Genomic DNA, 57517 nt, shown 5'->3' on the forward strand with positions numbered 1-57517 from the left:
GTTAGTGATGACCGATTCACTGGCGCCAACGGCGGAACTTATCGCCCGTATCGCTGGACAACATCCGGATGAGTTCTGGTTTCTCGGCGGGCAGCCGCGGCTCTCACCCTCACGCGATAGGCTGGCCGGATTTAGTCAGGGACTAGCCCAGGCAGGCGTTGAGTTGCGCCCGGAGTGGATTATCAACGGCAACTATCACCCAAGCTCTGGCTATGAGATGTTTGCCGCGCTGTGCGCCCGTCTCGGGCGGCCTCCTAGGGCGCTGTTTACCGCCGCCTGCGGCTTGCTGGAAGGGGTACTACGCTATATGAGCCAGCATAACCTGCTGGACTCCGGGATCCATCTGGCCAGCTTTGATGACCACTATTTGTATGATTCGCTGTCGCTACGCATCGATACCATACAGCAGGACAACCGCCAGTTGGCCTGGCACTGCTACGATCTCATCAGTCAGTTGATCGACGGTAAAACGCCACAGCAGCTGCAGCGTTATCTGCCCGCCACATTGCAAATGCGTTATCAACCCGCCAGATAACAACGGGCCTGGATCGTGGTTCAGGCCCGTACTGTTAACGATTAATTGTCATCAGAAAGGTTTCGTTGGCAGATACTTTCCATCGAAAGTAATCACCGCACGATGTCCGCCTTCCGGATCGCTGACTTTTTTCACATCCAGCTTAAAATTAATTGCGCTAATAATCCCGTCGCCGAATTTTTCATGAATCAACGCTTTCAGGGTGGTGTCGTAGACCTGCAGCATTTCATAGAAGCGATACATGGTCGGATCCGTCGGCACGCGGTCCTCAATAGAGCCTCTGACGGGGATCGTTTGCAGCAGTAAAATATCATCGTCGTTAAGTTCCAGTTTCGCTCCTACCATTTTCGCGACTTCGGCAGGCAGCGGGTGCTGCCCCAACAGCGCGGCCGTGACAAAGGCTTCTGATAAACCAGTGCCTTCAACAAGCTGTGCAAAGGAGAGATCTTTTTTGGCTTTAATCAGCAAAATTTTATTCGCTAACTCCAGACGAACTTCGCGGCTGACTTGTGACTGAATCATGGTGTTACCTCGTTATATCGTAGTGAAATGAAATGACTGACCGTAAACCGGCACCGCTCGGGTATCCGGATGACCGGCCAGCGAAATAAAAGCTCTGGTATTGCCGTCATAAGCGGCAATCTCCCCCGTTTCAATGTCATACACCCAGCCATGTAATGTCAGACGTCCTTCATCAAGCGCCAGGCGTACCGCAGGGTGAGTTTGAATATTCGCCAACTGGGCAATCACGTTTTCATGCACCATCGCCGCGGTTTTGGCCTGCGGGTCGCGATGCTCGCGAGCATCGTTGACCACTTTTGCCGAATCCGCATATTGCAGCCAGTGCTTAACGGCGGGCACATGATCCAGACAGCTACACTGCGCAATTGCCGTCATCGCCCCGCAATCGGAGTGGCCGCAAATCACAATATCCGCGACCTTCAGGACAGCTACGGCATACTCCACCGATGCCGACACGCCGCCGGGCTCCGGACCGTAAGAAGGGACAATATTGCCGGCATTACGGATGACAAACAGATCGCCGGGTTCACGCTGGGTGACCAATTCAGGAACCATCCGGCTATCGGAACAGGAAATAAACAGCGTACTGGGGCTCTGCCGGGAGGCTAAACTTTTAAACAGTTCAGCGCGTTCAGGAAATGCATCACGTTGAAATTTAAGAAAACCATCAATGATTTCTTTCATGATAATGTCTACCTCGCTGTGGAATGACAGGGAGGTTACGCGGCGCATGGCATAAAATAAAAGTCTTGTTTATAATCAAATTCATCCAAAAAACTTATGGATTGAAAGCGTGAATATTCGCTATGTTAGATACTTCCTGGCCGTCGCCGAACATCAGGGTTTTACCCGCGCGGCGGAAGCCCTGCATATTTCACAACCGGCGCTCTCACAGCAAATCAGGATGCTAGAAGAGAGCCTGGATGCGCAGCTTTTTGATCGTAGCGGCCGGTATATTCACCTGACGGATGCGGGCGAGGTGTTTTTGCAGTATGCCCGTCAGGCATTTCAGCTGCTGGATGAGGGCCAACGCGCCATTCATGATGTCGAAGACCTCAGTCGCGGTTCTCTGCGCATTGCCGTGACGCCCACCTTTACTTCTTATTTCGTCGTGCCGTTAGTGGCTGAATTTCATGCGCGTTATCCGCATATCACGCTGGATATACAGGAGATGTCGCAGGAGAAAATGGAGGGCATGCTGCTGGAAAATGAGCTGGATATTGGCGTTGCCTTTGCCGAGGGAGTGACGCCAGACATTGTTTCCACCCCGCTGCTACAGGAAGTGCTGGCGCTGGTTGTAGCGAACCATCACCCGCTGGCCCGCGAAGAGTCCCTTTCGTTGCGCCAGCTGGCCGCGGAGGAATTTATTCTGCTCAACCATCATTTCGCCACCCGATTGCAAATTGACCACTGCTTACAGCAAGCCGGTTTCCACCCGCGGGTGACCATTGAAATGCATTCGATCAATGCCATCCTGGATATCATCCAGCGAACCCAATTAGTGACCATTCTGCCGCTGAATGTCGCCGCCCAGCGCACTGGCCTGGTGACCCGGTTGTTGGAGGAAGCAACGCTTGAGAGAACCGCGGTGTTAATGCAGCGCAAAGGCGCCCGACCAAAAGCCGCGGCGAGGATTTTCGCCGACATGGCCCAGCAGCTGGCTGCCCGAATAGAAAGTTAAGCGTACCATGGCGCGGTCAGCATCTGGCCCGCCTCCTCCCCACTGCAACAATCTTACCGTAGCCAGTATGACCATTTGCGCAAAACAGATTTCCCGCGATTGGCATACTGAAATTGTTAACGATATGTATAATTTTATCTGCTAAGCGGTATTCAATATTCCGGCTTGAACGTCAGCATTATTTTCACCCTACCTTATTCCCCCTGACAAGGAATTGACAATGAGTGAACGCTCTCATGACCGAGGTAATAGCCTTGCGACGGTCATATATAATCTACTCAATCCGGTGCCTTACGGCTTTTTTATCGCCGGTCTTATCTTCGATATTATTTACCTCTACAGTACTAACGTGATGTGGGGAAAAAGCGCCAGTTGGCTTATTGCCCTTGGCCTTATTTTTGCCATCATTCCGCGGTTGATTAATCTGGCGCAGGTCTGGTTTTTTACTCCTCGACGCCCGGCAGCAAAAATTGATTTCTGGCTAAATCTCATCGCTATTATTGCCGCGTTGGTAAACTGTTTTGTTCATAGCCGCGACGCATGGGCAATTGCGCCGCAGAACGTTATCTATTCATCGATTACCGTTATCTGTCTGCTTGTCGCCAATATTATCAGCTCCACTTGCCTGGCTAATAATAAGGGGATTCGCCATGAATAAATTACTACTGCCCCTGCCCGTTATGCTCGCCACCGCGCTTGCCCTGTCCGGATGCGATGAGAAAGCGAAACTTAGCCCGGATCAACAGGTAGGGCCCGATCCCGTAATGCCGAAGGCCCAGGATTTCCTGATGCCGCCGATGCAGGTTCCCCGCGGCGTAGGCTGGAAGACAGATGGACAACCGGCGGTTGCCCAGGGGCTGAAAATAGAAAAAATAGCCGACGGATTCCTGCATCCCAGAATGGTCTATGTCCTGCCAAATAACGATGTGCTGGTCGTTGAAAGCAACGGTCCTGGCGAGGAGCCGCTGACTACGCCGAAGCAGCTGATTGCCGGGATAGTGAAAAATCAGTCAGGTAAAGGCGGAAAAGGCGGGAATCGCATTACGCTATTGCGTAAAAACGCCAGCGGCTGGGAAAAACATATTTTCCTTGAACATCTGCACTCGCCTTTCGGTGTCCAACTAATCGGCAATAATCTTTACGTCGCCAATACCGGCAACATCATGCGTTATCACTACCAGCCGGGGGCGACACGTATCAGCGATGCGGGGAGCGAGCTGGCGGACCTGCCCAGCACCGTCAATCACCACTGGACCAAAGCGTTACTGGCAAGCCCGGATGGTAAGAAGCTGTATGTGGGCGTCGGCTCGAACAGTAATATCACCGAAAATGGCCTGGATATTGAATATCGTCGCGCCACCGTTCTGGAGGTTGATACGGCCACCGGCGCAAGCCGTATCTTCGCCAGCGGGATCAGGAATCCTACCGGACTCGGCTGGGAACCGCAGACGGGCAAGCTTTGGGCTATTGCCAACGAGCGCGATGAAATCGGCGCCGACCTGGTACCTGATTATTTGACTTCGGTGCAGGATGGCGGGTTTTATGGCTGGCCGTGGAGCTATTTCGGACAGCACGTTGACCGCCGCGTACAGCCGCCGCGCCCGGACATGGTCGCCAAAGCGATCAAGCCGGATTATGCCCTGAGTTCCCACGTTGCGCCGCTGGGAATGCTGTTTTATACCGGAAACATGTTGCCACAAACCTATCAGGGCGGCGTGTTTATCAGCGAGCATGGCAGCTGGGACCGTTCGCCGCTGAATGGCTATAAAGTCAGCTTCGTCGCCTTTAAAGACGGCAAACCCGTCGGTAAACCAGAGAGTGTAGTCACCGGCTTTGTCTCGCGCGATGAGAAAGAACTGTACGGCGCGCCGGTCGGACTCGCGCAGGATAATGAAGGGGCGTTAATCATTGCCGACGATGTCGGTAATACCGTCTGGCGCGTCAGCGCAAAATAAAATATCACTATCAATTATCCGGCTTCCCGCAGTCAGGGAAGCCTTTTTTATACCCTCATAATAATTATCCTTAGATATTGCCGGGAATAATTAGAGAAACAAAGTGATAAGCTGTGCTATCAGGACCGCTATTGTAGTTGGCTACACCAGAATAGGTTGCTGAGAAACATTCATCATCAATGAGACGTAGACCAGATGAACCATTTATCCGCAATCAGAACTTTCGTTAGCGCCGCTGACTATAAAAGTTTCAGCGCTGCCGCCAAAGCCTTAAATATCGAAGTATCCACCGTCTCTCGCCATATTTCCGAGCTGGAAGCGTATTTACAGGTGACGTTGTTTAACCGCTCTACCCGTGGATTAGCATTAACCGAAACCGGGGCATTTTTTTACTCGCACGCCCAACAACTGTTATTACAATGGGAAGAAGCCCGCCAGTTAACTTCCGCACTGGATAAACAGCCTTCCGGCCTGCTGCGGTTAAGCGTACCCAGTACCTTTGGCCGTCTGCACGTGATGCCTTTCGTGGATGAATTTCTTCGTCTGCACCCTAACATTTCGCTGGATATCAGTTTTAACGATGAAGTGCAGGACCTGATTGAAACGCGCATCGACCTGAGTATTCGCATCGGTGTTTTGCCTGACTCATCGATTCATGCCCGTAAACTGGCTTCGCAGACGCGCTCAGCCTGGGCCAGCCCAAGGTGGATTGCGGAAAACCGCCCTTCTGCCACGCCGGGCGCCGACCAGCAGCAGATCAATATCGTGATGTTTTCTCGTCTGCACGGCGCCGGTTGGTATACGCGTAAGATGGGTTCAGAAGATGAATGGCAGCGCATCCCGATTCACTACCGACTGAGCGTTAGCGATAGTGCCGCCATGCTTTATGCCTGCGTCAATCACACCGGGATTGCGATTTTACCGAACTGGCTATCGCAGCAGGCTGAAGAACAAGGGCTCATTCAACGGGTATTCCCGGAGTGGGAATTTAGTATGTTCCCCAGCGAAACCGCCATCTGGATGCTGTACCCACAAAACAGGAGAGTGCCGCATAAAGTCCGGGCATTTATCGACTTTATGGTTGAAAAGATTGGGATGCCGCCCTACTGGGAAACGCAGAATAATTAAAATAAGTATAGCCGCGATTCAAAGGCAGAGAATACAGGTACTTGCTGCCGAATACGAGCAAATGGCCTCATTGAGGCCATTTACAATAAACAAAGACCGATAATGAGCCAAATGCTTTTTATGTTAAATGTTGAGATATTTCTCGAGAAACCTCTCATTTTAATTTTCAAATAACGACCTTATACTCCTCTGTATTTTTATACCTAACCAGGAGAAATTTAATGTTGTTTTTAAAAGTAAAAATAAAACTATTGCTTGCCGCTATTCCCCTAATACTGTGTTTGCCGCAAAACACAATAGCCAGAGACCTCGCCGGATGCAGCATCAAGAAACAGAAAATTCAAACACAAATCCGTTATGCAAAAGCGCATCATAATGATTACCGGGTTGCTGGTTTAGAGAGAGCGCTGAGAAGAGTCGAGACGAACTGTAGCGATGAATCTCTGCGCTGGGAGCGTGAACAAAAAATCAGAGAAAAACAGCAAAAAGTCGGTGAGCGAGAATTTAAACTTAAAGAAGCCGAACGTAGCGGAGATCCGAAAGACGTGTCCAAAAAGCTAAAAAAGCTTAACCAGGCTCGAGAAGAGCTCAGCAAGTCTCAGCAGACGTTGTACCCATAATCGTTACTTCAGCGAAAGCGGCATTTTTACAACGGCCAACTCTGGTCACCAGAATTATTCTGTATAAATTTGACTATTGGATATCGCCGGTACCATGTTTTGCTTTCGCTGAGTGGATACCCACGCCATTAATAGGATTATTTTGAATAACCGCAAGAGGTGTCCTATATCTTTTGCTCTGTTACCGCCGTACTATCGTTACTATAAAAGAGGCAAGTTAGCCTCAGCAGATAATAAGAAAAAATCAACGTCATATTATGTAATAAGTAGCTGGAGCAGCCATTTACTCCAGGAAATTAATCAACCTGATTAAGCCATCTGTTTTTTCACATTGTATTAATCAAAAAGGAATTAGTCCATGTTCAAAAAAAGAATTATTTACGCGTTAATTGCCTCTTCAACCTTATACATTTCGCTTAACTCAGCATATGCCCTGCCGGTAACGGATGGCACTATTAATTTTACGGGTAAAGTGGTCGATGCTAGTTGCACTGTCGCAGCGGGCAGTGTCAGCCAGACTATTCCTCTTGACCCAGTCAGTACGACATTACTGAAAGTAGCGGGGGATACCGCCAATCCTACGAATGTGCCTATCGTACTTGAGGAGTGCAATACTAATACATCAAATACGGTACAGGTCATTTTTTCAGGCAACAGCGTCCCTGGTGATTCAACCGTATTATCTTTAGTAGATGGTGGAAACTCAGCAACTCAGGTGGGAATTAAATTGTATGATAGCGAGAATAATGAAATTAAACTAGATGAACCGACCGCGCCAATTAGTTTCACTACCGGTCAAACTACGCTTAATTTCATGGCTAAATATTATGCATTAGGCCAAGCCGGCGCTGGTGATGTGAATGCTACCGCAACTTTCACCATGATTTATCCATAAGAACTTTTAATTTAAATTATGTTCATTTCAGGGGCATATTTATGCCCTTAATTGGATAAGCATTCACCAGTGCGAAAAATATTTTTCTTATGGTAAAACAGGAGTGCATTTTGAAAAGTTTTTTTTCACTGTTAATTCTATCTACTTCCATAATACTATTTTCTATCGACTACTCGTTTGCTGGCGGCGTCGGGCTCGGGGTAACCCGTTTGATCTATCCATCTGATGCCAGGCAACTATCGCTCTCGGTCAGAAACACAGACGAAAATATGGCATTTCTGATTCAACCCTGGACGGAAGATCATCAGGGGAACCGGACGAGCGATTTTATGATCACACCACCACTCTCCGTGCTAAAGCCGAAGAGTGAAAAACTTTTGCGTGTAATATACGCGGGGCCTGAGTTACCGGCGGATAAGGAAAGTATTTTCTGGTTAACGGTAAAAGCAGTGCCTCCTTTAAACGAAGAGAAACACGGTAATACATTGCAGTTGGCATCTGCGAATCGCATTAAACTATTTTATCGTCCACAGGCCTTAACGGTAAGACCACAGGATGCACCTGAAATGTTAAGCGCCAAAAAATATGGTAACGAAATCGAGTTAACCAACTCTTCACCCTATTTTTTGACGTTGGTAAATCTAACCATCAATGGACGGCATTTAAACCCACTAATGGTACCGCCCCGGGAAAGCATTAGAATTAAAAATGGCGTAACGACAGATGGAGTAATAAAGTTTCAGACAATTAATGACTATGGTGCTCAAACCAAACCTATAACTTTGCATTTCTAATTTTTCTGGATGATATGATTCGACTCTCAGGACTTGAAGTAAAATGGATGCTGAACATTCTCTTATACACCCTACCCCCCTATTTTTAGCAACTGGTTTTATTATAATTGTCTTCACCCTAACACATGAAAGTCAGGCTGCTGGCTATAAATTCAATCCTGCATTCATCAGTGATAAAAACAATGCAGTTGCTGACCTATCATCGTTTGAGCAAGGCCTTGAGTTACAACCCGGGCATTACAAGGTAGATATTTTTGTAAACAATAAATTTCTCAAAACTGACACTTTATTGTTTGAAGTTAAAACCAGAAATAATACAGCCATTTTATCGCCCTGTGTTTCCCCTACTACACTCGAGAACCTGGGTTTGAATCCAGTTGTCTTGAGTAAATTAAAATCTTCGCACACTATAGAATGTGTAGACTTTAGCCTGTTACCTGATATATCAGTAATGTTTGATCAACAACAGATGAAAGTCTTCTTTTCCATTCCTCAGATTTTATTAAAAAATAAAGCCAGAGGAGCAATCGCCCCTGAAGAATGGGAAAACGGGATCACAGCGGCAATGCTTAACTATACGTTTAGTGGCAACGAGTACCGTTACCGCTCGGGCACTAACTCTACACAGAGTAACTATTTTCTGGGCCTTAATGGAGGAGTTAACTGGGGACCATGGCGATTACGAAACCAGCAAAACTGGGTTTATAACACCCACAATGGCGGTGAGTGGAGCCATATTAATAGTTATTTACAACGTGATATTCGTGTTCTCAGGAGTCAAATCACTCTGGGTGAAACGAATACCGCCTATAACATATTCGACACCGTTGGACTACGCGGAATTCAACTTGAATCGAAGGATTCCATGCTGCCAGACAGTCTACAGGGGTTCGCCCCGACGGTACGCGGGATTGCAAAAAGTAATGCCCGGGTGACTATCAGGCAAAATAATAATGTTATTTATCAGACGTTCGTTGCGCCTGGTGCTTTTGCTATTGACGATTTATACCCAACATCAGCCAGCGGAGATTTGAACGTTGAGGTGATGGAAGAAAATGGGCAGTCAACAAACTATGTTGTGCCTTACTCGAGCGTCCCTAATCTTGTCAGAGAAGGACACCTGAAATATGCGCTCAGTGCCGGTCATTATCGTTCTGGTTTAAAAAGCGAACAAAACACGCCTTTTTATACACAAACGTCTTTATTTTGGGGCTCCCCTTGGGGTTTGACGCTTTACGGAGGAATGCAATTATCACAAAGATATAAGGCAACCGCACTGGGCATCGCCAGAAACATGGGGGCATGGGGAGCTATTTCCCTGGATATTACCCATGCGGAGAGTCAGCTATCAAACGATGAAAAACATCGTGGTAATTCACTGCTACTTCGTTATGCCAGGTCACTTACTGATTTTGGTACCAACTTTAATTTTGCCGCATATCGCTACTCTACCGATGGCTTCTATTCATTTAGTGATACTACTTATAAAAAGATGAAAGGTGAAACCATCGAGTATAATACTGATGAAAATGGCAAACCGGTGATTAATACAACTAATAGCTATAATCTGCGTTATGCTAAAAAGGCGATGTCTCAAATACTGATTTCGCAAAGCTTACACGGGCTTGGCTCCGCTTATGTATCGTTCAACCATCAGGACTATTGGCGTTCAGAGAAAAAAAATACCAACTTGCAATTTGGCTATTCCGGCAGCGTGGGCAATCTTTCTTACACCCTAAGCTATGCGCAGAACCGTAATCCGTGGAACGCAGAAAAAGATAAAATCGTGAACCTGGCGTTTTCTTTGCCTATTTCGAGCTTTTTAACCAACGGTTCTAAAACTACAGCAAGAATCAATACCTCAATGATGAGAACTGATAAAGGTGATTATAATGAGATTATCGGCCTTAGCGGTAATGCACTTGATTATAATAAGCTCAGCTACAACCTCTATCAATATCACCAACGCCATTCGCCTGCTGGCGGTAATATAGCCTTAAATTATAAAGGACGCTATGGCATTACCGATCTTGGTTATAGCTATTCCCGGGATAATCAGTCTTTGAAATATGGATTTACCGGAGCAATGGTCCTCCATGAGGACGGATTAACTCTGGGTCAGCAGTTGGGAAACACAAATATTCTGGTGAAAGCCGCAGGGGCATCTGATGCAGAACTAGTGAATGGTACCGGTATCCAGACTGACGGACATGGATATACGATTATTCCTTATGCAACCGCCTATCGTGAAAATCGAGTTCAACTACGCGAGGAGACATTAAATCAGGACGTTGAACTGGATGAAGCAGTTAAAACGGTCATCCCTTCAGAAGGCGCGCTGGTGCGCGCGACATTCAAAGCGCGAGTCGGTAAGAAAGTCATGTTCAGACTTGTTAAAGACGATCGACTGCCTTTGCCTTTTGGCACTATCGTCAACGCTGAAACGGACGATGGCTCCATTAACAACGGCATTGTTGATGATTCTGGTTTTGTTTATATCAATGGACTAGCAGATGTTGGCCGATTAACCGCCAGATGGGGAAAGTCTAATACTCAAGTTTGTACTGCAAAATACGATATCAGGGCATTAAAAAGCAATACAGTGACAGGTATTTATTCGACGTCAGCAAGGTGTAAATAATGAAAATTGTCATACCGTTATTGGTTTTATTTATGCCGTTTTTGATACGCAACGCTTTCGGATATGACGTTTTACTTAATGTTACCGGACAAATTACCGCTAGCGGTTGCGTCGTTGAAAACGACTCCAGAATGATTGATGTAGATATGAAAGAGATCAATATAACACAGCTGACGCAGACCAATAGCAGCGCACAAATGGTACCTTTCACCATCCGATTAATGGATTGTGCGGCCTCGGTCAGCGGTGCGGTAGTGACATTTTCCGGTGTTCCCGATCGAACAAATAGCGATTTTTTAGCATTGACCGAAGGTGGCGCCAGCGGCATCGCGATTAAAATCTTGAATGAAGATAAAACGATCGTTCCTCTGGGTAGCGCATCAAAAAATTACTTGCTGAACGAGGGTAATACCATGGCATTGCAGTTTTATGCTCAGTACATTGCCACCGGCGCCTCACTTAGCGCAGGAGAAGCAAATAGTACGGCGACCTATACCGTTACTTTCCCGTGATTTTATCTAGTAGGTCAATTTTTCATTCTATTCTCGCTAACTTATTAGCTATAAAATGGACTCCATCATTAATGAAAATTATATTAAAAATATTAATTACGATTTTATCTATTTCATATAGTTACTTAGCGATGGCCATTACCGCCACGACACCTCAGATTGTGCTTACCCCTGCGCCAATCAGCGTCACCCAAAATGCTGACGCCTCCACCTTTGGTCAGCAGATAGGCGCTACCACTACAGTCAGCGTAGATAATGTTTTTACCTGTCCTAACTGGCTTTATCCCTGTAAATCAGCAACCGTCAAACTAGGTAGCGGCTTACAACCTTCTGGCGTCACATTAACGGTAAATGGTCTGGTTTATGGTGTTTATGAAACAGGTGTGCCTGGTATTGGTTTTACCATTGGCGTCAAGGATACCAAAGCCACTAGCTATATTCCGCTAACCGATCAAGAGAGCACAACCTGGAGCGGAGCAGTTGGTCAGATTGGTTTTGATGCGCAAATCCATTTCGTCAAAATTAGTGGACGACTGGAAACCGGCATAATAACGACACCAGAAATCACCGCCGCGGTCATGACAGGCCATGAGTCTCTTTCCGGGGCATCGACTACTTCCAAAATAGTGATTAGTCCTACCACTATCTCAACGACTGCCAATGGCTGTGATGTGGACCAATCTTTAATCAATTTTCCCATGGGAGAGGTCAGCGAGAGCGTATTCAAAGGCGTGGGGAGTCGCTCCGACGGCATTTCATCTACAATTACATTGAACTGTGATGCCAATATAGCATTGGCAATGGTTATTACCGATCAATCTGATGTATCTAACACCAGTAAAACCGTAGGATTGACCCCTGACTCTGATGCAAAAGGGATCGGCGTACAGTTTTTTGTTGATAGCGAAGAACCCATTTCGTTAGGGCCCGATAGTTCATTAAAAGGCACCACCGGCCAAATTCAGCTGGTCACAACAAAAGAACAGGGAAATGTCGCCATTCCCGTTACGGTAAGATATGTGCAAACTGGGGAGATCACGGCTGGTAGCGCGAATGCAATTGCCAGTATTACTTTCTCCTATCAATAGAAAAATATCACCAGTGGTTGCTATAATCCGCAAGAAAATGGTTGTGCCAGGATAAGCCATGCAATACCTTGCATGGCTTATTATCAAGTATCGAAGATATTAATATTGTTTTTAAATTTTTGAATGTATAGCTCATTAAAAGTTCTCAGCCCATGGCGTCTGACTGCTTTCATTTTATATCCGCTGACCGTTGTCACAGATAGATTTAATATTTTTGCTATTTGGTTTTGAGTGTAACCCTTAAAAAGTAGGTCGAGGACTTCATACTCTTTCTGTGTTCCTTTAAGGACATTCCCCCAAATATCGCCCAGAAAATAGTCCTCAGTATCCTTTGGCGGTGCTTTTAGCATCCACTCTATCGCTTCTTTTAAAAATGAATATGATGCTTTCTTGCATATCACCAGGTCGGACAGATGATTAATTATCGTCGAGTAATTTTTCTTCCTCGCGGTCAGCGTTACCATAAAAATGTTCTTACCGCGCTTCCTTTCGAGATAAATCTTTTTAGCATGCAGACTAACGTTAGGCGAGTCTCCATCTATAAAAAAGACATAGCAATTGCTGTTATGGTATAAACCGCTCAAGGTTTTGTTCATATCATCAATAATTGATGTAAACGTGACATTACTTAATTGGCAAGGATAATCGGATCGACTAAGAATCAAGGCGCATTCTCCCTATAAAACACTCGCATAAGATAACTTTGTTGATTATTCATTTGTCTTTTGTTGAACAATCTTTAAGATTTATCCTACTTGTGTTTCATAAATTTCCTCACTCATTTTTTCTGAATCTTTCTCTGTCAGTTACATTCCCTAAAATAAGAATTCATGAGATCTCATGAGGACCATAAAAAACCAATTAAAACAAGCCATTGCGTTAAACGCACCATAAATAAATGATAATCAATATTGCTTGCGTTAACGTTTAAATGAAGCAACAAAAAATTATAACAACCTGTCATACATTTATTATTTCACTCTTGATAACAGTAACGCTTTACATAATTTCCACCAATTAACCCTCAATACATATTGTTGTGTTATATGTTTTTTTGTCATATAATTTTATCGTAACAGATCTATCATATTAATTAGCGTTCTAATGAATGAAAGAAAAATATCTTATCAATAACAGTGTGTACTTCTACCCTGCTCAGCAATTATTAGTACCAATATCAGAAGAGTATGCGCAAGTTTCTTTAAATGTGCCGGCAAGCAGGTGCTTAACCCTACTATTAGAAAAGAAGGGTGAGATCGTCACAAAATATGATTTATCGCAAGATGTTTGGCAAAGCAGAGGTCAATACACCAGCGCCAATACGCTTTATCAAAACATTTCGCTGATACGTAAAGCTCTGCGAGAAGTAGGTATTTCTCATGATACTATCCATACCATACCTCGAGAAGGATTCAGCTTTCTGGGTACAGCTATTCTTATGCAGGAGGATAATGCCCCTACAGAAAACGTTTCTCCAGCAGGCGCTGCGTCTAAAGAAAAACGTCATGATGTATCTGTAAGTTATAATATGGAAATTATAAATAATGACTACAGTGCCTATGGTATATATTCCCCTACACAACATAAAATACCAGAGATTAACCCTGGACCTCCCCAGAAAACCAGCATTTCTCCCTTGAAAGCCACGCTTAATTTCATCGACATTGTTTATCAATACAAATGGCGATCAGTTTCTGCGGTCCTATTATTGATGCTATCAATTTTCACCTTTTATTATTACTTAAGTGACAATACTCATGATTACTTTAAAAATTATTACAGCATAGGTGATATAAACAACTGTACCTTAATGAAAAGTGAAAAGGATAAGCTTAGACAAAAAGCAGATTATTTTTCTATTTTTCAGCAGAAAAACATTCACTGTGAAACGGCTAAAAATGTCTACATCGCAATGGATACTCGTGCCACGAAGATTTTTATGCATTTTTGTAATAAAAACATAGATGATACCTCCTCTTGCTTTTCAACTTTTTTTATCGAGCGCTAACATGAAAAAGAAATGGATTTTTGTTTTGATATTGTTAACCCTCGCCTTATCTCCATTGTTACTCAATGTAACTGAAAATTATGATAAAGATCACTTCTCCTGCTGGGGGAAAATTAGTTTTAACAGGCAAGCGGGAACTTACTCAGTGAAAGTGAGATATGTTTTTAATGGCGATACCGGAAAGGTTATTACGATTGGAGAATATAATGAACCAGGATTGCCTGCGCGCAAAGTAACGCAGAATTTGGCTTTTAAATTTACCAGGCAAGGGAATGTATATACCATGATCTCGACTCTCTCACTGCTTACCGCTTCCCAGGCCCGGCTTTTGAGCGGTGTGGTACCTGATTTTTACCTCTATGAAGATCGAGGCTTACAGCTATTTATCCATAAACAAGGACGCAATGGGCTGGTCTTCTCTACGGCGTCTTTACCCATATTTATCTGTACGTTGCAGTAGATGCGAGAGCAACTGAAGGAAAAGAATTGCTGACTCCACCGGCAAGATTAAAGAGGCTCCCCTACCCGATGTTTACTCCGTTGCTCAAAACCCAACCAGATCAGAGGGCAATAGCTGAAGGATAAAGCTAAAAGAATTTACGTGGATGGGAATTTACATGGCCTTCTGTCAATCTGACTCATCCGGAACGGCGGGAAAAGAGTATGAATGCAGCTTCATGTTCTGCATATCCAGAGCGTAGCTAATATTGAAATGCCACAGGCTATAGATAGAAGACTAAATCCATAGAGTGTGGTCATCAAAGCGTTGTCCTGAGTAGGTGTAGGGCTCTTCAACAGTAAAGCTCCTTTCGTTCAACAGCACTTCCCGCCTGAATAAACCTTCAGTGAAGCCATGTACGCACCATTACTGAATGGTTGTCTCTACTGGCTTTTGCTGATGCCTGTCATGTGATCGTTCACAATCAGTCGTGTTCAAACACAGCCAGTTAGACATAGATTCATTACGTTCTCCCTTATCAGTAGCTACGAAATTGAGAAATGCGTCACAATACAGAAAACAACTTAACAGGTTAACCGGTTAAGTTGTGTTGAGTGGTTGATCGGGCAAACTGGTACAGGTATCGTAAGACTACGAAATAAAATCAATGTAGACAGAAACTGGCGAAACAATGAAAGCATCGGCACAGTCAACGAAATACCAGGTGATTAAAACGGCCCTGTTAGACGAAATTAGAGACGGTACCTTTAAGCCCGGCGAAAAATTTTACAGCGAGTCGGAATTAAAAGAACGCTACTCTGTGAGTTCTGCCACGGTAATTCGTGCCATTCATGAATTAGTGAATGATGGTTATTTGATCCGCTACCAGGGAAAAGGTACTTTTGTTTCGAAAGCCAAACGCAATGAGAGTATTATTTTTTCAGAGTCAGATAACGATTTAAAAGGTATGCAGTCAGTTAAAGTTATCCAATGCGAATTAGAAAACGTTTCTGACATTAAAGAAAAGCTTGGTTTAAAAGATGATGAAAGATATTACCGCATTGCGCGCTTGAAATTTGACAGCAACAAACCTTACGCACTGCAAATTTCCCATATACCGGCTCACTATTTTTCCAGTAAATTGACGGTTAAGAACTCGGCTCTCAGTTCCATTTACGAGGCATTTAAAGTCAACAATGGTCTTGATATGTATACCATGCCGTACCGACAAACTATCTGCGCCCAAACCGATGTCGCGCCTGAAGTACTGCAGCACCTTGGTCTCGGCGCCAATCAGCCCGTTATCATGATGAAGCGTTTTACCAATAACGAGCAGGGCCAGATCATTGAATATATTGAAACCTGGAAACGGTTAGAATCATTTTATATTGAAATCAGAACACCAGATAAGGGGGCAGGATGAATCAAATATTATTAATCTCTCATGGAGGTTTCGCCAGCGGCGCCAGACAGGCTACAGAATTGATTCTCGGCGCACAGCCTAACCTCCATGTAGTTGAACTGGATGGTGAGAAAGGTATAGCAGTATTTAAACAGGAACTTCGCGATAAAATAACCGCCCTCAGTACAGCAGAATCAAACATTATTATTCTTTCTGATTTAAAAAGCGGTTCGCCGTATAACTCCGCAATGGAGGTTATTGTCAGCAACAACCTGTGGGATAATATCACCCTACTCTCTGGAATGAATTTAAACTTAATTCTCGAAATAACGATGGCGATTGATGAAAATCATACTCCCGCCTCGCTGAATGAAATAATAACAACGGCGCGTGATGGTATTTACCATTTACAGCAGGCAGCGCTTGGCGCGCAAACAAATGACGGAGACGAATAAAAAATGGAGCACATTGCGGTCTGGCAGATAGCGTTACTAACGCTCTATTCAGGGCTGGCGATATATGACGGCAACAACACGACGCTTGGGCTGGTGAAACCTAGCATGGCGGGCTTCTTTGCCGGGATGATTATGGGTGACATGAACACCGGTCTTATCGTTGGCGGCACCCTGAACCTGCTGGTGCTGGGCGTGGGTAACTTCGGCGGCGCATCGATTCCGGACTACATGACCGGCGCGGTGCTGGGAACCACCTTTGCCATCATCAGCGGCCAGGGCGCGGCGTTCGGTGCCACCATTGCCGTACCGATTGGGCTCTTAATGGTGCAGCTGGATATCCTCGCCCGCTTCACCAACACCTTTATTCATCATAAGGCCGATAAGCTGATTGAAGACGGTCAGGTGAAGGCGGCGGCAAGAATGAACCTGCTGGGCCAGGTGCCGATCTCGCTCTCGCGGATGCTGCCGGTGCTGTTAGCGCTGCTCCTCGGGGCAACCTTCGTTAATGACGTCGTGACCTGGATCCCTGCTTCCATCATGAACGGTCTGAAAGTCGCCGGCGGCGTACTGCCTGCATTGGGTATCGCCATCCTGCTTCGTTATTTACCGATTAAGAAGAACATCTCATTCCTGATTCTGGGCTTCTTTCTGTCGGCCTATCTGAAAGTGCCGGTACTGGGTGCCGCACTGCTGGGACTGGCGATTGCGCTTTACGTCTTCAACTCAGAAAAACAGGCAACGCAAACCACCGAGTCCCCGGCAAATGGAGCAATGGGCGATGAATAAAGTACTAACACGCGTATTCTGGCGCTGGTTTCTCTTCGGTCAGTCTGGCTGGAACTACGAAAAAATGCAGGGTCTGGGCTATCTGTACAGCATCTACCCGTTCCTTGAGAAGAAATACACCAGACCTGAAGAGCAGAAGGATGCAGCTAAAGTACACAGCCAATTCTTTAACACCAACAACACCATGGCGCCAGGGATCCTCGGGGTAAATATCGCCCTGGAAGAGCAGACCGGGCTTGCGGGTAAAGATGCCGTTGCCGGGATTAAAACCGGTCTGATGGGGCCGCTGGCGGGCATCGGAGATACGTTGTTCTTCGTTATCCCGACCACCATTATCGGTTCCGTCGCGTCATACCTCGCGCTACAGGGCAACCCGGTAGGGCTTATCCTCTGGCTGCTATTCGCTCTGGTTCGCATGTTGTTTATGCGCTTTAGCATCAGTAAAGGGTATCAGGAAGGGGTGAACCTGCTGGGATCGTTGACCAACAGCCTCAACAAAATTACCCGTGCGGCCAACATTCTCGGGCTGACGGTCATCGGGGCGCTTATTCCCTCGGTGGTGAAGGCAAATCTTAACTTTGAGTTCAGCTACGGCGAAGTGTCGCTGAAGCTGCAGAGCATTGCCGACCAGATAATGCCGGGGCTTATTCCACTGCTGGTTGTGGGGTTCACTTACTGGCTGCTGGGGCTCAAAAAGATGAACTCAACTCGCGTCATTTTCGTTCTGATTATTTTAGGTATCGTTGGCTACAACCTGCATATTCTCGGTTAAGCAACACATTGATTTAAGGAAGTTATTATGAAAGGTATTGTTCACATCCGCGTCGATGACCGACTGATCCACGGCCAGGTGGCTACCCGCTGGGTAAGCCATTTCAACGCCAACCGCATTATGGTGATTGACGACACCGTTGCTGCAAACGACGTCGAAAAGATGCTGCTGCGCAGTGCGGCACCGGAAGGCTGCAACACCTCTATTCTCTCTTTTGAGAAAGCGAGCGCCAATATCCTCGCCGGGAACTACGACGGTCAGCGAGTGCTGATCCTGCTGAAAACGCCGGAGCTGGCGCTGAAGCTGATGAACTGCGGCGCTGCCCTCACCCAGCTCAATATCGGCAATATGTCCAACAAAGACGATCGTCGCCAGATTAAACGTTCGGTAAGCGTTAACGATGCAGAGATTGCTGCCATCAACGCGTTGCTGGAAAAAGGCGTAGCGGTCACAGCACAGATGACCCCGGAAGAACCAAACGCCTGTATCACTACGTTTTTAAAAGCCGATAAGGGATAAGGAATGTCACCACATCAGCAGCAGTATTATCAGCATGTATTAGCAACGCTGGATCAGGTGTTTCTTACTCAGAGTGCTGAAGTTGAGCAGGCGGCGGCGCTGTTTGCCGAGTGCGTCAAAGCCAACGGCATTATTCACGGTTTTGGCTCCGGCCATTCGTTTGCCGCGGCGGTCGAGCTGGCCGGCCGTGCGGGTGGCCTGGTCAACACCAAAGCCATCGACCAGTTCTATGGACCAACCGGCTGGTTTGATTCGCTCAAAGGGATTGGCGATATCTTTTCCGGACTGCTGGATCTGCGCGAGGCAGACTGCTTTGTCATTATCTCCAACTCCGGCACCAAGCCGCTGCACGTTGAGCTGGCACGCAAGGTTAAAGAGATGGGACTGAAGCTGGTTGTAATCACCCGCTACACCGGAGAGTCGGTATCAACGAGCGAGAGCATTTGCGAATATGCCGACGTCATTCTCGATAACGGCTGTCCGGCCGGTGACTGCACGCTGAGTATGGATAACGGCAACATCATGACCGGCCCGGTGTCCTCGCTTTCTGCGGCCTTCATCATCAATAACGTAGTAATCCGCTGCATCGAGATGCTGCTGGAACAGGGTATCGCGCCGCCGGTGATGCGCAGCATCAATCTGGCCGGTGGCAAAGAATACAACGATGCGCTGATGAGTCAGTACAAAGAGCGCGTGTTTACGCTGTAGGGGAAAAACATGAAAGAGACTCTGTCTAATCGCCTCGCACCGCTGCCCTTTCCTGCTATCACTCCCGACGACTGTCGGGATGCGCTGGCGGCATGTGTGCAGCGCATCACGCGCAACATGGGCCTGTATGGCGAGAAATTCCCCTCCGCCTGCACTCACAACAATCGCTATGTCCTGAAAGAGAATAACGACTGGACCAATGGTTTTTGGACCGGGATGCAGGCCATGGCCTGGGAGTTCAGCGGCGATACGGCATACCTGGACGGCGTTGAACGTAACGTCGTCAGTTTTAAAGCGCGCCTGGTGGCACACCATGTCCTTGACCATCACGATATCGGCTTCCTTTATAGCCTGTCGGCGGTCGCGCACTGGAAACTGACGGAGCGCGACGAGTTAACCCCGCTTATCGTGGCGGCGGCCGATCTGCTGGTGAATCGTTTTCACGACAGCGCCGGTTTTATCCAGGCCTGGGGAACGCTTAATGACCCGCAGGAGTACCGGCTTATTATCGATTCACTGATTAACCTTCCTCTGCTCCACGTGGCGGCGAAGATCAGCGGTGAGTCGCGTTATAGAATCGTTGCTGAACGTCACTATGCGGCAGTCATCAACAACATTTTTCGCGCAGATGGCTCCACTTTCCATACCTTCTATTTTGACCCGAAAAGCGGTGCGCCTTCACACGGAAAAACCTTCCAGGGATACAGCGACAACTCCTGTTGGGCGCGCGGACAGGCGTGGGCCATTCTCGGGATCCCACTTCACTGGTCTGCCACCGGGGCAACCGACTACTACGAGCACTGGCTGCAGGCCTGCGAGTACTTCTTCCGCTACCTGCCGGAGGACGGTGTTCCGGCCTGGGATTTGCTGCTTGCCACTGATCCGGCGGCACCAAAAGACAGCTCCGCGCTGGCCATTGCCGTGTGCGGCCTGCTCGAAGCGCACAAGCACTTCCCGGATGCCGGGTACGAGAAACTGGCGCGTCAGCTTCTGCAGGCATTAATGCGCGGCGCTTCTGCCCGCGATGACGACGCCTGCGAAGGCTTACTTAAACACGGTGTTTACGCCTATGCCCTTGGCAAAGGCATCGATGAATGTAATCTCTGGGGGGATTACTTCTACATGGAAGCGTTATACCGAATCTACCAACCGCAATGGTCAGGATACTGGTTATGACAATGATTCAAAGTTATTTAAATATCGTCCAGAAGAAACTTAACGACATTACCCAACAGGAAAGCCATAAAATCACCTCCGCCGCCGGGCAACTGGCAAAGGTCATTAATCAGGGTGGTGTGATTTATATTTTCGGCTGTGGTCACTCACATATTTTCGCTGAAGATATGTTTTATCGCGCCGGCGGTATCGCCCCAGTCCGGCCGATATTTATCGAGCCTTTAATGCTACATGAAGGTGCGGCAGTTTCATCGTATTATGAAAAGCAAAATGATTATATCGCAGGGCATCTGGAGAAGTTCGCGATAACCAATAAAGATGCATTAATTGTTATTTCAACTTCCGGGATCAACCCCGCGCCGGTGGATGCGGCATTGTGGGCAAGACAGCACGGGGCATTGACGTTGGCGCTGACCAGTTTCCTATATGCCGAGACCCAACCGTCGAAGCACAAGGCTGGCCTCAAACTGCGCGACTGCGCAGATATCGCGATAGATAACCAGGTGCCCATCGGTGATGCGGTGCTGTCGCTTGCGGATCATACGACGCCGTTTGCGCCAGTCTCCTCGATGACCGGGCTCTTTATTATGCACAGCCTGTTTGCAGAAATCATCGCAAAGCTGGGGCGTGATAATAAATGTCTACCGGTGTTTTTGAGCGGTAATATTGCTAATTCGGCGCAACATAATGAATATCTCCTGGAAAAATATGGCCCCCGAATCCCGGAGCTGATAAATAACAATAATTTTAAATAAGTAGTACGTCCCCTCACCCTACAATACAGGGTTTTATAAGGTATATAATAATGACAAGTCATAAACTCAGAGTTTCTCTGTGTGCATCGCTGTTGCTTTTTATTGCCCCAAATGCCTTTGCGGAAGAAGAAACGGATTATGAAGCGCCTTCGCAGTTTGAGAAAGCGTTTTATGATGAAGGCAAATTAAACTTTAATACCTCGTTATACATTCGTCATCGTGCAGTCAAAGATCCTACTACCGGTAAATACGGACTGGGTCCGGCCGGGATCCAGAACCAGACCGGTAACGTGGCGATTAGCTATATTTCTGGCTATTACAAAGATGTCATTGGCTTTGATTTCTGGGGCAACGCCAATATCAAACTCGGGCATACTGTCGGTCAGTCGGAGATCCTTTACTACGACTACGAATGTGGCCAACCAGGCAAGTTCAGCCCATGCGAGAAGTCCTACATGAGCGTGTCGGTTGCCGCACTAAAGCTCAATCTTGGCGATGCAGGTACCAACTTCAAGCTGGCGGCGGGTTATACCCCCATCAACTCCGGTACCGTTAAAAGCAGTTGGGGTCTCAACCCCCACGCTTTCCGCGGGTTTGACAGTGCCCTGACCCTCGATAAACTGCGGCTAACCTACGCCTGGGCCGACCGCTTCAAGAACGACTGGAGCCGTGATTTTAAACCGATGACTACGGCCTGGCACCAGAACAACGCCGCCGGGCTTGATGACAACGGCAAAATTATTAAAGCCGGTGGAATAATCGATTACATTCACACGGTGGGTGCGGTCTACAACTTCGGAAATACCGTTCTCGACGTTGGTTACGGCGAAGGTAAAGGCTATCGTCGCAACTGGCAGGCGCTGGTCGAACGGAACGATACTTTGACCAAAGCTTTCTCCCTGCAAAGTAAGCTCTTCTATCAGGGCGCGCGCTACATCGAAGATCTGTCGAAGATTAAAGATCCATCAACGGAATACTATGTTGGGATAGGTTTTAACCTGAGTCACAACAATACCGTGTGGTCGCTCGGCTACAGTCAGAACTACGCACCCAACACCGGGGATTACAACTTCCGCTTAACCCCGTGGGCGAACTCCGATAAGCGTGATTATCAGCCAACGCTGTCACAGCTGGAAGACTTTAACGTTTCCGGTGCCCATGCTGTTCGTTTTGGCGTGAGTTATAACTTCGCAGATTTTAATCTACCGGAGCTAACCCTGGGAGGGGCCGGAACCTACGGCTGGCATGTGGTGAGCGATGTCAGCAAAACCGGTTCAGTGAGAAAGTACGACGGTAGTATGGTGTCTTTCGATCTATCCGCTCGCTACTCGGTAGCCGAGGGCATGGCGAAAGGCCTCTCCTTCACCCTGCTCCCTGCACTGTTCAGGTCGACGGACAGCAACTATAAAACCGATCGTAACGACGTGAAGTTTATCGTCGGCTACAGCTTCAATATCTTCTAAGCCGTGCCCCCTCAATAAAACACGAGGGGGCGCACATAGGTTCATAATATTTGTTCTAGTGCTCAGGTTGCAACGAGAACCGGTTCGATGCGTTCATGATTGCAGGTCATTTAATTTATGGAGATAACAACATGCAGACTGAACCTGAAGTATTAATCGACCATACCGACGTGATTCGCTTCACCAGCATTGAACGTATCATCACCGGGCGTAACACTGCACCGGCACAGATTGAAACGCTCATTCAGCAACTTGCCGATATCTCGGCACTGACCCGCAGTATCAGGGGAAAACGGTCCTCGACTGGACTATGACTCAGGACTTCCACCGTGGCTGCTGGCTGATAGAGAAACCAGAAGCCGCCATGAAAGCCATTATCCGTAATCTTGAAAGCAGTATATGGCGTGATTCGATGAAGAAGTCAGGTATGCTGAGTCTGATGGATGTTCAGGCGCATGACGGTGGTATTGTCCGACGAATTCTCAAGCTCAGCATCACAGCCAGACAGTTATGGCATACCAGATGGTAACTTAATACCGATAAAAAAGAAAAAGCCCCGAGCTAATAATTAGCTCGGGGCTTATATTTGGCGGAAGCGTAGAGATTCGAACTCTAGAACCCTTTCGGGTCGCCGGTTTTCAAGACCGGTGCCTTCAACCGCTCGGCCACGCTTCCGGTATGGGGCGCACTATAAACACCTCTGCCGATGCTGTAAAGCATCATTTTGTTCAACTGCCTTAAAAACAAACAAATCTGCGTTATTCGTCTGAATTTCAGGCAGTTTGCGCAGAAATTCGGCGTTAAGAACGCCCTTTGACTCAGTGTTTTATGATGTACATATCTTTGGTGTAGTAATAGCCCAGCTTATCCGGCTCGAACCCACCGACCCACGGCTTCACTAGATGGGTACGCACGTAGTGATAAACCGGAATCGCGGGCACATCCTCAGCCAACAGATCCTCCGCTTGCTGATAGAATTTGCCTCGCGCGGCGGCATCCGCCGCCTTCGCCGCGTCATACAGCGCTTTATCATAGGCCGGGTTACTGTACTGACTGGTGTTTTCGCTGTCGCCGGTGCGGAAGTTATTGAGGAATGACGCCGCATCGTCATAATCCGCGATCCAGGCATAACGCACAGCATCAAAATTATGCGTATGCATGGTATCCAGCATGGTCTTCCACTCCTGATTCTGCAGCTTCGCCTCTACGCCAAGATTTTTCTTCCACATCGAACTGGCGGCGATGGCAATGCGCTGGTGCGTCTCCGAGGTGTTATAAAGCAGGTTAAAGACCAGCGGATGACTTTCGTTAAAGCCCGCCTCGTTAAGCAGTTTTTTTGCCTCGGCAATGCGTTTGTCGCGCGGCCAGCTGGCGTAATCCGGTTGTTTAAGCGTAACGCCGCCGATATCGGGCTGGCTAATCAGCCATGCCGGACGCTGCCCCTGCCCCATCACCTTATCGGCGATGATATCTTTATCCAGCCCCATGTTGAGCGCCCGTCGCACTCTGGGGTCATTAAAGGGCGGTTTAGTGGTATTGAGTTCGTAATAGTAGGTCGCCAGCTGTGGAGAAACATTCAGCTGCGAGCCCATCGTTTTCTTGAGTAACGCAAACTGGTTCACCGGCAGCGTATAAACAATATCTATCTCACCGGCTTTATAACGATTCACATCCGCCGCTTCGGAAGTAATCGGCAGATAGGTCACTTTATTGATTACCGTATGTTCATTATCCCAGTACTTAGGATTGCGTTGCGCCACGATGCGCTCGTTGACGACCCACTTCGAAAGCGTATAAGGGCCGCTGGTGACAATATGTTCCGGTTTAGTCCATTTATCCCCAAAGCGCTCCACCAGCACCTTATCAATAGGCACCAGCGACGGGTGAGCAAGCATCGCGAGGAAGGCGGCGTTAGGCTGATTTAACGTGACCTGCAGCGTGGTATCGTCCAGCGCTTTTACGCCGAGGGTTTCCGGCGGCTGTTTTCCCTCCGAAATATCGCGGGCGTTAACGATATGCATATTACCCGGATAGCTGGCGTACGGCGAAGCGGTGGTCGGCGTGACCAGCCGCTGCCAGCTCCAGACGATATCCTGCGCGGTAATTGCTGTCCCATCGGACCAGGTGATGCCAGGGCGCAGATGGAAAGTCCAGACGAGGTTATCTTTATTCTCCCACTTCAGCGCCAGCCGCGGCTGAATCTCGCCCTGCGGCGAAACGCTCACCAACCCTTCGAACAGATCGCTGATGATATTATACTCAACGTCGCTTTCGACCTTATGCGGATCGAGCGAGGCGGGTTCATTACCGTTGTTCCTGACGAGCTCCTGTTTTGCTGCAAGTTCGGTACCCTGCGGGACCTGGGCGGCCAGTGCCGCGGCCGCGCTGCCGAGTAACCCCAAAACCAGTAATGCGTGCGTGATGTGGTTATATTGTTGTAGTTTCATTTCCCTTGCCTTTATGCTTCGTTGATACCCCTTCCACACTTAGTCGCTGACTGACATTAAGGCAATATTTTTCAGTGACCTATAAGATTCAGATCTGCTTTCCGCCGCTGAACGCATAAACATACTGTCGTAATCCATTTTTCCAGAATAAAAAGCTACCCCACCGGCGCCGGGATCTGAGTAAAGATGGGTAAAAGCATTATGGCTTTCGGCTCGCTTTTCTTATGCTTCATAACTAATTACATCTGTCATAAGAGAGTGACTCATGGATCGTATAATTACCTCATCGCGTGACCGTTCATCGCTGCTCAGCACGCACAAAGTTCTGCGTAACACCTATTTTCTGCTCAGCCTGACGCTGGCGTTTTCGGCTATCACCGCCACCGCCAGCACCGTGCTGATGCTGCCGTCTCCGGGGCTTATCCTCACCCTGGTGGGCATGTATGGTCTGATGTTCCTGACCTACAAACTGGCTAATAAACCAAGCGGTATTCTGGCGGCCTTCGCCTTTACCGGCTTCCTCGGCTACATTCTGGGGCCAATGCTGAACGCTTACCTCTCCGCAGGCATGGGCGATTTGATCGGCCTGGCGCTGGGCGGCACCGCCCTGGTCTTCTTCTGCTGCTCGGCTTACGTATTGACGACGCGCAAAGACATGTCCTTCCTCAGCGGCATGCTGATGGCGGGCGTGGTGGTCGTTCTGATTGGTATGGTGGCGAACATCTTCCTGCAGTTGCCGGCTCTACATCTGGCCATCAGCGCGGTGTTCATCCTTATCTCTTCCGGCGCGATTTTGTTTGAAACCAGCAACATCATCCGCGGCGGCGAGACCAACTACATTCGCGCCACCGTTAGCCTGTATGTTTCGCTGTACAACATTTTCGTCAGCCTGCTGAGCATCCTCGGCTTCGCCAGCAGAGACTAACCTTCTCTCCTGCAACACCAGGCCTCGCTTATGCGGGGCCTTATTTTTTGCTACACTGCGCGCAGTTTCCGCATTATGTGAAAAATCATGTTTATCTTTGAAGGCAGTGAAATAGAGACCGATAGCGAAGGCTATCTGAAAGAGACGACTCAGTGGAGTGAAGCGATGGCGGAAGTTATCGCCGCACAGGAAGGGATCACCCTGTCCGTCGAACACTGGGAAGTAGTGCGCTTCGTGCGCGATTTTTATCTGGAATTCAACACTTCGCCAGCCATCCGTATGCTGGTCAAAGCAATGGCGAATAAATTCGGTGAAGAGAAAGGCAACAGCCGCTATCTGTACCGGTTATTCCCCAAAGGGCCGGCCAAGCAGGCGACGAAAATCGCCGGCCTGCCGAAGCCTGTAAAGTGCATTTAATAGAGAATAGCGAATTTTTGCCACTCTCTGGTGGGTTGATGGGGCTCGGTTAACACCCTGTCGACCCTTGCGCTACGCGGACCGCCGGCCTTAAGCCAGGCAATAAGTTTTTCCACCTGTTCCGCTTGTCCGCAGGCCAGCACTTCCACGCTGCCATCATCCAGATTTCGCGCATAACCGGTCAGTCCCAGCTGCAGCGCTTCACGCTGCGTTGAATAGCGGAATCCCACGCCCTGAACGACTCCGTGAACCCACGCCATCGTGCATACCTTCGCCATTATTACCTCCTCAACTGCGCTATCCTGATGCAGAGCATAGCAAATTATCGCCAGCATACTCGCTTTTGCCTGACGCTAAAACATCCGCCGACGGCGGCAGGAATGGTGCTTGCCCCAGCCAGTTATGCTAATCTACGCGCCATTTTTCGGTGCCGACGCTCCGTCGCTTAAAGGTAGCCCCATGACAGATTCCATTATCCCACGCTTAGTATTAGCCAAAGGACGCGAGAAATCCCTGCTGCGTCGCCATCCATGGATTTTCTCCGGCGCCGTCGCCCGGATGGAAGGTAAAGCTCGCTCCGGTGAGACAATCGATATCGTTGATTCGCAGGGGAAATGGCTCGCTCGCGGCGCCTATTCGCCCTCCTCGCAGATCCGCGCCCGTGTCTGGAGTTTCGATCGTCATGAAGCTATCGACAATGCTTTTTTCGAGCGTCGCCTGCAGCAGGCGCAAACCTGGCGCCAATGGCTGGCAGAGCGCGATGGTCTTGACAGCTATCGTTTAATCGCCGGGGAATCCGACGGCCTGCCTGGCGTGACAATCGATCGCTTTGGTGATTTCTTCGTCCTGCAGCTGTTGAGCGCCGGCGCGGAGTATCAGCGTGCGGCTATCGTCAGCGCCCTGCAAACCCTGTTCCCGCAATGCTCGATTTACGATCGCAGCGATGTGGCGGTACGTAAAAAAGAAGGGTTGGATCTGGCGCAGGGCCCGGTGGTAGGCGAACTGCCGCCGGCGCTGCTGCCTATTACCGAACACGGTATGCAGCTGCTGGTGGATATCCAGGGCGGCCATAAAACCGGTTACTATCTCGATCAGCGCGATAGCCGTCTGGCGACCCGCCGCTACGTCGCCGATAAGCGCGTCCTCAACTGCTTCTCTTATACCGGCGGATTCGCGGTTTCTGCGCTGATGGGCGGCTGCCGTCAGGTCACCAGCGTTGATACCTCACAGGAGGCGCTGGATGTCGCCAGACAGAACGTTGAGCTGAATAAGCTGGATCTGTCGAAAGCCGAATTCGTACGCGACGACGTGTTCAAACTGCTGCGTAAATATCGCGATCAGGGGGAAAAATTCGATGTCATCGTCATGGATCCGCCGAAATTCGTCGAAAACAAAAGCCAACTGATGGGCGCCTGCCGCGGCTATAAAGACATTAATATGCTGGCGATCCAGCTATTGAACCCAGGTGGCGTACTGCTGACTTTCTCCTGTTCCGGCCTGATGACCACCGATTTATTTCAGAAAATCATCGCTGACGCCGCAATAGATGCCGGGCGTGATGTACAATTTATAGAGCAGTTCCGTCAGGCTGCCGATCACCCGGTGATCGCAACCTACCCGGAAGGTCTGTATCTGAAAGGGTTTGCCTGTCGCGTCATGTAACTTGAAAAGCGGAACATCGCCCACACGTTATTCTCATGACTCAAGAACATTTGAAGATGATGGATACAGTGGGCGCCAGCGTTTCCCGGGAGGTGACTATGATTGCCAGCAAATTCGGTATCGGCCAACAGGTTCGCCATACGCTACTCGGCTACCTTGGCGTAATCGTTGATATCGATCCAGAGTATTCGCTTGACGAGCCCGCCGCGGATGAAATCGGCGCCAACGATGAACTGCGCGCGGCCCCCTGGTATCATGTTGTGATGGAAGATGAGGACGGCCAGCCTGTTCACACCTACCTCGCGGAAGCGCAGCTCAGTAGTGAAGCCAGCGATGAACATCCCGAACAGCCGTCGATGGACGAACTGGCGCAGACTATCCGTAAGCAGTTGCAGGCGCCGCGGCTGCGTAACTGACTGGCCTATGTTCCCGATGCTTTGTTAAAAACCCCGTTAACACGGGGTTTTTTATTTTACTTCGCCAGCCCAAGCCGCGGAATTTCAATCGCAGGACAGCGGTCCATAACCACATTTAACCCCGCTTCACGCGCCATTACCGCCGCCTGTTCATTAATAACGCCAAGCTGCATCCATAGCGTTTTCGCCCCGATGGCGACAGCCTCTTGCGCCACGCCCCACGCCGCTTCGGAATTGCGGAACACATCGACCATATCGACCTTTTCAGGTACCTCCGCCAGGGTGGCATAGCCTTGTTGACCGAGCAGCGTTTTGCCCGCCACCTTGGGCGAAACCGGGATGACGTGATATCCCTGTTCCAGCAGATATCGCATGACCCGATAGCTCGGGCGGTCTGGCTTGTCGCTGGCGCCTACCAGCGCAATTGTCCGGGTGGTAGTCAGAATGCCGGCAATATCGTTCTCTTTCATCATAATCCTCCTGCACTTTAGCCCTAGTGTAAGCTAATCCGGGTAAACCAGCCATCCAGCCTAACTCACAGATACGGCAAAATTTTTCTCCCCGACGCTTGCAGCATCAGTCACTTCCAGTAATCTGTCTGCAAGTTAATATAAGTGGAACCCCATTATGGAACTGACAACACGTACCTTACCCGCACGCAAACATATCGCGCTGGTAGCACACGATCACTGTAAAGATCTGCTGATGAAATGGGTCGAACGTCACCAGGCGCTACTGGCACAGCACCAGCTTTATGCTACCGGGACCACCGGCAATCTGGTTTCACGCGCCACCGGGCTGGAAGTAAAAGCAATGTTGAGCGGCCCGATGGGCGGCGACCAGCAGGTGGGCGCGCTGATTTCGGAAGGGAAAATTGATGTACTGATTTTCTTCTGGGATCCGCTGAATGCAGTGCCGCACGATCCTGACGTCAAAGCGCTCCTGCGTCTGGCGACGGTTTGGAATATTCCGGTAGCCACGAATGCCGCCACCGCTGACTTTATCATCCAGTCGCCGGACTTTAATCAACCGATTGAAATTCTCATCCCTGATTACCAGCGCTACCTTGCCGAGCGCCTGAAGTAATACCCGCGGCGGCCTCAAGGCCGCCGATGCTCAGGGCTTTCGCGCCACCGGCGCGCCCAACTCCTGCAGCATCTCAACAAACGGCGATGGTCGTTCTTTATTGAACAGCAGCCAGACCCGCAGGCGGGCGCGGGTTATCGCCACATACAGTAGCCGACGCTCTTCAGCATCAGGGAAATCTTCCGGCTGTGGCAGCAATGCCTGTTCCATTACCGACTCTCTGGCCGGCGCCGGGAAGGCGTCATCACCCTCCTGCAAGCCCAACACAATAACAAAATCGGCCTGCTGGCCTTTGCTGGCATGAATTGTCATAAAAGCTAGCTGCAGATGCGGCCAACGCGTTGCGGCCTTTTCCAGCGCGGCGGGTTTCAGATGGTGATAGCGCGCCAGCAACAAAATCCGCTGTTCGGGTTTAACGTAGCCGCTTAGCTTGTCGAGCAGATCGTCGAGTTTATCATCGGGCAGCAGGGTCACCGCTTTCTTATCGCCAGCGGTCAGGCTATTCAGCGGCTTAGCCAACTGATGCGGGTTTTGCTGAATAAAACCGTTGGCGATCTCGCCGATACGACCGTTAAATCGATAGGTGGTATCCAGCGCGCAACAGTCCCCTTCGCCAAAGTAGTGGTTAAATGCCGTCGTTAAAGAAAGCTGCGCGCCGCTAAAGCGATAAATCGCCTGCCAGTCGTCACCGACGGCAAATAACGTCGTCTGCTTATTTTGCCGGCGCAGCGCCGCCAGCAGCTCAGCGCGCTGTGGAGAGATATCCTGAAATTCATCCACCAGAATATGTTTCCAGGGGCTCACAAAACGGCCTTTATCCAGTATGTTAACGGCCTGGTGAATAAGCCCGGAGAAATCAACGGCATTCTCCTCTTTCAACGCCGTTTTCCAGGCTTTCAGCAGCGGGGCCATCAGTTTCACACGCTTATTAAAGAGGTCGCGTACCTCTTCAGGCGCGCTGGCGATCATCTCCGCCTGCGAGCCGCCATGCATACGCATCAAACTAACCCAGCGGTCAAGACGACCGGCCAGACGACGCAGCAGCGCGCGATCCTGCCAGAAATCGCCTTCGTCAATCTGCCACTCCATCTCATCCATCAACCACTGACGCCAGCCTTTAGCCTGCGCTTTTTTCTCCTGACACTGCTGCTGCCAGGCCTTCAACAAAAGCTTTTGCCGGGCGGCGGTATCGTTTTCCAGCTTACTGATCGCCGGCACCTTCTTGCTGCCCTGCTGAATAATATGTAACGCCAGTGAATGGAAAGTCCGCGCAGCAATCTCGTCGGTTCCCAATCGCTCCTGAATACGTTCATCCATTTCCTGAGCAGCCTGACGGCCAAACGCCAGGAGCAGGATCTGATCGGCTGCCGCCTCGCCGCGATTTAACAGCCACCCTGCACGAGCAACCAGTACCGAGGTTTTGCCGCTACCGGCGCCGGCAAGTACCAGCAACGAACGCTCGCCGTTAACCACCGCCCGCGCCTGCGCCGGGTTAAGTGGCGAAGACTCAATCTTATCGAAGAAACCGCGATACTGTTCCAGCATGGCTTCGGTATAGGCTTGATTATGCGCCAGGCGAGCCTCGTCGATATCGCTAAGCCAGCATTGACACTGGCGCCACAGTTCGCGGCAGTTATCGAATTCATCCAGACGGCTCTCAGGAAAAGGCAGTCCGGTTAAGGCCCGGCGTATCTTCGCCTGAACATCGGCGACCTGCTGGCGCGTCAGCCACTTGCCTTCGGCGCTAGCGCGTTCAATTTCACTTAACTGTTGGCGCAGTAATTGCGCGGCAATTTCGCTCATCTCCGCGCTCCACTGCTGCCAGAGATTATTGAGATGATGATAGAAATGTTGCGTCTCAGCCCATTCGGTACCATGCAAACGCACAACTTTGCTTTCAGGCAGCGCGAACTCCAGCTCGCCCCACACCAGACCGCGCTTACATTGAACTGACAATAACTGATTGAAAGGTATAAGATACTCATGACGATCGCCGGAGACTTTAACCCCGGCATTCAGCAACTGCACCCTATCATAAGGATGCTGCGCCATGCGTTTGCCCAATGTTGTCGCTTTAAGTTCCATATATCGCCAAATTTCAATCAGTTTGAATGTTTTTAAGTTTAACCGCCCGCGAGCAGGTGCTCCAGCGCAAAAAAACGTTACAATTATCGGGTCTTATTATCCATAGGGTTAAACAGAGGGTTTATGCGTACCATTCTGAATATTTTGAACTTTGTTCTTGGCGGTTTCGCCACCACGCTCGGTTGGCTACTGGCGACGCTGGTCAGTATTATTTTGATCTTCACGTTACCGCTGACGCGTTCATGTTGGGAAATCACCAGGCTATCGCTTTTCCCCTACGGTAATGAAGCCATTCATGTTGATGAACTGGAACCTGAAGCAAAAAACAGCTTACTGAACGCGGGCGGCACTATTTTGAACATTTTGTGGTTCATGTTCTTTGGCTGGTGGCTATGCCTGATGCATATCTTCAGCGGTATCGCCCAGTGCCTGACCATCATTGGTATCCCTGTCGGGATCGCCAACTTTAAAATTGCCGCCATTGCGCTTTGGCCAGTAGGACGCCGCGTGGTCTCCGTTGAAACGGCGCGCGCCGCGCGCGAAGCCAACGCCCGCCGTCGCTTTCAGTAATTGTACGGAACACTGTTATGTTAAGCCCCCTGCTCCGCCGTTATACATGGAATAGCGCCTGGTTATATAACGCCAGGATATTTATTGCGCTTTGTGGCACCACGATTGCGCCGTGGTGGATTGGCGAAGTCAAACTCACCATCCCGTTAACGCTTGGCGTGGTTGCCGCGGCGTTAACCGACCTTGACGATCGCCTTACCGGGCGGCTACGTAATCTCGCTATTACGCTGGTCTGTTTCTTTATTGCTTCAGCGTCGGTGGAATTATTGTTTCCATGGCCGTGGCTGTTTGCAATTGGCTTAACTCTGTCTACAACTGGGTTCATCCTGCTCGGTGGGCTGGGTCAACGCTATGCCACCATTGCTTTCGGCGCCTTACTGATCGCTATCTACACCATGTTAGGGGTCACTCTGTATAATAGCTGGTACCTGCAGCCGCTCTTTTTGCTGGCTGGGGCCATCTGGTACAACGTATTAACGCTCGCCGGGCATCTTATTTTTCCCATTCGCCCGCTGCAGGATAACCTTGCGCGCAGCTATGAACAGCTGGCGCAGTATCTCGAACTTAAATCCCGACTGTTCGATCCGGATATCGAAGATGAAAGTCAGGCGCCGTTGTACGATCTGGCGCTTGCTAACGGCAAGCTGGTCGCGATGCTTAACCAGACGAAAGCGTCTTTACTGACGCGCCTGCGCGGTGACCGCGGGCAACGTGGTACTCGTCGCACCCTGCAGTACTATTTCGTCGCCCAGGACATTCATGAACGTGCCAGCTCATCTCATATTCAGTATCAGACGCTGCGCGACCATTTCCGCTACAGCGATGTGATGTTCCGCTTCCAGCGGATGCTGTCGATGCAGGCGCAGGCGTGTCAGAAACTCTCCCGCGCCATCCTCTTACGCATTCCGTATCAGCATGATGCGCACTTCGAACGCGCCTTTATGCATCTCGACGCGGCACTGGATCGCGTCCGCGCCAGCGGCGCGCCGCAAGATCAGGTCAAAGCGCTGGGTTTTCTGCTCAATAACCTGCGCGCCATTGATGCGCAATTGGCAACCATCGAATCGGTGCAAACCAGCGTGCTGGCCAGCAACCACCCCGAAAACCTGCTTGCAGACGATCGCCCCAGCGGGTTTAGCGACATTTGGTTACGGCTGCGCAGTAATATGACCCCGGAATCGGCGCTTTTCCGCCACGCGGTGCGGATGTCGCTGGTGCTGTGCGCGGGCTATGCCTTTATTCAGTTTACCGGCCTCAACCACGGTTACTGGATTTTGCTCACCAGCCTGTTTGTTTGCCAGCCTAACTATAACGCTACCCGGCATCGCCTGGCGTTAAGGATCATCGGTACATTGATTGGCGTCGCGATCGGCCTACCGGTGCTGCTGCTGGTTCCTTCGGTCGAAGGCCAACTGCTGCTCATAGTACTAACCGGTGTGCTGTTTTTCGCTTTTCGCAACGTCCAGTATGCGCATGCCACTATGTTTATCACGCTGCTGGTACTGCTGTGCTTTAACCTGTTGGGCGAGGGATTCGAAGTCGCTTTACCGCGTATCCTCGATACATTAATCGGCTGCGCTATCGCCTGGGCGGCAGTGACCTTTATCTGGCCAGACTGGAACTTCCGTAATTTACCTCGCGTACTGGATCAGGCTATCAACGCTAACTGCCGTTATCTGGACGCTATTCTTGAGCAGTATCATCAGGGGCGCGACAACCGTCTTGAGTATCGCGTCGCCAGGCGTAATGCACATAACCGGGATAGCGAGCTGGCATCAGTGGTATCCAATTTATCCACAGAGCCCAAAGCCGATAACACAATGCGTGAAACGGCATTCCGCCTGCTGTGCCTGAACCATACTTTTACCAGCTATATTTCCGCATTGGGGGCGCACAGGGAAAAGCTGACGACTCCGGAAATACTGGCGTTACTCGATGACGCCGTCTGCTACGTTGATGATGCGCTGCATCATTCTCCCGCGGACGAACAGCGCGTTCAGCTGGCGCTCAGCAATCTGCAATCGCGAATTCAGCATCTGGAACCGCGAGCCGACAGTAAGGAACCATTGGTCCTGCAGCAGATTGGGCTACTGCTCGCACTGCTGCCCGAAATATGTCGCCTGCAGCGCCGGATTGCCGGTCAACCGGAGTAATCCTCCACGCCGTATCCTTGCGTATTAGCCCACTCCCGTAGCTCCTGGCGCCGCTGCGCCGGGAGCGCGGCGGAATGGGTGCCGGCAATCGCGCCCGCCAGGGACTCGAGGACATTGATTGATATTCCTTTATTATGCTCCCTCAATTTTAACCAGCTTTTTTCCGCACCGATTGTACGCAGCATTTTCACATCGGTTATTCCAGCATGAATCAACATCAATTCCATGTGGAAGCTGATATTAGGCAAATCCTTTAGCCTGCCGGAATCACGCTGATGCTGCTTTTCGCTACGCGCCGTATGCAATGACAGTTTCGAGAGATGAAACAGCATTTTACTGTCCTGCCATAATGCTTCATCTATACGGTAATATTTTAGCGCCACCGGCCGACCATTTTTGCGCATGATTAGCATTGGGCTATGATGCTCGACCCGATATTCTGCGCTTTGCTCACACACTCTAAGATAGATTTCGCCCTCGGCCACCATGGCAAACACGGTATTCTCTATCGCCAGGCTGTATCCGCCAAATAAAGGCCGGCTACTGATTTTGCCTAAGGGGGAAAGGCACTCCTGAAACTGGAGGAACCGTAATTTTGAAATTTTCTTCATGATCATTCCTTTGGTAATCATGGACATAAAAGTAATTTTATTAACGGATCCGTTATTGAAGAAAATAAGTGAGTTCGTTTTGTGCAGCAAGATGAATTTTGGCTTCATTTCAACCAGCTCGCCGTTTTGCGAGGCGCTTTCAGGAAAAAGTTATTCTGCAAATCCTGTTGCAGAGACTCGCTGAATACTTAAGCAATGTTAATTGATGAACAGCATATCGGCCCCATTGACGACATGGTCGGCAGCCGTGAAGTAGAGATTAATGGAGGAGAATGTCTCCAGCGGGTTCAGCACAGAGACCGTGAATTCATATAAATAAGTCGCTGCGGCTCTGATTCATAGGCGAGGAGAGTGAATAAAATATATGCGAAAATGGGAAAATGAGGTTGACGTTAACCCCTGGCAGATATACTGTATATGCATACAGTAACTCACAGGCGGGATAGACTATGTTTACTTCAGCTCACGCAAATCGTTCACCACTGACTTCGGCTTCAGTACGTCGCCCTTCGCACAGCGTCGTCGAACATTCAGCCACTGGGCTGATTAGTGAAATCGTCTATCGCGAAGATCAACCCATGATGACGCAGCTTTTGTTGCTACCTTTATTACAACAGTTGGGCCAGCAGTCGCGCTGGCAGCTGTGGCTCACGCCGCAGCAGAAGCTGAGTAAAGAATGGGTACAGTCGTCCGGCCTGCCGCTATCAAAAGTGATGCAAATTAACCAGATGTCGCCCTGCAACACTCTGGAATCGATGATTCGCGCTTTACGTACCGGGAATTATAGCGTGGTTATCGGCTGGCTGGCGGATGAACTCACTGAACAAGAGCATGAACGTCTGGCGCAGGCTGCAGAAGAAGGTCATGCGATGGGCTTTATCATGCGCCCGGTGAGAAATACAAGCCAGCCTGGGAGACAATTAAGTGGGCTAAAAATTCACTCAAATTTATATCATTGAGTGAAATTAGGATTAATCCTGGAATTTTTTTTGCCTCATCAAAAACCATTCTCACAAAGTGGTTAATTTCACTGAGATCCCGGTGTGGTGCGGTTTTGCGACTTTTTACCGTGTTCACAAATTAACCATATTTGTTAAATATTGTGTATACAACCCTTTTTTTTCATATGCCTGACCGAGTTCACACTTGTAAGTTTCTAACTAAGTTGTAGACTTTACATCGCCAGGGGTGATCGGCTTACGCTGCATGTATCAGCATAGTTAACAACGAGTCACGCCCCCGGTGAAGGATTTAACCGTGAGGTCTTATGTACCTTCATGGCGAATTTTGGATGATAATGAGGCGCAAAAAATGAAAAAGACAGCTATCGCGATTGCAGTGGCACTGGCTGGCTTCGCTACCGTAGCGCAGGCCGCTCCGAAAGATAACACCTGGTATGCAGGTGGTAAACTGGGTTGGTCCCAGTTCCATGACACCGGCTGGTACAACAGCAACCTGAACAACAATGGCCCGACCCACGAAAGCCAGCTGGGCGCTGGTGCGTTCGGTGGTTATCAGGTTAACCCGTACCTCGGTTTCGAAATGGGTTACGACTGGCTGGGCCGTATGCCTTACAAAGGCGACAAAGTTAACGGCGCATTCAAAGCTCAGGGCGTTCAGCTGACCGCTAAACTGGGTTACCCGATCACTGACGATCTGGACATCTACACCCGTCTGGGCGGCATGGTATGGCGCGCTGACTCCAGCAACAGCATCGCTGGCGACAACCACGACACCGGCGTTTCCCCAGTATTCGCTGGCGGCGTTGAGTGGGCTATGACCCGTGACATCGCTACCCGTCTGGAATACCAGTGGGTTAACAACATCGGCGACGCAGGCACTGTAGGCGTTCGTCCGGACAACGGCATGCTGAGCGTTGGTGTTTCCTACCGTTTCGGTCAGGAAGACAATGCACCGGTTGTAGCTCCGGCTCCAGCTCCGGCTCCGGAAGTCACCACCAAGACCTTCACCCTGAAGTCTGACGTACTGTTCAACTTCAACAAAGCAACTCTGAAACCAGAAGGTCAGCAGGCTCTGGATCAGCTGTACACCCAGCTGAGCAACATGGATCCGAAAGACGGTTCTGCAGTTGTTCTGGGTTACACCGACCGCATCGGTTCCGAGCAGTACAACCAGAAACTGTCTGAGAAACGTGCTCAGTCCGTTGTTGACTACCTCGTAGCTAAAGGTATCCCTTCTAACAAGATCTCTGCTCGCGGTATGGGCAAATCTGATCCGGTTACCGGCAACACCTGTGACAACGTGAAAGCTCGCGCTGCACTGATCGACTGCCTGGCTCCGGATCGTCGCGTAGCGATCGAAGTTAAAGGTTACAAAGACGTAGTAACTCAGCCGCAGGCTTAAGTTTTCTACGATAAAAAACCCCGCTTATGCGGGGTTTTTTTTGGCCTGATTTTGAGTTCAAAGGAAAAATAAAGAGCGACATCGTAGCGGGACTTACTCTTTTCCTAAGAGCACCTGCAGATCGTGCTTCAGGCTCGACATCTTGCTGGCATATTTTTCTTTATGCTCGGCGTCTTCAATCAGCTGTACGATGGTTTCTGATAATGTCTTTCCTCGCCGTTGGGCAAGCCCGGCCAGGCGTTGCCATACAACGAACTCCAGATCGATGGACTTTTTCCGCGTATGCTGATGCTCGGCGTTGAAATGACGCTTGCGTCGTGCGCGAATAGTCTGCTTCATCCGGTTAACCAGCTCCGGATTCATATGCTGATCGATCCAGGTATTCACCAGAACAGGTTCATTTTCGAGCGTCAGCAAGACATCGACCGCGGCTTGCGCAGCGCTGGCTTCAATGTAGCGGGTAATCAGCTCACCTTCCCGGTGCTTCTTTACCAGATATTTCCATTTCCAGCCGCTTTCAAGGTTTTCCAGTTGTTGATATTTCATTGCGATCTCAATGTGACCGTGTAACTCATTTCAGGATATCAGTTTTTTCTGGATGTGCTGAGAATAAATCATCTTTCGTGATGTGGACGATTCCATTATCAGCGTGATAAACGCAATCCTCCGTGTGCTCAGACGCGGCTTCGGGTATAATCGCTCGTTTTACATCTGACTAAAAAACAGCGACTTTGACCATTACGAAACTTACCCGAAACGACCTCGCTCCTGATACGGAAAGTTATCAGGCGCTGTTTACCCAGGTCAATCTCGCCGAGACAGAGGCATCCCTCGCCGGCGATCTACAGCCCCGTTTATTTTATGCGCTGGAACAGCTTCTGATCACGCCAGCCATTTCATCTTTTATGCTGGTAAAGGCGCCGGAAGAACCGGAATATCTGCATTGGGTGGCCGAAGCCGCCCGCAGCCTGCAGCAATCCACAACAGCGCTCTTCGGTGTACGCTATCAGGTCAACGGCGGCAACGTAACCATGTCGCCGGCACAAAGCGCGGAAGACAATTTTGCCAGCAGCGGTCCGGTTGAGTCGGCCGACTGGATTGAAGCGGAGCAGCTCTTTGGTTGCGTACGCCAGTTTAACGGCGAAATTTCGCTGCAGCCGGGTCTGGTGCACCGCGCGAACGGTGGCGTCCTGTTGCTCTCCCTGCGTGCGCTACTGGCCCAGCCGCTGCTATGGATGCGCCTGAAGAACATGGTGACCCGTCAGCGTTTTGATTGGTTGTCTATTGACGAATCCCGCCCTCTTCCCGTTAGCATTCCCTCCATGCCGCTGAACCTGAGGATCATTCTGATCGGCGAGCGCGATGCGCTGGCTGACTTTCAGGAGATGGAACCGGAACTCGCGTCGCAGGCCATTTACAGCGAGTATGAAGACAACCTGCAGATAGCCGATGCCGACACCCTGAAACTCTGGTGCCAGTGGGTCTGGCAGAATGCTCGTCAGCTTTCGCTGCCGGGGCTGGCGACTGACGTATGGCCGCTGCTGATTGCAGAAGGCGCGCGAGATACCGGCGATCAGGAGACGCTTCCGCTTTCCCCTCTCTGGATTAGTCGCCAGCTACGTGAAGCGGCAGCCTTCTGCGAAGGCGAATTGATTAGCGGCGCGGAGATGCAAACCATGCTTGAGCGCCGTGAATGGCGTGAAGGCTATCTTGCCGAGCGGATGCGCGATGAAATTCTTCTCGATCAGATAATGATTGATACCGAAGGCGAATGCATCGGTCAGATCAACGCCCTGTCGGTAATCGAGTTTCCAGGCCACCCGCGCGCCTTTGGCGAACCTTCGCGCATCAGCTGCGTAGTGCATATCGGCGATGGCGAATTTATTGATGTTGAACGCAAAGCTGAACTGGGCGGCAATATTCACGCCAAAGGCATGATGATCATGCAGGCCTTTATCATGTCCGAGCTTGAACTTGAACAGCAGCTGCCGTTTAGCGCATCACTGACCTTCGAGCAGTCCTACAGTGAAGTGGATGGCGATAGCGCCTCAATGGCTGAACTGTGCGCTCTCATCAGCGCGCTGGCCAATGTGCCAATCAACCAGAGTATTGCAATTACCGGTTCGGTCGATCAGTTCGGTCGCGTCCAGCCGGTCGGCGGACTAAACGAAAAGATTGAAGGTTTCTTCACCATCTGTCAGCAGCGCGGATTAACAGGCAAGCAAGGCGTCATTATCCCATCTGCCAACGTCCGCCATCTGAGCCTCGCCCAGGAACTTCGCCAGGCCGTGGCTGATGAGCAGTTCTTTATCTGGGCCATTGATGATGTTACCGAAGCCCTGCCGCTTCTCACCCAGCTGCAATGGGATGGTGAAGGACAAACGCTACGACAAACTATTCAGGAACGGATTGCGCAGGCGATGCAACAAGAGACTCGCCATCGTTTTCCATGGCCGCTACGCTGGTTAGGCGGATCAAATTCGAACTGATCGGACTTGTTCAGCTTACACGTGTTAGCTATCCTGCGTCCCGAACTCAAAATAAGGCTTACTGAAAACATGGTAGATAAACGCGAATCCTATACAAAAGAAGATCTTCTTGCCTCTGGTCGTGGTGAACTGTTTGGCGCGAAAGGCCCGCAACTGCCGGCGCCGAGCATGCTGATGATGGACCGCGTCGTCAAGATGACCGAAACCGGCGGCAACTACGACAAGGGTTACGTTGAAGCTGAGCTCGACATCAACCCGGACCTGTGGTTCTTCGGTTGTCACTTCATCGGCGACCCGGTAATGCCTGGCTGTCTGGGTCTGGACGCAATGTGGCAACTGGTTGGCTTCTATCTGGGCTGGCTGGGCGGTGAAGGGAAAGGCCGTGCGCTGGGCGTAGGCGAAGTGAAATTTACCGGTCAGATTCTGCCGACGGCGAAAAAAGTCACCTATCGTATCCACTTCAAACGCATTGTAAACCGTCGCCTGATCATGGGCCTGGCGGATGGCGAAGTGCTGGTTGATGGTCGTCTGATCTACTCTGCAACTGACCTGAAAGTAGGTCTGTTCCAGGATACTTCCGCGTTCTGATTTACCTTCCGTACTTATTCTGAAGTACAAAAGGTCCTGAAGCACAAAAGGCGAAGCCTTCGCAGAGCGAAGGCTTCTTTTTTAAAGAGACAGTCAGGCAGTTTGCACCCTGTCCTCCATGGCTTCTCGCCAACCTCCTAGCCAATGGGACCTCTGATTAAGGGTCTGGTAGGGACACATTTCTTTCGATCTGCCGGTAATGCCGGCCTGATATCCACGCTGATGTGCCCGTTCCAGGCGATCTCGTTTTTGTCTCTTCATGCCTCGTTTCCCTCATTATTTGATCTGGTGGAAAAGAAAACAGTGGTCACTAAATATGCAACCACGTATAACCTTTACCGCGAAACGCAGGCAGCGTCAATGCGCAAAATTCACGCCAGTGTCATATTTGTGAGCTATATGAAAGTTCATTTGTACAAAAATCGTGAGCCAGCACAACTATCAATCTGAAGCGACAAATAAAAAAAGCCGCGGCGATTTTTCAGGTCGCGGCGGCTTTAATTTTATTAATTTTACTTATGGCAGGCGGTTCAGCTCGCTCGCAATCGCGGTGGCTTCCTGGCTCCAGGCCTGCGCCAGGGTCTTAACCATCGCGTCGTAGCCATCCTGCTGTTGCTTAAGTTCAATATTGAACGGACGCTTAATCAGCTGCCCCTGATGCTTAAGCAACCATTCACCGCTAACAATGACCCGGCCATCATAGCGGCCGTGGAAGCCGCTAACGGAGACATTAAGCGTATCCTGCTCGCTGCCTAACGGCTGCGATGCCACCACCCAACCCGGCAGTTGGTTACTCAGATTCGCCACCAGCGTAGTACGTAACTGCTGATCCAGCGGGCTGGCCCACAGGTTGTTATTAGCAATCACATACTGCACATCGGTCGTCTGATAAACCACGCCATTCCCGGCCAGATAATCAGGGATACTGACCTGCTCAACCCACAGCAAATTCTTGCTCTGATGGGCGGCGCTTTGCGCGCCGCTCTTTGCTACCGGTAATTGATAGTAAGTTTTACTCTCACCACCGCTGCTGCAGGCCGTCAGTACGCATACCGCTGCCGCCACTAACCACTTTTTCATTGTTTCGCTCCCTTCGGCTGCGGATCTTTTTTATCCTTGGCCTCAAATACCAGCGCATTGCTCTTGTCGTTGAGGGTTTTCAGTACCGGCTGCAGTTCACGAAGTACCTGATCCAGTCGCTGCATATCCGCAACCATCTTATTGTAGGCTGCCGAGCCCGGCTGGAAGCCCTGCATACTGCGGTTCAACTCGCGCAACGTGCTCTGCATATCGGCAGGAAGCTGCTGCATCGACTGGCTTGAGGTGATCTTATTCAAGTTGTCGAGCGTAGTCTGGACACGCTGCATGGTTTTCTGGCTCTGCGCCAGGGTACTGGTCGCCTGCTCCAGCAGTGGGTTAATCGGCAGATTGTTGATCTTATCGAGCGCATCCATCAGACGCTGCTGGATTTGCGCCAGACCGCCGCTGACGGTTGGAATGATCGGATAGCCGCCGAACTCCTGAATCTTGCCGCGCGGAGGCGCTTTCGGATAGAAGTCTAGATCGATATACAGCGCGCCGGTGACCAGGTTGCCGGTTTTCAGCGAACCGCGCAGGCCGCGATTGATCAGATCGTCAATATGCGCGCGAATATTAGGGTCGCCGCCCAGCTGGTTGATTAGACGTTCCGGCTCAATACGCACTTCTACCGGGATACGATAATCATCGTTCAGGCTCTGTTTCAAACCAGGGATAAAGAACGGTACTTTGCCGACGGTACCAAGGCGAATACCGCGGAATTCAACCGGCGCTCCCGGCTGGAGACCACGCACAGAATCTTTAAAGAACAGGACGTAATCGATATGCTGGGTGAACACCGAATCCTGGATACTCCTCTGATCGTCAAACAGGTGGTATTCCGTTTTATTCGCCACCGGCTCGCCGAGATCCAGTCCTTCCGGGATGTCAAAGCTTACACCGCCGCCAAACAGCGTCGACAGCGATCCCATCTCAACGCGCATCCCCGCGGACGTGAGGTCAACCGCGATACCGCTATCTTTCCAGAAGCGAACGTTAGTCGTCACCAGGCGGTCGTTCGGCGCGTTGATAAACAGCTGGTAAGTGATGCGACGCTTCTGCGTATCAAAGGTGCTGGTTTCAACAGAACCGACGCGATAGCCGCGGAACAGCACCGGATCGCCAGGCGAGAGTTGCCCGGCTTTGCTACTTTCCAGCAGAACACGGATACCTTTGGCATCCGGTGAAGCCAGAGGCGGCGAGTCCAATAATGGATACTGCGGCGCCACAGAACCTGCTTTACCTGGCTGCAATTCGATATAGGCGCCGGAAAGCAAGGTGCCGAGGCCGCTGATCCCCTCGCGCCCCACCTGCGGTTTCACCACCCAGAACACCGAATCTTTATGCAGTAGCTTCTGCATCCCCGAGTTCAGACGCGCTTTAATTTCTACGTGTTTCAGGTCATCAGTCAGGATAGCGCTTTCCACTACCCCGACATCAACGCTGCGGCTCTTGATACGCGTTTTACCCCCTTCAATGCCTTCGGCGTTGGTGGTGATAAGCGTCACCTCCGGCCCCTGATGGCTATAGTGGTAAAACAGTATCCATGCGCCGATGAGCACAGTCACAATCGGAAAGATCCAGACCGGTGACCAGTTCTTCACCTTCTGCACTTTCGCTTCTCCGCTCTTATTTTCCATGCTGTTGCATTTCCTCATGGCTTGGATCTGGTTCACGGTCCCACAATAGACGTGGGTCAAACATCATGGCCGAGAACATGGTCATAACAACGACCAGCGCGAACATCACCGCGCCTATCGCCGGATAGATATTCATCAAGCCTCCCATGCGCACCAGCGCCGAGAGTACCGCGATGACAAAAACGTCGATCATTGACCAACGGCCAACAAATTCAACCACTTCATAGATTAGGTGCATACGCTCTGAATCACGCGCGCCGTTACCATTCGCGCTCCAGCACAGCCAACCGATAGCGATCATTTTTAACGTTGGCACCATGATACTGGCGATAAAGATAACCAGCGCAACCGGGTAAGAGCCCTCACTCCACAGCAGAACGACGCCCGCCATGATCGTCGACGGCATTTTATCGCCCAGCAGATCGGTAATCATAATCGGCAGAATATTGGCGGGTAGATAGAGCACAAACGATGTCATCAGCAGCGCCAGCGTCCACTGCAGGCTGTTTTTACGCCGCGGGGTACCTTTGGTGTGACAGCGCGGACACTCTTTCTCATCCGCTGGCAGCACCGCCGTACAGCACGAGCAGGAGCGTAATCCCTGTCGCAGCCCCGGCACGCCAGGGCGTAGCGGCTGCTTAATGACCGGCATTGGCGCAATGTCGTCCCATAACCAGCGGCGATCGACGCACTGAAACGCCCGCAACTGCAGCAGGCAGAACAGACACCAGGGAACAAAGCTCAGCCCTACGCCGATATCACCGTAGGCCATTAGCTTCACGAAGCTGACCAGCACCCCGGCGAGGAAAATCTCCGCCATCCCCCAGCTTTTGAGGTGAAACAAGATGCGCGCCAGAAACGCCTTCAAGCGTGAAGGCATATGAACGCGATTGACCAACAATAAGATGGTTACCAGACAAAACGCCGGGACCAGTTGGACAAACAGTAAAAAGAACGTACCGAGGCTGGCGTAATCCTCGGTGAACAACACATTAGGTATTTCCAGCAGCTCAATTTCGCTGCTGATCCCGCCGACTTTCATATAAACAAAAGGAAACAGGTTCGCCAGCAGCAGCATGAACAGCGCCACCAGCGCATAGGCCGTGGGGCGCTGCCGCGGCGCGTCCCACGATGTGGTGAGCGTGGTGCCGCAGCGTGGGCATGCGGCTTTCTGGCGATGCTCCAGCGGCGGCAAAGCCACCAGCAGATCACATTGTGGGCACAATATGTGCCGCGCAGCATGATGATGATCGCACATGAACACTCCTCAGCTTAAGCGCCGTTTTTGAGTCCTTCGAGATATTCCCAGCGTTCAAAGGCCGCTTCCAGGGCCTGTTCCGCTTCCGCTAACTGCGCCAGCACCTGCTGGGTCTGGTCATGCGGCTGGCCGAAGAACGAAGGATCGGCAACTTTTTCCTGCAGCGTCTGCAGTTGAGTTTCCAGATCTTCCAGCTTCTGCGGCAGCTGTTCCAGTTCGCGCTGCAGGTTATAGCTTAGTTTGCTGGCGGCGCGTTTGACACTTTCTGCTTTCGGTTGAGCGACTTCCGCCGTTTTTTTTACAATCGGCTGTTTATTCGCCAGCGACTGCGCTTGCTGTCCACGCGCGTCGTGATAACCACCGATATATTGGCCGATACGCCCGCCGCCCTCGAAGATCCAGCACTCGGTCACGGTGTTATCGACAAATTGACGATCGTGGCTCACCAGCATCACGGTGCCCTGGTAGCCATCGATCAGCTCTTCCAGCAGTTCCAGCGTTTCGACATCAAGGTCGTTAGTCGGTTCATCGAGAATCAATAAGTTACTGGGTTTCAGGAACAAGCGCGCGAGCAGCAGACGATTACGCTCCCCGCCGGACAACGCGCGTACCGGGGTCATCGCCCGTTTTGGATGGAACAGGAAGTCCTGCAGATAGCCCAGCACGTGACGCGGCTTACCGTTTACCATCACCTCTTGCTTACCTTCCGCAAGGTTATCCATCACCGTGCGGTCCGGATCCAGCTCCGCGCGGTGCTGGTCGAAGTAGGCGACTTCCAGCTTGGTACCGACGTGGATACGCCCGCTATCGGCCTGTAGCTGACCGAGCATCAGCTTCAGCAGCGTGGTTTTACCGCAACCGTTCGGGCCAATCAGCGCAATCTTGTCGCCACGCTGGATTTGCGCGGAGAAATCTTTGACCAGCACTTTGCCGTCAACCTGATAGTTGACGTTTTCCATCTCAAAGACGATTTTGCCGGAGCGAGAAGCCTCCTCGACCTGCATCTTCGCGCTGCCCATAACTTCACGGCGCTCGCCGCGTTCGCGACGCATGGCTTTCAGCGCGCGGACGCGTCCTTCGTTGCGGGTACGACGCGCTTTAATCCCCTGGCGGATCCACACCTCTTCCTGCGCCAGCTTGCGGTCGAATTCAGCATTCTGCAGCTCTTCAACCCGCAGCGCTTCTTCTTTATCCAGCAGATATTGATCGTAATTGCCCGGATAGGTCACCAGCTTGCCGCGATCGAGATCGACGATGCGCGTTGCCATATTGCGGATAAAAGAACGGTCGTGCGAAATGAAGATGATGGTGCCTTTGAAAGATTTGAGGAACCCTTCCAGCCAGTCGATAGTTTCGATATCGAGGTGGTTAGTCGGTTCATCCAGCAGCAGTACGCGAGGCCCGCTAACCAGCGCGCGGCCCAGCGCCGCTTTACGCAGCCAGCCGCCGGACAGCGACGCAAGCTGCGCGTCGGCGTTAAGGCCAAGCTGCTCGATCACTTCGTTGATACGACTATCCAACTGCCACAGCCCCAGGTTATCCAGCTGTTCCTGCAGGCGGGCCAGTTCATTTAAATTTTTGTCGCTCGGATCGGTCATCACCTGATGCGAAACGTCATGATAGGCCTTCAGGTACGCCGCCTGTTCGGCGATCCCTTCCGCGACAAAATCGTACACCGTACCGGCGACGTTACGCGGAGGATCCTGCTGCAGACGCGCGACGATCAGATCCTGTTCATAAATAATACGCCCATCGTCCAGACCCTGCTCGCGGTTGAGGATTTTCATCAGGGTCGATTTACCCGCGCCGTTACGCCCAACCAGACAAACGCGTTCGTTATCTTCGATATGCAGTTCAGCATTATCCAGCAGCGGCGCATCGCTGAACGAAAGCCAGGCGCCGTGCATACTAATCAGTGACATTCTTTATTCCTTTCAGGCCGCGGTAATCAGCCAGCAGTTGTGGATCTGACGGTTGCGGGCAAAATCCTGCGACAGCGTTTTTTGCGAAATTTCTTGCGCCTTCAGGCCAAGCGTCGCCAGCCCGTCATGATCCATACGGAAACCGCGTTTGTTATTCGAGAACATAATCGTGCCGCCTTTACGCAGCAGACGTTTTAGATCGGTCATCAGACGGATATGATCGCGCTGCACGTCAAAGGCGTCTTCCATTCGTTTGGAGTTGGAGAAGGTCGGCGGATCGATAAAGATCAGATCGAACTGCTCGGTACTTTCCCGCAGCCAACCCAGCACGTCCGCCTGCATCAGGCGATGCGCGCGGCCGGTTAAGCCATTGAGACGCAGGTTGCGTTCCGCCCACTCCAGATAGGTGCGCGACATATCGACGGTGGTGGTTGAACGCGCGCCGCCGAGACCGGCGTGGACGCTGGCGCTGCCGGTATAGGAGAACAGGTTGAGGAAATCCTTACCCTTGCTCATCTGGCCCAGCATACGACGGGCGATACGGTGGTCGAGGAACAGACCGGTGTCGAGATAGTCGGTAAGATTAACCCACAGACGCGCGTTATACTCCTGTACCTCGATAAAGTCGCCCTTCTCCGCCATCTTCTGGTACTGATTTTTACCCTTCTGCCGTTCACGGGTCTTCAGCACCAGTTTATTCGGCGCAATCCCCAATACCGCGATAGTCGCGGCGATAATATCGAACAGACGCTGGCGCGCTTTGTGCGCATCGACGGTTTTCGGCGGCGCGTACTCCTGCACCACCACCCATTCGCCGTAGCGGTCGATAGCCACGTTGTATTCCGGCAAATCGGCATCGTACAGGCGATAGCATTCAATACCTTCCTGACGAGCCCACTTTTCAAACTTCTTCAGATTTTTGCGCAAGCGGTTGGCGAAATCTTCCGCCAGCATCGCCGGCTTGCCGCCTTCGCTTTCCGCCAGATGATAGTTCTTCTGTACGCAGTCCAGCGGGCCGTTTTTGGCTTTAAACTGTTTATCGGCGCGCAGCTGCAGGCAGCTCAGCAATTCCGGCGAGGCGCTGAAGACCGACAGGTTCCAACCGCCAAACTGGTTTTTCATAATCCGTCCCAGCAGGCTGTGCAGGGCAATCAGCGCCGGTTCGCTTTCCAGACGCTCGCCGTATGGCGGGTTGCTGATAACGGTGCCGTACGGGCCTTTCGGCAGCGGATTATTGAGCTGCGCGACGTCTTTCACTTCGAAATTGATGAGCTCACCAATACCGGCGCGGCGGGCGTTGCGGCGCGCGCGTTCAATTACGCGCTCGTCGACATCAGAGCCGTAGAAGCGTGATTCATAAGCCGCCAGCCCCTGGCGAGCGCGCGTTTGCGCCTCAGCTTTTACCTCTTTCCAGATAGCGTCATCGTGCTGCGCCCAGCCGCCGAATCCCCAATGGCCGCGGTGTAAGCCCGGCGCGCGATCGGTCGCCAGCATCGCCGCTTCAATCAGCAATGTGCCGGAGCCGCACATCGGATCGAGCAGCGGCGTTCCCGCCACCCAGCCGGAGCGCATGACGATTGCCGCCGCGAGGTTTTCTTTGATAGGCGCCATGCCGGTACCATCACGGTATCCGCGCAGATGCAGACCTTCGCCGCTCAGATCCAGCGAGATATGCGCCGTCTCTTTGTTCAGCCAGACGTTGATACGCAGATCGGGATTTTCACGATCGACATTCGGACGCGGCAGGTTTTTACGCGTGAAGCTATCGACGATAGCGTCTTTGACTTTTAATGCGCCATACTGACTATTGCGGATCTCATCATTGAGGCCGCTAAAATGCACCGCGAAGGTGGCGTCAGTGGTAAAGATCTCCGTCCACGGAATCGATTGAACCCCCAGGTAGAGATCCAGATCGCTATACACGCTGCACTCACCCAGCGGCAGCATGATGCGCGAGGCCAGCCGGCTCCACATCAGGCTTTGATACAGCAGGCGCGTATCTCCCTGAAAATGAACCCCGCCCTGGACGACCTGGCACTCCGTGGCGCCAAGTCCTTCCAGTTCAGTTTTTAACAGCTCTTCGAGACCACGAGCCGTGCTGGCAAACAGAGATTTCATATCGTCACTTTTACTTAAAGAAAATTGGTGCGCATTATAGCCAATATGTGCCCTATGTCATAAAGTTAAAGGCTTATTTTTGAACCCAGGGGCAGCGTATGGTAACGCTATCGAAACTTTTTATTCATCCCGTCAAATCCATGCGCGGAATTGGCGTCACCCATGCCTTTGCCGATATTAGCGGCATGGCCTTCGACCGCATCTTTATGCTGACTGAAACCGACGGTACGTTTATTACCGCGCGCCAGTTTCCGCAGATGGTAAAATTCCTGCCTTCGCCGCTTCATGACGGCCTGCACTTGACCGCGCCAGATGGCAGCAGCGCGCTGGTGCGCTTTGATGATTTCGCTCCCCAGGGCGAGCCGACGGAGGTGTGGGGCAACCATTTCACCGCCTTAATCGCGCCAGCCGCCATCAACCAGTGGCTCAGCGGCTTCTTCAACCGCGACGTCCAACTGCGCTGGCTCGGGCCGCAGCTAACCCGGCGAGTAAAACGCCACGACGCGGTACCCCTCTCCTTCGCCGATGGTTATCCCTACCTGCTCGCCAACGAGGCCTCGCTTCGCGACCTGCAGCAACGGTGCCCTGCCAGCGTAAGCATAGAACAGTTTCGCCCTAATCTGGTGGTCACCGGCGCGGCGGCGTGGGATGAAGATAGCTGGAAAGTCATACGTATCGGCGAGGTGGTATTTGATGTTGCCAAACCCTGTAGCCGCTGCATTTTCACCACCGTCAGCCCGGAGCGTGGGCAAAAGCATCCGTCCGGCGAGCCGCTGGAAACGTTAAAGCGTTTTCGTACCGCGCAGGATAACGGCGATGTCGATTTTGGCCAGAACCTGATCGCCCGCAACAGCGGCGTAATCCGCGTGGGTGATGAGGTGGAAGTGCTGACGCGCGGCCCGGCTAAAGCCTATGGCGCTGGCGATAGCGACGATACGCTGGCGGCCGATGCGCAGCCAAAAGCGACGGTTGAGATTGAGTGGCAAGGGCAACAGTTTACCGGCAACAACCAGCAGGTGCTGCTGGAGCAGCTGGAACAACAGGGCATTCGTATCCCTTATTCCTGCCGCGCCGGGATCTGCGGCAGTTGTCGGATCCGCCTGGAAGAGGGTGAAGTGAGTCCGTTAAAGAAAAATGCGGTCGCCGCGGATGGCACCATTTTATGCTGCAGCTGCGTACCGAAAACCGCGCTGCGCCTGGCGCCTTAAACCGCCTGCCCCAGGCTGTAGCTGGCCGTGTTCTGCGCCGGCTGCAGTCTGTCATTCATAATTTTAATCACATCGCCCAACTGCATTACCCGGCCAGCCAGAGTTAGTCCCGGCTGCGCCAGCAGGCAAAGCGTGGCGTTTTCACCCGGTTCAACCACCAGCAAATTGACCTGCTCGCCGGTATCGCTGATCCACACGCTGGCGGCGTCGCCGCTGGCGGGTTGCCAGTTCTGCTGATGCGTGGTGAAATGCCAGCTCTTCGGCATCTGTGGTTTCAGAAAACGGATCGCGGTTAAGGCATTTAATACTAATTCGGCACGCTGCTCTTTGTTTAATTCAATTTCGCGGCATTTTTCTTCAAAAGAAAAATAGAGCGCCGCGTCATCGACGCAAAATCCCGATGGCGCGAAAGCATCAGGCGTTAACATGCGCCGGGCAAAACGTGAGCGAAATAACATACCATTGGCCAAGTCGAGCATCATGCGGTCATGCTCTTCGTCATAATACCAACGCCAGTTATCGTCAGGTTTAATCCGCATTTCTACCCCCGTCCTCTTCCACTTCCTTCTGCAAAGCAATGGCATCCTGCTACAGAATAATTTCTAAAATTAAGAAAAGACTAAAATGTCTAAATAAGCAACAATGAAGGAATATAAAACAACCAGGGCTGGAAATAAAGCCCTGGGGAAGATTCAGAGGCGGAAAAGATTAGATGTGTGTAACAATTTCTTTAATCAGCGGCGGGCCTTTAAAAATAAACCCGGAATAAATCTGTACCAGCGTGGCGCCAGCAGCCAGCTTTTCACGAGCGGCGATCACCGAGTCAATACCGCCAACTCCGATAATTGGCAAACGACCATTTAATTCCGTGGCCAGCATACGAATAATTTCGGTGCTTTTTAATTGTAATGGACGACCACTCAACCCACCGGTTTCATCACAATGCTTCATCCCCTGGACCAATGAACGATCGAGGGTGGTATTGGTAGCAATGACGCCATCAATATTATGGCGGACTAAGCTGTCGGCTACCTGGATCAATTCTTCGACAGAAAGATCCGGGGCGATCTTCACCGCCACAGGAACATATTTTTGATGTTTCTGTTGAAGTTCGAGCTGCTTATTTTTAATACCACTGAGTAAATCATCCAGCGCTTCGCCATATTGCAGAGTACGTAACCCTGGGGTATTCGGCGAGGAGATATTAATGGCGATATATCCAGCGTATGGATAGACTTTTTCCATACAAATCAGATAATCATCTTTACCCTGCTCTACCGGAGTATCTTTATTTTTACCGATATTAATCCCCAGCACGCCGTCAAAATGCGCTTTTTTCACATTCTCGACCAGGTTATCAACGCCGTGGTTATTAAAGCCCATGCGGTTGATCAAACCTTCGGCATCGACGAGACGGAAGATCCTCGGCTTGTCATTGCCCGGCTGCGGACGTGGAGTCACGGTACCAATTTCGATTGAGCCGAAGCCCATCGCACCGAGCGCATCAATACACTCGCCGTTTTTATCAAGCCCGGCCGCCAGCCCCAGTGGATTCTTGAAAGTGAGCCCCATGCAGGTAACGGGTTTCGACGGTACTTTTTGTCGAACCAGCATTTCCAGCGGCGTGCCGGTGACGCGGCGTAATTGTTGGAAGGTTACTTCATGAGCGCGCTCAGGATCGAGCTGAAAAAGAGCTTTACGAACGAAGGGATAGTACATGAACTCTCCTGGATTCCCGGTGTGCAAACCGGGGGCGTATTATGTTCGATCCGCGCCCGAAAGGGAATTGACCTGCGACAAAAAATCACGCGACCAACGCAAACGTTTACTTCTCAGCCGCCTGTTATGCGCATTTTGGCAATTTAACGCCGGAAAAATCATTTAGGGAAATAAACGCCCTCTGTCACACTGCCATAAAATGTTATCAATTATAGATAAATGCAAACATTTGGTTATAAGGAGAGTGTATGCGCGTTATTACAATCGCGGGCAGCCCCCGCTACCCTTCTCGCTCAAGCGCATTGCTGGAGTACACCAGAGAGAAACTTACCGCGGCCGACATCGAAGTCTATCACTGGCATTTACAGAATTTCGATCCCGAAGATCTGCTTTACGCCCGCTTCGATAACCCCGCTCTGCATACCTTAAATGAACAACTGGCCGGCGCTGACGGCCTGATTATCGCCACTCCCGTCTATAAAGCCTCTTTTTCCGGCGCGCTGAAGACGCTACTAGACTTGCTCCCCGAACGCGCTCTGGAAGGCAAAATTGTCCTGCCGCTGGCGACAGGCGGCACCATCGCCCATATGCTGGCGGTCGATTACGCGCTTAAACCAGTGCTTAACGCTCTCAAAGCGCAGGAGATCCTCCACGGCGTATTCGCCGATGACAGCCAGGTCACCGATTATCAACACAAGCCGCAGTTCACACCGAATCTGCAAAACCGTCTCGACCAGGCACTGGAGACCTTCTGGCAGGCGCTGAATCGCCGCAACAGCCGCATCCCCGGACTAAAGACGTTACAGGGGGTTGAGCATGCTTAATCCTCTGCGTGCCCTAACCCTCGGCGGGCTACTCATGCTTTCCTTTATTACGCATGCGGCCCCGCAGGCGCCGGAAGCCCTACGTATCGGCTACCAGAAAGGCAGCGTCAGTATGGTGCTGGCGAAGAGCCATCAACTGCTAGAGCAACGCTATCCGCAAACTAAGATTTCGTGGGTCGAGTTTCCCGCCGGGCCGCAAATGCTGGAAGCGCTGAACGTCGGCAGTATTGATATCGGCAGCACCGGCGATATTCCACCGATTTTCGCTCAGGCTGCCGGCGCCGATCTGGTCTATATCGGCGCTGAACCAGCGAAACCGAAAGCGGAAGTGATTCTGGTTGCCGATAACAGCCCAATCAAAAGCGTGGCTGAACTGAAAGGCCGTAAGGTGGCGTTCCAGAAGGGCTCAAGCTCGCACAATCTGCTGCTGCGCGCTCTACAGCAGGCAGGTCTGAAATTCAGCGATATCCAGCCGGTGTATCTCGCCCCCGCCGATGCTCGCGCCGCCTTCCAGCAGGGCAATGTCGACGCCTGGGCCATCTGGGATCCCTATTACTCTGCGGCGCTGCTGCAAGGCGGGGTACGGGTACTGAAAGATGGTAGCGACCTGAAGCAGACCGGTTCGTTCTATCTTGCCGCTCGTCCTTATGCCGAAAAGAACGGCGCCTTTATCGAAGGCGTGCTGGCGACCTTTAGCCAGGCGGATGCCCTGACCATTAGCCATCGCCAGCAAAGTATTGCCCTGCTGGCCAAAACGATGGGTCTACCCGAAGCGGTGATTGCCAGCTATCTCGACCATCGTCCGCCCACTGCGATATCACCGGTAAGCGCTGAAACGGCCGCTCGCCAACAGCAAACCGCCGATCTCTTCTATGAAAACAAGCTGGTACCGAAAAAAATCACTATTCAAAACCGTATCTGGCAGCCTGCCCCCGCACAAGGAGCGAAATCATGAGTCTGAATATGTTCTGGTTCTTACCCACCCACGGTGACGGCCGCTATCTGGGCACCGATGAAGGCGCGCGCCCGGTAGATTACAGTTATCTGCAGCAAATCGCCCAGGCCGCCGACCGGCTCGGCTTCACCGGCGTACTCATTCCTACCGGACGCTCGTGTGAAGATGCCTGGCTGGTTGCCGCTTCAATGATCCCCGTCACCCAACGGCTGAAGTTTCTTGTCGCGCTGCGCCCAAGCGTGGTATCCCCCACCGTCGCCGCGCGCCAGGCTGCCACGCTTGACCGGCTCTCTAATGGCCGGGCCTTGTTCAATCTGGTCACCGGCAGCGATCCAAATGAATTAGCCGGCGATGGCGTATTCCTCGACCACACCGAACGCTACGAAGCCTCCGCCGAGTTCACGCATATCTGGCGCAAACTGATGGAAGGTGAAACCGTGACTTTCCACGGCAAGCACCAGCACGTGCGCGGGGCGAAACTGCTCTTCCCGCCGCAGCAACAGCCGCGACCGCCGCTCTACTTTGGCGGCTCCTCGGACGTTGCACAGGATCTGGCCGCCGAACAGGTCGACCTCTACCTGACCTGGGGCGAACCGCCAGCGCAGGTGGCGGAAAAAATCGCCCAGGTGCGTGAGAAAGCCGCGCGCCTCGGCCGCAGCGTCCGCTTTGGTATTCGTTTGCACGTCATCGTTCGCGAAACCAATGAAGAGGCATGGCAAGCGGCGGAGAGCTTAATTTCCCATCTGGATGACGAAACCATCGCCCGCGCGCAGGCAGCCTTCGCGCAAACCGATTCTGTTGGCCAGCACCGCATGGCGGCGCTGCACAACGGCCGTCGCGACAAGCTGGAAATCAGCCCGAATCTGTGGGCGGGCGTCGGTCTGGCGCGCGGTGGCGCGGGCACCGCGCTGGTGGGCGATGCGGCTACCGTCGCCGAACGTATTAATGAATACGCCGAACTAGGCATCGACAGTTTTATCTTCTCCGGCTACCCGCACCTTGAGGAAGCCTGGCGAGTCGGCGAACTGCTGTTCCCGCTGCTCGATGTCAACGTCCCGACGATTCCTCAGCCGCAAAACTTGCGCCTGCAGGGCGAAGCGGTGGCGAACGAATTTATCCCGCGTAAAGCGGCGCAAAGTTAGGGAGCGAACTATGGCAGCCTCTTCGCAAAAACTTCTATTACGCCTCGCTCCTTGGTTTTTACCGGTGGGCACCGTGCTTATCTGGCAATTGGCGTCATCGGTAGGCTGGCTCTCAACCCGTATTCTCCCCTCTCCGGAGGGGGTACTGAAAGCCTTCTGGACGCTCTCCGCCAGCGGCGAGCTGTGGCAACACCTGGCGATCAGTTCCTGGCGCGCCTTACTCGGCTTCGCCATTGGCGGCTCCATCGGCCTGACGCTCGGACTCATCAGCGGCCTCTCGCGCTGGGGCGAACGCCTGCTGGATACCTCCATCCAGATGCTGCGCAATGTGCCGCATCTGGCGCTAATTCCATTGGTGATTTTGTGGTTTGGTATTGACGAAAGCGCCAAAATATTTCTTGTCGCGCTGGGGACGATGTTTCCGATTTATATCAATACCTGGCACGGTATCCGCAATATCGATCGCGGTCTGGTGGAAATGGCGCGTAGCTATGGCTTATCCGGGTTCGCCCTCTTCCGCCACGTAATCCTCCCCGGCGCCCTGCCCTCGATTATGGTCGGCATTCGCTTCGCTCTCGGATTAATGTGGCTGACGCTTATCGTTGCTGAGACCATCTCGGCTAATGCCGGGATTGGTTATCTGGCGATGAACGCCCGCGAATTTCTGCAAACCGATGTGGTGGTGGTCGCCATTATTCTTTACGCCATTCTCGGCAAGCTCGCCGATTTTAGCGCGCAACTGCTGGAACGCGTCTGGCTGCGCTGGAACCCGGCGTACCGTCTTCAGGAGGCTAACGCATGAATACTGCTCGTCTTAATCCCGGGATCCCGCTGTTACTCAATGGGGTCAGCAAACGCTACGGCGACAATGTCATTCTCAATGAGCTGGATTTACATATTCCTACCGGGCAATTTGTCGCAGTGGTCGGCCGCAGCGGCGGCGGTAAAAGCACCCTGTTGCGCCTGCTGGCCGGGCTGGAAAAACCCAATGGCGGCGAACTGCTGGCAGGCGCGACGCCGCTTGCGCAGATCCAGGAGGATACGCGCATGATGTTCCAGGACGCGCGGTTGCTGCCGTGGAAAACGGTTATCGACAACGTTGGACTTGGGCTGAAGGGCCAGTGGCGCGATGCCGCCCGCCAGGCGCTGGCCAGCGTCGGGCTGGAAGAGAGAGCCGATGAGTGGCCGGCGGCCCTCTCCGGCGGGCAAAAACAGCGCGTTGCGCTGGCCCGCGCGCTGATCCATCGCCCGCGTCTGCTGCTGCTGGATGAACCGCTGGGAGCGCTTGACGCCCTCACCCGTCTGGAAATGCAGGAATTGATTGTTTCGCTCTGGCAAGAACACGGCTTTACCGTGTTGCTGGTAACTCATGATGTGAGTGAAGCGGTGGCGATGGCCGACCGGGTGCTGTTAATAGAAGAAAAGAAAATTGGCCTCGATTTGAGCGTGGATATTCCGCGTCCGCGGCGGTTCGGCTCGGCGAAGCTGGCGGAACTGGAAGCACAGGTGCTCGATCGGGTGATGAAGCGCGGCGACAGCGAGCGTGCGCCGCGTTTGTTTAGTCATGGCTAACTAATGTCCCCGGCCCGCGCTTCGCTCGGCCGGGCTACCAAATCGCACAGCGCTGTAGCCCCGGTAAGCGAGAGCGCTACCGGGGATTTTGCGGCCGTTACGCCAGCGCTTTGGTAATCTTCTCGAACAGATCGCCGGAGAGATTCTCCAGCCCTTTCAGCTGTTCCAGCGCCGCACGCATCTTGGCCTGACGTTTCTCATCGTAGCGTTTCAGACGAATCAGCGGCTCAATCAGACGCGACGCCACCTGCGGGTTGCGGCTATTGAGCTCGGTCAGCATTTCCACCAGGAACTGGTAACCGCTGCCGTCTTCGGCATGGAACGCCGCCGGGTTGCTACTCGCGAAGGCGCCGATCAGCGAACGTACCCGGTTTGGGTTGCTCATCGTGAATGAACGGTGCTTGAGCAAGCCGCGTACCGTCTCAACCACATTGGCCGCCGGGCTGGTGGACTGCAGAATAAACCACTTATCCATCACCAGACCGTCCTGGTGCCACTTATCGTCATACTCCTGCATCAATGCATCACGGCACGGCAACTCCGCCGCCACCGCCGACGACAGCGCAGCCAACGCGTCGGTCATGTTGTCAGCATGATGATACTGGGCTTGCACCAGCTTATCTGCCAATTCAACATCGCCAAAAGCCAGATAGCGCAGGCAGGTATTGCGCAGGGAACGTTTACCGATATCGGCATGGTCTACGCGATAGCTGTCGAGCTTGTTGGCGTTGTAAACCACCAGCAGCTCATCGGCCAGTTCTTTCGCCAGCGTACGGGTCAGCGCTTCGCGCACCGCCGCGATGGCAATCGGATCGATGATGGCGAACAGTTCAGCAATTTCGTTGGCCGACGGCAGCGTTAAAATTTCCGCCGCCAGCGCCGGATCGATTTTCTCATCGAGCAGGATCGCGCGGAAGGCGTCAGCGACGTGGATCGGCAGCGACAGCGGCTGTCCCTGCTGATGACGATTAACGTTGAGCTTGATGTAGGTCGCCAGCAGACTCTGCGCGGCATCCCAACGCGAGAAGTCGTTACGCGCGTGGCGCATCAGGAACGTCAGTTGCTGGTCGCTCCACTTATATTCAAGCTTGACCGGCGCGGAGAATTCACACAGCAGCGCCGGTACCGGCTGGAAGTAAACGTTATCAAAGACGAATGTCTGTTCCGCCTGGGTGACATTCAATACGTGATGTACCGGATGACCGCCCTTCTGCAGCGGGATCGCTTTGCCTTCGTTATCGTACAGCTCGATACTGAACGGGATGTGCAGCGGCTGCTTGTCGGCCTGTTCCGCGGTCGGCGGCGTACGCTGGCTGATAGTCAGGGTGTACTGCTCGGTTTCCGGGTTATAGTCGTCATGCACGGTAACGACCGGCGTGCCGGACTGGCTGTACCAGCGACGGAAATGCGACAGA

Annotated in this window: 57 protein-coding genes, 1 tRNA gene and 1 pseudogene (2 of these 59 cut by a window edge); 40 read left to right on the plus strand and 19 right to left on the minus strand. The window is 51.5% G+C overall.

The features are described from left to right. On the plus strand, window positions 1-535 hold the 3' portion of the coding sequence (locus PGR10_RS14180; RefSeq protein WP_430919345.1) for a LacI family DNA-binding transcriptional regulator. 479 nt of this gene lie to the left of the window's left edge; the window shows 535 of its 1014 coding nt (coding positions 480-1014); its start codon lies off the left edge, out of view; its stop codon occupies window positions 533-535. A gap of 51 nt (window positions 536-586) precedes the next feature. Here the strand turns inward: PGR10_RS14180 and cynS are convergent, their stop codons facing one another. Both cynS and PGR10_RS14190 read right to left on the minus strand, forming a co-directional pair. Further along, complete coding sequence (gene cynS / locus PGR10_RS14185; protein WP_015704922.1) at window positions 587-1057, minus strand: cyanase; 471 nt, start codon at window positions 1055-1057, stop codon at window positions 587-589. A gap of 12 nt (window positions 1058-1069) precedes the next feature. Further along, window positions 1070-1741 carry a carbonic anhydrase gene (locus PGR10_RS14190; protein WP_087858163.1) on the minus strand — a complete coding sequence of 224 codons (672 nt, stop codon included), beginning with the start codon at window positions 1739-1741 and terminating at the stop codon, window positions 1070-1072. A gap of 109 nt (window positions 1742-1850) precedes the next feature. On the opposite strand from PGR10_RS14190, the gene cynR reads away from it, so the two are divergent. The 10 genes from cynR to PGR10_RS14240 all read left to right on the plus strand — a co-directional run bounded on the left by cynR (window position 1851) and on the right by PGR10_RS14240 (window position 12371). Next, the gene (gene cynR / locus PGR10_RS14195; RefSeq protein ID WP_271032284.1) at window positions 1851-2738 is read left to right on the plus strand and encodes a transcriptional regulator CynR; all 888 of its coding nucleotides are present in this window, start codon (window positions 1851-1853) and stop codon (window positions 2736-2738) included. A gap of 220 nt (window positions 2739-2958) precedes the next feature. Continuing rightward, window positions 2959-3396, plus strand: a complete 438-nt coding sequence (locus tag PGR10_RS14200; protein ID WP_430923661.1) for a DUF2231 domain-containing protein — start codon at window positions 2959-2961, stop codon at window positions 3394-3396. Then, window positions 3389-4693 (plus strand): PQQ-dependent sugar dehydrogenase, encoded by a 1305-nt coding sequence (locus PGR10_RS14205; protein ID WP_213317014.1) that lies wholly within the window; start codon window positions 3389-3391, stop codon window positions 4691-4693. The genes PGR10_RS14200 and PGR10_RS14205 overlap by 8 nt, the downstream gene beginning before the upstream one ends. Window positions 4694-4888: 195 nt before the next feature. Further along, window positions 4889-5821 (plus strand): LysR family transcriptional regulator, encoded by a 933-nt coding sequence (locus PGR10_RS14210; protein ID WP_430923662.1) that lies wholly within the window; start codon window positions 4889-4891, stop codon window positions 5819-5821. A 221-nt stretch (window positions 5822-6042) separates the two neighbouring features. Next, window positions 6043-6441: a DUF1090 domain-containing protein gene (locus PGR10_RS14215; protein ID WP_430923663.1), complete on the plus strand. Its 399-nt coding sequence runs from the start codon at window positions 6043-6045 to the stop codon at window positions 6439-6441. 358 nt (window positions 6442-6799) lie between these two features. Further along, complete coding sequence (locus tag PGR10_RS14220) at window positions 6800-7336, plus strand: fimbrial protein (protein ID WP_430923664.1); 537 nt, start codon at window positions 6800-6802, stop codon at window positions 7334-7336. Window positions 7337-7446: 110 nt separating this feature from the next. After that, window positions 7447-8130 carry a fimbria/pilus periplasmic chaperone gene (locus PGR10_RS14225; protein WP_430923666.1) on the plus strand — a complete coding sequence of 228 codons (684 nt, stop codon included), beginning with the start codon at window positions 7447-7449 and terminating at the stop codon, window positions 8128-8130. Window positions 8131-8173: 43 nt separating this feature from the next. Continuing rightward, window positions 8174-10771 (plus strand): fimbria/pilus outer membrane usher protein, encoded by a 2598-nt coding sequence (locus PGR10_RS14230; RefSeq protein ID WP_430923667.1) that lies wholly within the window; start codon window positions 8174-8176, stop codon window positions 10769-10771. Next, window positions 10771-11283, plus strand: coding sequence for a fimbrial protein (locus PGR10_RS14235; RefSeq protein ID WP_430923668.1), 513 nt, complete (start codon window positions 10771-10773; stop codon window positions 11281-11283). The genes PGR10_RS14230 and PGR10_RS14235 overlap by 1 nt, the downstream gene beginning before the upstream one ends. 71 nt (window positions 11284-11354) lie before the next feature. Then, window positions 11355-12371, plus strand: coding sequence for a fimbrial protein (locus PGR10_RS14240; protein ID WP_308958566.1), 1017 nt, complete (start codon window positions 11355-11357; stop codon window positions 12369-12371). Window positions 12372-12454: 83 nt separating this feature from the next. On the opposite strand, the gene PGR10_RS14245 is transcribed toward PGR10_RS14240, so the two are convergent. After that, window positions 12455-12835 carry a helix-turn-helix domain-containing protein gene (locus PGR10_RS14245; RefSeq protein ID WP_161801954.1) on the minus strand — a complete coding sequence of 127 codons (381 nt, stop codon included), beginning with the start codon at window positions 12833-12835 and terminating at the stop codon, window positions 12455-12457. Window positions 12836-13479: 644 nt separating this feature from the next. Between PGR10_RS14245 and PGR10_RS14250 the strand changes: the two genes are divergently transcribed. The 12 genes and pseudogenes from PGR10_RS14250 to PGR10_RS14305 form a co-directional block, all read left to right on the plus strand. Then, on the plus strand, window positions 13480-14379 hold the full coding sequence (locus PGR10_RS14250; RefSeq protein ID WP_430923670.1) for a winged helix-turn-helix domain-containing protein: 900 nt from the start codon (window positions 13480-13482) through the stop codon (window positions 14377-14379). 1 nt (window position 14380) lies between these two features. Next, window positions 14381-14839: a hypothetical protein gene (locus tag PGR10_RS14255; protein WP_308958569.1), complete on the plus strand. Its 459-nt coding sequence runs from the start codon at window positions 14381-14383 to the stop codon at window positions 14837-14839. A gap of 670 nt (window positions 14840-15509) precedes the next feature. Then, window positions 15510-16241, plus strand: coding sequence for a GntR family transcriptional regulator (locus PGR10_RS14260; RefSeq protein WP_430923672.1), 732 nt, complete (start codon window positions 15510-15512; stop codon window positions 16239-16241). Beyond that, on the plus strand, window positions 16238-16675 hold the full coding sequence (locus PGR10_RS14265) for a PTS sugar transporter subunit IIA (RefSeq protein WP_308958570.1): 438 nt from the start codon (window positions 16238-16240) through the stop codon (window positions 16673-16675). Before PGR10_RS14260 ends, PGR10_RS14265 begins: the two co-directional genes overlap by 4 nt. Window positions 16676-16678: 3 nt before the next feature. Continuing rightward, window positions 16679-17461 carry a PTS mannose/fructose/sorbose/N-acetylgalactosamine transporter subunit IIC gene (locus PGR10_RS14270; protein WP_045375555.1) on the plus strand — a complete coding sequence of 261 codons (783 nt, stop codon included), beginning with the start codon at window positions 16679-16681 and terminating at the stop codon, window positions 17459-17461. After that, window positions 17454-18233 (plus strand): PTS system mannose/fructose/sorbose family transporter subunit IID, encoded by a 780-nt coding sequence (locus PGR10_RS14275; RefSeq protein ID WP_430923673.1) that lies wholly within the window; start codon window positions 17454-17456, stop codon window positions 18231-18233. The genes PGR10_RS14270 and PGR10_RS14275 overlap by 8 nt, the downstream gene beginning before the upstream one ends. A gap of 27 nt (window positions 18234-18260) precedes the next feature. After that, entirely contained in the window at window positions 18261-18752 is a 492-nt protein-coding gene (locus PGR10_RS14280; RefSeq protein ID WP_047041836.1) for a PTS sugar transporter subunit IIB, read from the plus strand. Window positions 18753-18755: 3 nt separating this feature from the next. Next, the gene (locus PGR10_RS14285) at window positions 18756-19460 is read left to right on the plus strand and encodes a sugar isomerase domain-containing protein (RefSeq protein WP_308959155.1); all 705 of its coding nucleotides are present in this window, start codon (window positions 18756-18758) and stop codon (window positions 19458-19460) included. Between the two features lie 9 nt (window positions 19461-19469). Next, window positions 19470-20636, plus strand: coding sequence for a glycoside hydrolase family 88 protein (locus PGR10_RS14290; RefSeq protein WP_430923674.1), 1167 nt, complete (start codon window positions 19470-19472; stop codon window positions 20634-20636). Further along, the gene (locus PGR10_RS14295; protein WP_430923675.1) at window positions 20633-21391 is read left to right on the plus strand and encodes an SIS domain-containing protein; all 759 of its coding nucleotides are present in this window, start codon (window positions 20633-20635) and stop codon (window positions 21389-21391) included. The genes PGR10_RS14290 and PGR10_RS14295 overlap by 4 nt, the downstream gene beginning before the upstream one ends. Window positions 21392-21441: 50 nt before the next feature. Then, the gene (locus tag PGR10_RS14300) at window positions 21442-22854 is read left to right on the plus strand and encodes an OprD family outer membrane porin (RefSeq protein ID WP_430923676.1); all 1413 of its coding nucleotides are present in this window, start codon (window positions 21442-21444) and stop codon (window positions 22852-22854) included. A gap of 131 nt (window positions 22855-22985) precedes the next feature. Further along, window positions 22986-23314, plus strand: a pseudogene (locus PGR10_RS14305) (DUF4942 domain-containing protein); the annotation flags it as partial. Window positions 23315-23441: 127 nt separating this feature from the next. Here the strand turns inward: PGR10_RS14305 and PGR10_RS14310 are convergent. Continuing rightward, window positions 23442-23529, minus strand: a tRNA-Ser gene (locus PGR10_RS14310). Between the two features lie 143 nt (window positions 23530-23672). Further along, complete coding sequence (locus PGR10_RS14315) at window positions 23673-25301, minus strand: ABC transporter substrate-binding protein (RefSeq protein WP_430923677.1); 1629 nt, start codon at window positions 25299-25301, stop codon at window positions 23673-23675. Between the two features lie 265 nt (window positions 25302-25566). On the opposite strand from PGR10_RS14315, the gene yccA reads away from it, so the two are divergent. Both yccA and tusE read left to right on the plus strand, forming a co-directional pair. After that, on the plus strand, window positions 25567-26226 hold the full coding sequence (gene yccA, locus PGR10_RS14320) for an FtsH protease modulator YccA (protein ID WP_430923678.1): 660 nt from the start codon (window positions 25567-25569) through the stop codon (window positions 26224-26226). Between the two features lie 87 nt (window positions 26227-26313). Continuing rightward, window positions 26314-26643 (plus strand): sulfurtransferase TusE, encoded by a 330-nt coding sequence (tusE, locus tag PGR10_RS14325; RefSeq protein WP_045360166.1) that lies wholly within the window; start codon window positions 26314-26316, stop codon window positions 26641-26643. Here the strand turns inward: tusE and yccX are convergent. Continuing rightward, window positions 26640-26921, minus strand: a complete 282-nt coding sequence (gene yccX / locus PGR10_RS14330; RefSeq protein WP_113374274.1) for an acylphosphatase — start codon at window positions 26919-26921, stop codon at window positions 26640-26642. The two genes, tusE and yccX, sit on opposite strands and share 4 nt — an antisense overlap. A gap of 181 nt (window positions 26922-27102) precedes the next feature. On the opposite strand from yccX, the gene rlmI reads away from it, so the two are divergent. Together rlmI and hspQ are read left to right on the plus strand one after the other, a co-directional pair. After that, window positions 27103-28305 (plus strand): 23S rRNA (cytosine(1962)-C(5))-methyltransferase RlmI, encoded by a 1203-nt coding sequence (gene rlmI, locus PGR10_RS14335; protein ID WP_015367414.1) that lies wholly within the window; start codon window positions 27103-27105, stop codon window positions 28303-28305. A 98-nt stretch (window positions 28306-28403) separates the two neighbouring features. Beyond that, the gene (hspQ, locus tag PGR10_RS14340) at window positions 28404-28721 is read left to right on the plus strand and encodes a heat shock protein HspQ (RefSeq protein WP_015367415.1); all 318 of its coding nucleotides are present in this window, start codon (window positions 28404-28406) and stop codon (window positions 28719-28721) included. 56 nt (window positions 28722-28777) lie between these two features. On the opposite strand, the gene PGR10_RS14345 is transcribed toward hspQ, so the two are convergent. After that, complete coding sequence (locus PGR10_RS14345; protein ID WP_087858124.1) at window positions 28778-29191, minus strand: CoA-binding protein; 414 nt, start codon at window positions 29189-29191, stop codon at window positions 28778-28780. A 157-nt stretch (window positions 29192-29348) separates the two neighbouring features. On the opposite strand from PGR10_RS14345, the gene mgsA reads away from it, so the two are divergent. Further along, complete coding sequence (gene mgsA / locus PGR10_RS14350; protein WP_015367424.1) at window positions 29349-29807, plus strand: methylglyoxal synthase; 459 nt, start codon at window positions 29349-29351, stop codon at window positions 29805-29807. Between the two features lie 30 nt (window positions 29808-29837). Here the strand turns inward: mgsA and helD are convergent, their stop codons facing one another. Beyond that, window positions 29838-31892 carry a DNA helicase IV gene (gene helD / locus PGR10_RS14355; RefSeq protein ID WP_430923679.1) on the minus strand — a complete coding sequence of 685 codons (2055 nt, stop codon included), beginning with the start codon at window positions 31890-31892 and terminating at the stop codon, window positions 29838-29840. A 123-nt stretch (window positions 31893-32015) separates the two neighbouring features. On the opposite strand from helD, the gene PGR10_RS14360 reads away from it, so the two are divergent. Both PGR10_RS14360 and yccS read left to right on the plus strand, forming a co-directional pair. Further along, a complete protein-coding gene (locus PGR10_RS14360; RefSeq protein ID WP_020079238.1) occupies window positions 32016-32462 on the plus strand; it encodes a YccF domain-containing protein in 447 nt (148 codons plus the stop codon). 17 nt (window positions 32463-32479) lie between these two features. Further along, window positions 32480-34615: a YccS family putative transporter gene (gene yccS / locus PGR10_RS14365; protein ID WP_087858126.1), complete on the plus strand. Its 2136-nt coding sequence runs from the start codon at window positions 32480-32482 to the stop codon at window positions 34613-34615. Here the strand turns inward: yccS and PGR10_RS14370 are convergent. Next, window positions 34603-35226, minus strand: a complete 624-nt coding sequence (locus PGR10_RS14370; protein WP_183269027.1) for a TfoX/Sxy family DNA transformation protein — start codon at window positions 35224-35226, stop codon at window positions 34603-34605. The two genes, yccS and PGR10_RS14370, sit on opposite strands and share 13 nt — an antisense overlap. Window positions 35227-35675: 449 nt before the next feature. Between PGR10_RS14370 and sulA the strand changes: the two genes are divergently transcribed. Together sulA and ompA are read left to right on the plus strand one after the other, a co-directional pair. Further along, window positions 35676-36185 carry an SOS-induced cell division inhibitor SulA gene (sulA, locus tag PGR10_RS14375; RefSeq protein WP_087858128.1) on the plus strand — a complete coding sequence of 170 codons (510 nt, stop codon included), beginning with the start codon at window positions 35676-35678 and terminating at the stop codon, window positions 36183-36185. Window positions 36186-36537: 352 nt separating this feature from the next. After that, window positions 36538-37590: a porin OmpA gene (gene ompA / locus PGR10_RS14380; RefSeq protein WP_087858164.1), complete on the plus strand. Its 1053-nt coding sequence runs from the start codon at window positions 36538-36540 to the stop codon at window positions 37588-37590. Between the two features lie 93 nt (window positions 37591-37683). Here the strand turns inward: ompA and matP are convergent, their stop codons facing one another. Next, on the minus strand, window positions 37684-38136 hold the full coding sequence (gene matP, locus PGR10_RS14385) for a macrodomain Ter protein MatP (RefSeq protein ID WP_087858129.1): 453 nt from the start codon (window positions 38134-38136) through the stop codon (window positions 37684-37686). A gap of 185 nt (window positions 38137-38321) precedes the next feature. Between matP and PGR10_RS14390 the strand changes: the two genes are divergently transcribed. Both PGR10_RS14390 and fabA read left to right on the plus strand, forming a co-directional pair. Further along, window positions 38322-40079, plus strand: coding sequence for an AAA family ATPase (locus tag PGR10_RS14390; protein WP_430923681.1), 1758 nt, complete (start codon window positions 38322-38324; stop codon window positions 40077-40079). 69 nt (window positions 40080-40148) lie between these two features. Next, window positions 40149-40667 (plus strand): bifunctional 3-hydroxydecanoyl-ACP dehydratase/trans-2-decenoyl-ACP isomerase, encoded by a 519-nt coding sequence (gene fabA / locus PGR10_RS14395; protein ID WP_015704907.1) that lies wholly within the window; start codon window positions 40149-40151, stop codon window positions 40665-40667. Between the two features lie 93 nt (window positions 40668-40760). On the opposite strand, the gene rmf is transcribed toward fabA, so the two are convergent. From rmf to rlmKL, 6 genes are all read right to left on the minus strand, one after another. Continuing rightward, complete coding sequence (rmf, locus tag PGR10_RS14400) at window positions 40761-40928, minus strand: ribosome modulation factor (RefSeq protein ID WP_015704906.1); 168 nt, start codon at window positions 40926-40928, stop codon at window positions 40761-40763. A 255-nt stretch (window positions 40929-41183) separates the two neighbouring features. Next, window positions 41184-41747: a membrane integrity-associated transporter subunit PqiC gene (pqiC, locus tag PGR10_RS14405; RefSeq protein WP_049051536.1), complete on the minus strand. Its 564-nt coding sequence runs from the start codon at window positions 41745-41747 to the stop codon at window positions 41184-41186. Next, window positions 41744-43384, minus strand: coding sequence for an intermembrane transport protein PqiB (pqiB, locus tag PGR10_RS14410; protein WP_113374276.1), 1641 nt, complete (start codon window positions 43382-43384; stop codon window positions 41744-41746). The genes pqiC and pqiB overlap by 4 nt, the downstream gene beginning before the upstream one ends. Then, the gene (pqiA, locus tag PGR10_RS14415; RefSeq protein ID WP_032711301.1) at window positions 43374-44642 is read right to left on the minus strand and encodes a membrane integrity-associated transporter subunit PqiA; all 1269 of its coding nucleotides are present in this window, start codon (window positions 44640-44642) and stop codon (window positions 43374-43376) included. The genes pqiB and pqiA overlap by 11 nt, the downstream gene beginning before the upstream one ends. A 14-nt stretch (window positions 44643-44656) precedes the next feature. After that, the gene (locus PGR10_RS14420) at window positions 44657-46564 is read right to left on the minus strand and encodes an ABC transporter ATP-binding protein (RefSeq protein ID WP_020079244.1); all 1908 of its coding nucleotides are present in this window, start codon (window positions 46562-46564) and stop codon (window positions 44657-44659) included. 12 nt (window positions 46565-46576) lie between these two features. Then, window positions 46577-48682, minus strand: a complete 2106-nt coding sequence (rlmKL, locus tag PGR10_RS14425) for a bifunctional 23S rRNA (guanine(2069)-N(7))-methyltransferase RlmK/23S rRNA (guanine(2445)-N(2))-methyltransferase RlmL (RefSeq protein ID WP_430923682.1) — start codon at window positions 48680-48682, stop codon at window positions 46577-46579. Window positions 48683-48780: 98 nt separating this feature from the next. Here rlmKL and PGR10_RS14430 point away from each other — a divergent pair, with 98 nt between their 5' ends. Further along, window positions 48781-49890, plus strand: a complete 1110-nt coding sequence (locus PGR10_RS14430) for a YcbX family protein (protein WP_113374277.1) — start codon at window positions 48781-48783, stop codon at window positions 49888-49890. Here the strand turns inward: PGR10_RS14430 and zapC are convergent. Further along, complete coding sequence (gene zapC, locus PGR10_RS14435) at window positions 49887-50429, minus strand: cell division protein ZapC (protein ID WP_087858134.1); 543 nt, start codon at window positions 50427-50429, stop codon at window positions 49887-49889. The genes PGR10_RS14430 and zapC overlap by 4 nt on opposite strands. Before the next feature lie 169 nt (window positions 50430-50598). Further along, complete coding sequence (gene pyrD / locus PGR10_RS14440) at window positions 50599-51609, minus strand: quinone-dependent dihydroorotate dehydrogenase (protein ID WP_042892893.1); 1011 nt, start codon at window positions 51607-51609, stop codon at window positions 50599-50601. A 248-nt stretch (window positions 51610-51857) separates the two neighbouring features. Here pyrD and ssuE point away from each other — a divergent pair, with 248 nt between their 5' ends. From ssuE to ssuB, 5 genes are read left to right on the plus strand one after another with little or no spacing between them, the layout of a single operon-like run. Beyond that, complete coding sequence (gene ssuE, locus PGR10_RS14445; protein ID WP_087858135.1) at window positions 51858-52433, plus strand: NADPH-dependent FMN reductase; 576 nt, start codon at window positions 51858-51860, stop codon at window positions 52431-52433. Then, on the plus strand, window positions 52426-53388 hold the full coding sequence (locus PGR10_RS14450; protein WP_213793874.1) for a sulfonate ABC transporter substrate-binding protein: 963 nt from the start codon (window positions 52426-52428) through the stop codon (window positions 53386-53388). Before ssuE ends, PGR10_RS14450 begins: the two co-directional genes overlap by 8 nt. Further along, window positions 53385-54530: an FMNH2-dependent alkanesulfonate monooxygenase gene (gene ssuD, locus PGR10_RS14455; protein ID WP_015367446.1), complete on the plus strand. Its 1146-nt coding sequence runs from the start codon at window positions 53385-53387 to the stop codon at window positions 54528-54530. The genes PGR10_RS14450 and ssuD overlap by 4 nt, the downstream gene beginning before the upstream one ends. A gap of 10 nt (window positions 54531-54540) precedes the next feature. Beyond that, window positions 54541-55332 (plus strand): aliphatic sulfonate ABC transporter permease SsuC, encoded by a 792-nt coding sequence (gene ssuC / locus PGR10_RS14460; RefSeq protein WP_015367447.1) that lies wholly within the window; start codon window positions 54541-54543, stop codon window positions 55330-55332. Continuing rightward, window positions 55329-56102, plus strand: a complete 774-nt coding sequence (ssuB, locus tag PGR10_RS14465) for an aliphatic sulfonates ABC transporter ATP-binding protein (protein WP_113374280.1) — start codon at window positions 55329-55331, stop codon at window positions 56100-56102. Before ssuC ends, ssuB begins: the two co-directional genes overlap by 4 nt. A gap of 97 nt (window positions 56103-56199) precedes the next feature. On the opposite strand, the gene pepN is transcribed toward ssuB, so the two are convergent. Then, window positions 56200-57517: the 3' portion of an aminopeptidase N gene (gene pepN / locus PGR10_RS14470; RefSeq protein WP_430923683.1), read on the minus strand. It continues 1298 nt past the right edge of the window; the window shows 1318 of its 2616 coding nt (coding positions 1299-2616); its start codon lies beyond the right edge, outside the window; the stop codon is at window positions 56200-56202.

The organism is Klebsiella sp. 141198, assembly GCF_050600785.1.
GTDB lineage: Bacteria > Pseudomonadota > Gammaproteobacteria > Enterobacterales > Enterobacteriaceae > Klebsiella > Klebsiella aerogenes.

Coding starts and splice junctions, on each gene's coding strand:
- cynS (WP_015704922.1), bottom strand. CDS start 1,057: ATGATTCAGTCACAAGTCAGCCGCGAAGTTCGTCTGGAGTTAGCGAAT.
- rlmKL (WP_430923682.1), bottom strand. CDS start 48,682: ATGAAATCTCTGTTTGCCAGCACGGCTCGTGGTCTCGAAGAGCTGTTA.
- PGR10_RS14260 (WP_430923672.1), top strand. CDS start 15,510: ATGAAAGCATCGGCACAGTCAACGAAATACCAGGTGATTAAAACGGCC.
- PGR10_RS14300 (WP_430923676.1), top strand. CDS start 21,442: ATGACAAGTCATAAACTCAGAGTTTCTCTGTGTGCATCGCTGTTGCTT.
- PGR10_RS14205 (WP_213317014.1), top strand. CDS start 3,389: ATGAATAAATTACTACTGCCCCTGCCCGTTATGCTCGCCACCGCGCTT.
- PGR10_RS14370 (WP_183269027.1), bottom strand. CDS start 35,226: ATGAAGAAAATTTCAAAATTACGGTTCCTCCAGTTTCAGGAGTGCCTT.
- PGR10_RS14250 (WP_430923670.1), top strand. CDS start 13,480: ATGAAAGAAAAATATCTTATCAATAACAGTGTGTACTTCTACCCTGCT.
- yccA (WP_430923678.1), top strand. CDS start 25,567: ATGGATCGTATAATTACCTCATCGCGTGACCGTTCATCGCTGCTCAGC.
- pqiA (WP_032711301.1), bottom strand. CDS start 44,642: ATGTGCGATCATCATCATGCTGCGCGGCACATATTGTGCCCACAATGT.
- ompA (WP_087858164.1), top strand. CDS start 36,538: ATGAAAAAGACAGCTATCGCGATTGCAGTGGCACTGGCTGGCTTCGCT.
- PGR10_RS14200 (WP_430923661.1), top strand. CDS start 2,959: ATGAGTGAACGCTCTCATGACCGAGGTAATAGCCTTGCGACGGTCATA.
- matP (WP_087858129.1), bottom strand. CDS start 38,136: ATGAAATATCAACAACTGGAAAACCTTGAAAGCGGCTGGAAATGGAAA.
- PGR10_RS14270 (WP_045375555.1), top strand. CDS start 16,679: ATGGAGCACATTGCGGTCTGGCAGATAGCGTTACTAACGCTCTATTCA.
- PGR10_RS14430 (WP_113374277.1), top strand. CDS start 48,781: ATGGTAACGCTATCGAAACTTTTTATTCATCCCGTCAAATCCATGCGC.
- hspQ (WP_015367415.1), top strand. CDS start 28,404: ATGATTGCCAGCAAATTCGGTATCGGCCAACAGGTTCGCCATACGCTA.
- PGR10_RS14275 (WP_430923673.1), top strand. CDS start 17,454: ATGAATAAAGTACTAACACGCGTATTCTGGCGCTGGTTTCTCTTCGGT.
- pqiB (WP_113374276.1), bottom strand. CDS start 43,384: ATGGAAAATAAGAGCGGAGAAGCGAAAGTGCAGAAGGTGAAGAACTGG.
- PGR10_RS14315 (WP_430923677.1), bottom strand. CDS start 25,301: ATGAAACTACAACAATATAACCACATCACGCACGCATTACTGGTTTTG.
- PGR10_RS14450 (WP_213793874.1), top strand. CDS start 52,426: ATGCTTAATCCTCTGCGTGCCCTAACCCTCGGCGGGCTACTCATGCTT.
- rmf (WP_015704906.1), bottom strand. CDS start 40,928: ATGAAGAGACAAAAACGAGATCGCCTGGAACGGGCACATCAGCGTGGA.
- PGR10_RS14240 (WP_308958566.1), top strand. CDS start 11,355: ATGAAAATTATATTAAAAATATTAATTACGATTTTATCTATTTCATAT.
- helD (WP_430923679.1), bottom strand. CDS start 31,892: ATGGAACTTAAAGCGACAACATTGGGCAAACGCATGGCGCAGCATCCT.
- PGR10_RS14245 (WP_161801954.1), bottom strand. CDS start 12,835: ATGGTAACGCTGACCGCGAGGAAGAAAAATTACTCGACGATAATTAAT.
- ssuD (WP_015367446.1), top strand. CDS start 53,385: ATGAGTCTGAATATGTTCTGGTTCTTACCCACCCACGGTGACGGCCGC.
- fabA (WP_015704907.1), top strand. CDS start 40,149: ATGGTAGATAAACGCGAATCCTATACAAAAGAAGATCTTCTTGCCTCT.
- PGR10_RS14255 (WP_308958569.1), top strand. CDS start 14,381: ATGAAAAAGAAATGGATTTTTGTTTTGATATTGTTAACCCTCGCCTTA.
- PGR10_RS14420 (WP_020079244.1), bottom strand. CDS start 46,564: ATGTCACTGATTAGTATGCACGGCGCCTGGCTTTCGTTCAGCGATGCG.
- sulA (WP_087858128.1), top strand. CDS start 35,676: ATGTTTACTTCAGCTCACGCAAATCGTTCACCACTGACTTCGGCTTCA.
- zapC (WP_087858134.1), bottom strand. CDS start 50,429: ATGCGGATTAAACCTGACGATAACTGGCGTTGGTATTATGACGAAGAG.
- PGR10_RS14235 (WP_430923668.1), top strand. CDS start 10,771: ATGAAAATTGTCATACCGTTATTGGTTTTATTTATGCCGTTTTTGATA.
- rlmI (WP_015367414.1), top strand. CDS start 27,103: ATGACAGATTCCATTATCCCACGCTTAGTATTAGCCAAAGGACGCGAG.
- PGR10_RS14265 (WP_308958570.1), top strand. CDS start 16,238: ATGAATCAAATATTATTAATCTCTCATGGAGGTTTCGCCAGCGGCGCC.
- ssuB (WP_113374280.1), top strand. CDS start 55,329: ATGAATACTGCTCGTCTTAATCCCGGGATCCCGCTGTTACTCAATGGG.
- PGR10_RS14345 (WP_087858124.1), bottom strand. CDS start 29,191: ATGAAAGAGAACGATATTGCCGGCATTCTGACTACCACCCGGACAATT.
- PGR10_RS14210 (WP_430923662.1), top strand. CDS start 4,889: ATGAACCATTTATCCGCAATCAGAACTTTCGTTAGCGCCGCTGACTAT.
- ssuC (WP_015367447.1), top strand. CDS start 54,541: ATGGCAGCCTCTTCGCAAAAACTTCTATTACGCCTCGCTCCTTGGTTT.
- pqiC (WP_049051536.1), bottom strand. CDS start 41,747: ATGAAAAAGTGGTTAGTGGCGGCAGCGGTATGCGTACTGACGGCCTGC.
- yccX (WP_113374274.1), bottom strand. CDS start 26,921: ATGGCGAAGGTATGCACGATGGCGTGGGTTCACGGAGTCGTTCAGGGC.
- PGR10_RS14220 (WP_430923664.1), top strand. CDS start 6,800: ATGTTCAAAAAAAGAATTATTTACGCGTTAATTGCCTCTTCAACCTTA.
- PGR10_RS14290 (WP_430923674.1), top strand. CDS start 19,470: ATGAAAGAGACTCTGTCTAATCGCCTCGCACCGCTGCCCTTTCCTGCT.
- tusE (WP_045360166.1), top strand. CDS start 26,314: ATGTTTATCTTTGAAGGCAGTGAAATAGAGACCGATAGCGAAGGCTAT.
- PGR10_RS14360 (WP_020079238.1), top strand. CDS start 32,016: ATGCGTACCATTCTGAATATTTTGAACTTTGTTCTTGGCGGTTTCGCC.
- PGR10_RS14215 (WP_430923663.1), top strand. CDS start 6,043: ATGTTGTTTTTAAAAGTAAAAATAAAACTATTGCTTGCCGCTATTCCC.
- ssuE (WP_087858135.1), top strand. CDS start 51,858: ATGCGCGTTATTACAATCGCGGGCAGCCCCCGCTACCCTTCTCGCTCA.
- PGR10_RS14295 (WP_430923675.1), top strand. CDS start 20,633: ATGACAATGATTCAAAGTTATTTAAATATCGTCCAGAAGAAACTTAAC.
- yccS (WP_087858126.1), top strand. CDS start 32,480: ATGTTAAGCCCCCTGCTCCGCCGTTATACATGGAATAGCGCCTGGTTA.
- PGR10_RS14230 (WP_430923667.1), top strand. CDS start 8,174: ATGGATGCTGAACATTCTCTTATACACCCTACCCCCCTATTTTTAGCA.
- PGR10_RS14190 (WP_087858163.1), bottom strand. CDS start 1,741: ATGAAAGAAATCATTGATGGTTTTCTTAAATTTCAACGTGATGCATTT.
- mgsA (WP_015367424.1), top strand. CDS start 29,349: ATGGAACTGACAACACGTACCTTACCCGCACGCAAACATATCGCGCTG.
- PGR10_RS14280 (WP_047041836.1), top strand. CDS start 18,261: ATGAAAGGTATTGTTCACATCCGCGTCGATGACCGACTGATCCACGGC.
- pyrD (WP_042892893.1), bottom strand. CDS start 51,609: ATGTACTATCCCTTCGTTCGTAAAGCTCTTTTTCAGCTCGATCCTGAG.
- PGR10_RS14285 (WP_308959155.1), top strand. CDS start 18,756: ATGTCACCACATCAGCAGCAGTATTATCAGCATGTATTAGCAACGCTG.